A 54447-nucleotide genomic window follows, 5' to 3' on the forward strand; every position below is an offset into this window, starting at 1 on the left:
GTCCTGCGTCGGACACGCCACCCGCACGATCTGACACCCCGACGCCGTCAGCTCCGCGATCTGCTGCAACGTCGCCCCGACATCCGACGTACGCGTCGTCGTCATCGACTGCACCGACACGGGTGCGTCTCCGCCCACGGCCACGGTTCCGACCTGGATCTGCCGGCTCTTCCGGCGCTCGGCGAGCTTGGTCGGAACGGACGGCATGCCGAGAGAAATCGCAGTCATCTGCTGTGCAACCCCAAGTGCTGGATCAAGGTCCCGGGACAGCGGGCTCCAGGAACCGAGATTACGGCACGGGCTCCGGCCCGAGCACATCCCGTGCGTAAACCCACTCATGAGTGACGGCCGGGCACACACTGTGCCCGGCCGTCATGAACGAAGTCGAACTAGCTGATTCTCACCGGGTTAACGACGTCCGCGATCAGCACCAGGATCGTGAAGCAGACGAAGATCCCGGCCACCACGTAGGCGACGGGCATCAGCTTGGCGACGTCGAACGGGCCCGGGTCGGGCCGGCGCAGCACCTTCGCGACGGTCCGCCGCAGGGACTCCCACAGGGCGCCCGCGATATGCCCGCCGTCGAGCGGGAGCAGCGGGAGCATGTTGAACAGGAAGAGGGAGAGGTTGAAGCCGGCGACGAGCAGCAGCATCATCGCGACCTGCTGGGAGGCCGGGATGTCCAGGGTGAAGACGTCACCGCCGATGCGGGCCGCGCCGACCACGCCCATCGGGGAGTCGGCCTCGCGCGGTCCGTCGCCGAAGGCCGCGTCCCACAGCGCGGGGACCTTGCCGGGCAGCGAGATCAGCGACTCGACACCACTCTGCATCATGTCGCCCATGCGGTCCACGGACTGACCGAACGACTGCTCGACGATGCCGGAGGCGGGGGTGAAGCCGAGGAAGCCCGCGTAGACGTACTTGCCCTCGACGTAGCCGCCGTTGCCGTCGGTCTTGCTGACCTGGTTCTTGATCAGGTGGGCGGTCAGGTCGAGCCGCTCGCCCTTGCGGTCGACGGTGAGCGTGACGTCGCGGCCGGGGTTGGCGCGGATGTCGGACTGGAGGCTCGACCAGTCCTCGACCGGCTTGCCGTCGAACGCGACGATCTTGTCGCCGAGCCTGAGCCCGGCGGCCTTGGCGGGTGCGGGCTGGTCGCCCTTCTCGCACTTCGTGCGGTTCTCGCTCTGCTGGATGACGCAGTCGGAGACCCGGCCGACCGTGGTCGTCTGGGTGTTGATGCCGAACGTCATCATCACGCCGAGGAAGATCGCCACGGCCAGGATCAGGTTCATGAAGGGGCCCGCGAACATCACGATGACCCGTTTCCACGGCTTGCGCGTGTAGAAGAGGCGGGTCTCGTCGCCGGGCTTGAGCTCCTCGAACGCGGCCGATCTGGCGTCCTCGATCATTCCGCGGAACGGGGAGCTGGAGCGGGCCTCGATCCTGCCGTCGGGTCCCGGCGGGAACATTCCGATCATGCGGATGTAGCCGCCGAGGGGGACGGCCTTGATGCCGTACTCCGTGTCGCCCTTCCTGCGCGACCAGATGGTCGGGCCGAAGCCGACCATGTACTGCGGCACCCGGATGCCGAAGAGCTTGGCCGTCGACAGATGCCCCAGCTCGTGCCAGGCGATCGAGATGAGCAGGCCGACCGCGAAGACGACTATGCCGAGGATCATCATCAGGGTCGTCATGCACGGGCCTCCGCGGTCGTGTGCGCCGTCGTCTTGGTCAGCTCACGGGCCCGGGCGCGCGCCCAGGTCTCCGCTTCGAGGACGTCCGCGACGGTCAGGGAAGTTCCCGTACGCGGGGTGCCGTGTTCCTCGACCACCCGGGTGACGGTCTCCATGATCCCGTTGAACGGCAGCGCGCCGTTCAGGAACGCGTCCACGCACTCCTCGTTTGCGGCATTGAACACCGCCGGCGCCGTGCCCGCGAGCTGCCCCACGTGCCGGGCGAGTCCCACGGAGGGGAACGCCGCGGTGTCGAGCGGGAAGAACTCCCAGGTGGACGCCCTGGTCCAGTCGAAGGCGGGCGCCGCGTCCGGGACGCGCTCGGGCCAGCCGAGGCCGATGGCGATCGGCCCGCGCATGTCGGGGGGCGTCGCCTGGGCGAGCGTGGATCCGTCAATGAATTCAACCATCGAGTGGACATACGACTGCGGGTGCACGACCACCTCAATCCGCTCGAAGGGAATGTCGTAGAGGAGGTGCGCCTCGATGACTTCGAGCCCCTTGTTGACCAGGGTCGCCGAGTTCACCGTGATGACCGGTCCCATCGCCCAGGTGGGGTGGGCCAGGGCGTCCGCGGGGGTGACGTCCGCCAGCTCGGCCTTCGTACGTCCCCGGAAGGGGCCGCCGGACGCGGTGACGACCAGCTTGCGCACGTCGGCGCGGGTGCCGCCGGCGAGGGCCTGGAAGAGGGCCGCGTGCTCGGAGTCGACCGGGATGATCTGCCCCGGCTTGGCCAGCGCCTTCACCAGCGGGCCGCCGACGATGAGCGACTCCTTGTTCGCCAGCGCCAGGGTGCGGCCCGCCTCCAGGGCGGCGAGGGTCGGCGCGAGGCCGATGGAGCCGGTGATGCCGTTGAGCACGGTGTGGCAGTCGGAGGCGGCGACCCGGGTGGCCGCGTCGGGCCCGGCGAGGATCTCCGGAAGCGGTTCCCCCGCTCCGAACCGCGCCGCGAGCGCCTCGCGCAGTGCCGGCACGACGTCCTCGCGGGCCACGGCGACCGTCCTGACGCGCAGGCGGTGGGCCTGTTCCGCGAGCAGCCCGACCCTCCCGCCGGCGGCGGAGAGCGCGGTGACCCGGAACCGGCCGGGGTTGCGCAGCACGAGGTCGATGGCCTGGGTGCCGATCGATCCGGTGGAACCGAGGATCACGACATCCCGGACTCCGTCCACGGGGTCGAAAACGAGATGCGGATCGGCGAGGGGGACTGGACTGTCGCTCATGCCTCCATTGTGGCCGCAACCGGCGCCCGGCAGGGCCGGGCGTCCCACTCCCGTCTCTTCCGACACCTCGGACGCCGGCCGTGCCCGGTCGTCGCGGCGTTCCGAGGTGCCGCCGGGGCCCGTTGAGGGTGGCGTCCTGGGGTGCCCGCCGGGGCCGGTGACAGTGGCGTCCTTGGGCGCCGGGCCGGGTCCCGGTCACTCTGGCACCCCGTGAGCGCGGCCGAGCCGATCATCCTCTTTGTGAAACAAGCGTGAAGATCACGTGATAACACTTCACCACTGGCCGGTTGATCGACCGGCCGGGACGAAACCCAGGGGGGTTCTCATGCGCATTCGTGCTGCCCTGCCCGCGCTCGCCGGCGCCGTGGCTTTGACGGGCACGTTCCTCAGCACTCCGGCCCAGGCGGCGGGCGGTGTGACCATCCATCACGTCTACTTCGACAGCCCGGGCTCGGACGACCGCTCCAACGCGAGCCTCAACGCCGAGTGGGTGCAGATCAAGAACACCGGTTCGTCGACGATCTCCCTCAAGAACTGGACGCTCGTCGACGCGTCACGGCACTCGTACACGTTCCTCGACGTGAGGATCGGGGCGGGTTCCACCAAGAAGGTGCGCACCGGCAGCGGTACCGACACGGCGGCGAACAAGTACCAGGACCGCGGGGCGTACGTCTGGAACAACACCAGCGACACGGCCACGCTCTACAAGGCGAGCGGGACCAAGGCCGATTCCTGCTCGTGGACGACGCGGGACCCCAGCGACACCTACTGCTGAGGTCCGGCGCCGGTGTGCCGTTCGCCGCACGCGGGACGTGCGGGGACGGCACACCGGGGCCGGGGCAGGGGCGCCCTCCCCCGGAACGCGTCAGCGGATGGGGCGGTGGACGTTCTCCCGGCGGCTCGGGCCGGGTGTCGCGTCGGCGATCCACGCCCCCTCGCCCGACGGGTCGACGACGCCGTCCTCCAGCCACTCGTACGTGCCCGACAGGACGCCCTTGACCACCGTGCGGTCGACGTCGTCGGTGTTGTTCCACAGCCGCCCGAAGAGCTCCTCGACGCGGATGCGGGCCTGGCGGCAGAAGACGTCGGCCAGTTGGTACGCCTCCCGGCCGTGGTCCTCGGTCGTGCGCAGCAGTTCGGCACGTACGCAGGCCGCGCTCATCGCGAAGAGTTCGGCGCCGATGTCGACGATCCGGCCGAGGAACCCCTGCTTGGTCTCCATGCGCCCCTGCCAGCGGGACATGGCGTAGAAGGTGGAGCGGGCGAGCTTGCGGGCGGTGCGTTCCACGTAGCGCAGGTGCCCGGAGAGGTCCACCTCGCGCTTGAACTCGCTGTACGAGTTCGGGAGCTGCCCGGGACCCGCGACCAGCTTCGGCAGCCACTTGGCGTAGAAGACACCCGCGTTGGCGCCCGCCCTGGCCTTGTCGGACAGGGACTTGTCGGGGTCGATCAGGTCGCCGGCGACCTTCAGGTGGGCGTCGACCGCCTCGCGGGCGATCAGCAGGTGCATGATCTCCGTGGAGCCCTCGAAGATGCGGTTGATGCGCAGGTCGCGCAGGATCTGCTCGGCGGGGACCGCGCGTTCCCCGCGGGCGGCGAGGGACTCCGCGGTCTCGAAGCCGCGTCCGCCGCGGATCTGGACCAGTTCGTCGGCCATCAGCCAGGCCATCTCCGAGCCGTACAGCTTGGCGAGGGCGGCCTCGATGCGGATGTCGTTGCGGTCCTCGTCGGCCATCTGGGACGACAGGTCGAGAACCGCCTCCAGGGCGAACGTCGTCGCCGCGATGAAGGAGATCTTCGCCCCGACCGCCTCGTGGAACGCGACCGGCTTGCCCCACTGCTCGCGGGCCGCCGACCACTCGCGGGCGATCTTCAGGCACCACTTGCCGGCGCCCACGCACATGGCGGGCAGCGACAGCCGCCCCGTGTTCAGGGTGGTGAGCGCGATCTTCAGACCGGCTCCCTCGGCGCCGATCCGGTTCGCGGCGGGGACCCTGACCCGGTGGAAGCGGGTCACCCCGTTCTCGAGGCCCCGCAGTCCCATGAAGGAGTTGCGGTTCTCGACGGTGACGCCCTCGGACGCGGCCTCCACGACGAAGGCCGTGATGCCGCCCTTGTGCCCCTGCGACCTCGGCACGCGCGCCATCACGACGAGGAGGTCCGCGACCACGCCGTTGGTCGTCCAGAGCTTCACTCCGTCGAGGACGTAGTCGTCCCCGTCCGGGACCGCCGTCGTGGCCAGCCGGGCGGGGTCGGAGCCCACGTCGGGCTCGGTGAGCAGGAACGCCGTGATGTCCGTGCGCGCGCAGCGGGGCAGGAACGCGTCCCGCTGCTCCTGGGTGCCGAAGATCTTCAGCGGCTGCGGTACGCCGATCGACTGGTGGGCGGACAGCAGGGCGCCGATGGCGGGGCTCGCGGAGCCGACCAGAGCGAGCGCCTTGTTGTAGTAGACCTGCGTCAGGCCGAGGCCGCCGTACTTGGTGTCGATCTTCATGCCGAGGGCGCCGAGCTCCTTGAGCCCGTTGATCACTTCGTCGGGGATCCGCGCCTCACGCTCGATCCGGGCCCCGTCGATCTTCGTCTCGCAGAAGTCGCGCAGTTTGGCGAGGAACTCCTCGCCGCGCTGTGCCGCCTCGTCGGACGGCATGGGGTGTGGGTGGATGAGGTCGAGCCGGAAGCGGCCGAGGAACAGCTCCTTGGCGAAGCTCGGCTTGCGCCAGTCCTGTTCGCGCGCGGCCTCCGCGACCTGTCGGGCCTCACGTTCGGTGACTGTGGGCTGGTGGGGTGTTGCGGACAAGAGGCTCACCTCGCCGCGAATAGGGATCTTGGGACCGTTCGTTACCGACGGGTGCTACCCGATCGTATGTACCCGATCCGGTCCGCCCCCACCAGTCCTGGCGCAGCGTTCGGCCCAACGCCCGGCCGCTCGGGGGAACCTCCGTCCCTTCGCGGACGCGGTGCGGGTGTTGCGCCGCGGGTCCCCTCGGGGGACCGTCTGGGGCACGTACCCGCAGCGGTGGGCGGGCGGGGAGACTCCGGCGGGAGTGCTCCGGCACCACCTCGCGAGAAACCTGTGTCGAAGCGCTTCGACAACCTATGGACACCCATCCGCCGTCGGGCTACTGTCGAGCCACCCTCACTCGCCGTTGTCCGCAGCACGCGCTGTCGAAGCGCTTCACACAATGCTTGGAGAGCTGGATGGTCACCCTCGCCGAGGTCGCCCAGCACGCCGGAGTCTCGGCGAGCACGGTGAGCTATGTCCTCAGCGGCAAGCGGTCCATCTCCGCGGGCACCCGGCTGCGGGTGGAGCGGAGCATCCAGGAACTCGGCTACCACCCGAACGCGGGGGCCCGGGCCCTGGCGAGCAGCCGGTCCAACATCATCGCGCTCATGATCCCCCTGCGCACGGACATGTACGTGCCCGTGATGATGGAGATCGCCATCGCGGTGGCGACCGCCGCCCGCGCCCACGGCTACGACGTGCTGCTGCTCACCGGCGAGGAGGGTCCCGACGCCATGCGCCGGGTCACCGGCAGCGGGCTCGCCGACGCGATGATCCTGATGGACGTGGAACTGGACGACGAGCGGCTGCCGTTGCTGCGCGAGACGGACCAGCCGTCCGTGCTCATCGGACTGCCCGCCGACACCACGGGACTGACCTGCGTCGACCTCGACTTCGGCGCGACGGGCGCCCTGTGCGCCGAGCATCTCGCGCTGCTCGGCCACCGTGACATCGCTGTCATCGGCGAGGCGCCCGCGGTCTACGAGCGCCACACGGGGTTCGCCGAGCGCACCCTCGACGGCCTGCGGTCCCGTTCGCGGGAGTTGGGCCTGCGGGTGCTGCACCGCCCCTGCGAGGGCGGGTACGACGCGATGGCCGTGACCCTCGCCCGGATCCTCGACGAGCGCCCGGGCACCACGGGATTCGTCGTGCAGAACGAGTCCGCGGTCGAACCGCTGCTCGCGCTGCTGCGCCAGCAGGGCCGGGCCGTGCCCGAGGACGTGTCGGTGATCGCCATCTGCCCGGACCAGGTCGCCGTCCAGGCGTCGGTGCGGCTGACCTCGGTCGCCATCCCCGCCCAGGAGATGGGCCGGCAGGCCGTGGAGCAGCTGATCGCCAAACTCGACGGGCACGGCAAGGACGAGGTCGTCCTGCTCGCGCCGGAGCTGACCGTACGGGCCAGCACGGGCCCCGCCGCTTCCTGACCCCACGCCAGCCGGCCGACTTCCGTACGCCCAGGGGCTCGGCGCCACACCCCTGCCCGTCCCGGCGCGCCACAACGGCGCCGGGTCCTGTCGCCACTCCTTACTCCGGGAGCACCCCACGTGAATCAGCCTGCCCAGAACCAGCCCCAGCAGGGGGCGGTCAGCCTCGCCCAGTCCTCCCCCACGGTCGGCACGTTCCGCGAACGGGACGGCGCGCTGGAATGGAGCGGCCGCCAGGAGACCGTACGCATCGAGCCCTGGGGGCCCGACGCCGTCCGGGTCCGCGCACGCCTCGGCGGACCTGTCCTCGACGGACTGCCCGGCGCCCTGCTCGACCAGCCGCCGGCGACCCGCGGCACCGTCACGGTCGAGGGCGGCGAGGGCCGGCTGACGGTCGGCGCCCTGACCGTCGAGGTCGGCGCCGAGGGGCTCGTCCGCTTCCTGCGCACCGACGACGGCACGGAGCTCCTCGCCGAGGAACGCGCCCACTTCTGGTGGCCGGGCCCGCGGCTCTACACCCCGACCGGCAACGGCCACCACCGCCTGGAGCAGCGGTTCGCCGCGTACGACGGCGAGAAGCTGTACGGCCTCGGCCAGCACCAGCACGGGCTGCTGGACCAGAAGGGCACCGTCCTCGACCTGGTGCAGCGCAACGCAGAGGTGAGCATCCCGGTCCTCACCTCCAGCCGCGGCTACACCCTCCTGTGGAACAACCCGGCGATCGGCCGCGTCGAGCTGGCCGGCAACGGCACGCGCTGGGTCGCCGACTCGGCCCGCCAGCTCGACTACTGGATCACGGCGGGCGACCCGGCCGCGGCCCAGCGCCGCTACAGCGCGGTGACCGGCCGGACGCCGATGCTGCCCGCATGGGCGGCCGGCTTCTGGCAGTGCAAGCTGCGCTACCGCACCCAGGACGAACTGCTCGCCGTGGCACGGGAGTACAAGCGCCGGGGACTGCCCCTCGACGTCATCGTCTGCGACTTCTTCCACTGGACACACCTGGGCGAGTGGAAGTTCGACCCGGCGGAGTGGCCCGACCCGGCCGCGATGCAGCGGGAGCTGGCCGAACTGGGTGTCGAACTGGTGGTGAGCGTCTGGCCGTCGGTGTCGCCGCTCTCCGAGAACCACCAGCTGATGGAGCAGCTCGGTTACTTCATCGGCACGCAGTACGGCCCGATGGCGCACGCCGACTGGCCCGACAAGGAGGTCGCCTCCACGGTCCAGGTCGCCTTCTACGACGCGACGAACCCCGAGGCGCGCGACTTCGTCTGGTCGAAGGTCCGCGACCACTACTTCGCGCCGTACGGCATCAAGTCCTTCTGGCTGGACGCCTGCGAGCCGGAGCTGAAGCCCGGCTTCCAGGAGAACCTGCGCTATCACGCGGGCCCGGGCCTGGAGGTCGGCAACATGTACCCGCGGGAGAACGCCCGCACCTTCCACGAGGGTATGACCGCGGCGGGCGAGAGCGAGATCGTCACCCTCAACCGCTCGGCGTGGGCGGGCAGTCAGCGCTACGGAGCCGCCCTGTGGTCCGGCGACATCGGCACCGACTTCGCGACCCTGCGCCGCCAGATCGCGGCCGGCCTGAACACCGCGCTGTCCGGGATCCCCTGGTGGAACACGGACATCGGCGGGTTCCACGGGGGTGACCCGGACGATCCGGCCTACCGCGAGGTGATGGTCCGCTGGTTCCAGTTCGGGGCGCTGTCCCCGCTGATGCGGCTGCACGGGTTCCGCGACCCGGGGACAGCGCTCGGCCCGCGGATGACCGGAGGCCCGAACGAGGTCTGGTCGTACGGCGAGGAAGCGGGGGCGATCCTGGAGAAGTACCTGCGGCTGCGCGAGCGGCTGAAGCCGTACGTCCTGACCGTCATGCGGGAGGCCCACGAGGAGGGGCTGCCGGTGATGCGCCCGCTCTTCCTGGAGTTCCCGGACGACCAGGCGGCCTGGTCGGTGGACGACGCGTACCTGTTCGGCCCCGACCTGCTCGTCGCGCCGGTGCTGACCGCCGGGGCGACGGTCCGTACGGCGTACCTCCCGGCGGGGGCGCGCTGGACGGACGCGTGGACCGGGGAGGAGTACGCGGGCGGTGCCCGCGTGACGGTCGACGCACCGCTGGACCGCATCCCGCTGTTCCTGCGGGACGGCGCGCGGCTGCCCGTGGCGCCGTAGCCGCACACGGACGAGTGCGGCCGGCCCGGGGAGGGACCGGCCGCACTCCGCACGCCGGGTCAGCTGCTGCTGACGGTCAGGTTGTTGGTGGTGAAGTTCAGGCCGCCGGACGAGGACGTGATCTCGTAGCCGAACTGGACGTCACCGACGGTCTCGTTGCCGAACCAGTGCTTGGTGTCCTTGATCCACTTGAGGATCGGGAGGATGTTCACCGTGCCGGACGAGGAGTCCGAGGTCCGCAGGAACGAGAAGACCTCGTTGGCGCCGTTGCTGCCCTTGTAGACGGTCCAGGTGTGGCCGCCGAGGGTGACGTTGCCCTGCGAGGTGCCGAGGGGGCCGACGGCGCCGTTGTAGTTCACCCAGAGCATGATCTCGTAGTCGTAGTCGGTGTCCCAGATGTCGTACGAGGTGTTGTACGCGCCGGACGACGGGACCGAGACGTTGTAGCTGCTGCTGAGCGAACCGAGCGAGGTGATCGACTTGTTGATCACCTTCTTGGAGTTGGGGTACGACTTGATGCCGCCGGTGTCGGGGTGGTTGGCGTTGACGCTCCAGTTGGTGCCGGAGTTGGCCCAGACGCACTGCGAGCCGGCGCCCGAGCCCCAGATGTTGTTGTAGAGCGTGTAGCCGTTCAGCGAGGTGTTGCCCCACTGGTCGCAGGAGCTCCAGACGGCCGCCTGGGCCGGGGCCGAGGCGAGGCCGACGGTGGCGCCGAGGGCGAGCGCGGGGGCCAGCAGCGCCTTGACGATCCGGCGGGGAGTACGTGATGCCATGGTGTCCCTTCCACGGGTGGGGGGAGTTCGGTGGTGCGGTGGGTCTACTGCGGCCCCTGGGTGAGGACGCAGTCTTCTCCGGCGCGCAGCTGGAGCGTTCGCGCTCCGGAGGAAGTCCTGAGATCGACGCGGACGGTGCGGGCGGGGCGGATGACGGCCGTGCGCCGGGCGGGGCCCCAGTCGAGGTCGATCTCGGCGCCGAAACGGGTGCGGATGCCGTGCAGACGGCCGGTCGGGTACGCCGTGGGGAGCGCGGGGAACAGGACGAGCCGCCCGGGTGTGGAGTGGACCAGCATCTCGATGAGCACGGCGGGGAGGGTGTGGGCGGCGTCCGCGTTGTACACGTGGCGGTGCGGGTAGTGGCCGCTCATCAGGGAGACGTGGAAGTAGTCGCCGGCCAGGACGTTGCCGAGGGCGCCCGCCACCCGCTCGGCGTCGCCCAGCCGGGCCGCCACCAGGGCGTGGTGCAGATGGCCGTGCGCGGAGTCGTTCTCGGCGCCGCGCAGTGCGAGGGCGCGGTGGGCCGCCGCGGCGAGCTCCGGGGTGTCGTAGGGGTTGATCTCGTCCAGCGGCCAGACGCCGTAGAGGTGGCTGAGGTGCCGGTGGTCGTAGCTGTCCCGGAGGCCGTCCCGGGCCCATTCGGCCAGCGCTCCCTCGTCGTTGATCCGGTGGGGCGGCAGCCGCGCGGCGAGCGCGCGCCGGCGTTCGGCGCCGGGTCCGGGGTGGTAGTCGGCCGCTGTGAGCAGGGCGTGGCGGGCCGCCGAGAGGTCCATGGCGGCGTTGACGGCGACGGGGCCCGAGCCCGCCGGCTGGTTCTCCGGCGAGTACGAGGGCACCACGACGAGGTGGCCGTCGGCGTCGGTACGGGTGAGGAAGTCCTCGTAGAAGCGGGCGACTTCGTCGAGGGCGGCGGCCAGGCGCGGGTCCCGGACTCCCCGCACCTCGTCGTGGTCCACCAGGGGTTTCAGCAGCCAGTCGGCGCCCGCCGTCCACACGTGCAGCGGATGGTCGCGGCTGAAGTGGTGGAGGTGCCCCGACTCCCCGTCGGTGTGGGCGGGGGCGACCACACCGCGGGTGCCGAAGATTGAGCGGGCGTTGTCGCGCCAGTGCGGCAACTGGCCGTACACCAGGGCCGCGTGGGCCTCGGTGACCTCGGGGAGCGCGGCCGCGGCGGCCGACGCGGTCTGCAGGTTCACGTTGGCGTCGGTCGTGAAGGCTCCCGACCAGGCCGTGTCCCACTCCCCCGTCCACAGGCCGGTCAGCCGCGGCGGCAGCATGCCCGAGGCGGACAGCAGGTGGTAGCGGCCGGCCGCGAAGAGCCGCTCGACGAGCGCGGGGCTCTCGGGCCGGCGCACCAGCTCCGAGCCCGGGAGGGCACGCTCGTCGGGGTCGGCGTCGAGGTCGAGGCCCGCGCGGAGATAGGCGCTGCGGTGCCGGCCGGTGTGGCGGTTCAGGAGACGGCGGTAGGGGTCCTCGTCACCCTCCGGCAGCAGGGCGCGCAGGGTGCGGGCCTCGGCCAGGACGTCCAGCTCGCCGGTGTGCCGCCGCACCCGCGTGAGCAGGAGGACCGCGCCCGCTCCGGCCACTCGTATCCCGGGCAGCGCGGTCCGGGTCCGGCCGCCGGTGACCACCGCGAGCGTCACGCCCGTGTAGGCCCGGTCGCCGCCCGGGTAGCGGGCCCGCAGGGTCAGGAGCGCGCCCTCGGGGGTGAGGACGGCGCCGTGGCCGACCGACACGTCCCGCGGCGCCCCCGGGAGCCGGTGGTCGAGGGTCACGTCGACGGTCAGGCCGGGCTCGGTCACGTACTGCACGACGACGTCGTCGGCGCGGGAGACGAAGACGTCGCTGCGCCAGCCGTCGCACTCGGCGCGGACCATACCGGTGGTGAAGTCGACCTCGCGCCGGTAGGAGCGCCGCTGGGCGGCCGGTCTGCGCAGCCGCACCTGGAAGGCGGGGTGGAAGGGCTGCACCCATTGCAGCGGCCGGCCGTCGGTGAAGTCGTCCCCGGCGGCGGTGTCCCCGGCCAGCAGCCGGTCCTGGAGTTCCGGCAGGGCGGCGGCGAGGGCGGGCGGCCGGGCGTTCTCGCCGCCGTTCGGCTGGACCAGGCTGTGCTGGTTCACGATGACCCGGTCGCTGTCCGGATCACCGAACACCATGGCGCCGTGCCGTCCGTTCCCGCTCAGGAAGGCGTCCTCCCAGCGGGCGGCGGGCGTCGGCTCCCAGGTGCCGTGGACGGGCTCACTCATCTGCCGCCTCCAGCACGGCGACGCCGTAGCGGCCCAGTTCCACGGTGTCCGTGACGTCGGCGCCGGTGAGCAGGTCGCGGTGGCGGCCCGGCACGGGCACGGTGACCGTGCCGCACCCGTGGTGCAGGAGGAACAGCAGCCCGCCGCGCCGTACGGCCTCCACCCCGGCGGGGAGCGCGTCGAGCGGCGGCCGGACCCCGGCCTGTGCGGCGATCCCGGCGAGCAGGGTCCGCAGTGCCCCGGGCTCCGGCAGGGTGGAGAGGTACCAGGCGCGGCCCTTGCGCAGCACGGCCGGGAGCCCGTCGAGTTCGCCGCCCTTGTACGGCGTGACGGCGTCGGCGTCCGCCGCCTCGATCTCCTCGGACCACAGGGTGCCGCGGAACCCCTCGGCGTCGACGTGCTCGCCGGCGTCGAGCGGCCACCACTCGTGCAGGGTGCGGATGCCGAAGAGGTCGCGCAGCCGGGCGTCCATGCCGCCGGGACGCACCCGGTCGTCCTGGTCCGCGACGCCGGTCAGGAAGCCGGAGACGAGGGTGCCGCCGCCCCGTACGTAAGCGACGAGGTTGTCGATCGCCGCGTCCGTCATCAGGTACAGCTGCGGGACGACGACGAGCCGGTACGCGGACAGGTCGTGCTCGGGGTGGGCGAAGGACACCGTGGTGTGCGCCTCCCACAGGGCGCGGTGCCAGGCGCGGACGAGCGCCGGGTGGTCGACCTCGGAGGAGAGCCGCCCGTCCTGGAGGCCGGCCCACCAGGAGTGCCAGTCCAGCAGGACGGCGACGTCGGCGCCGTCGACCCGGGTGTCCGCCACCCGCTCGCTCAGCCGCGCGAGGTCGGCCCCGATCCGCTTGACCTCCTGGAAGGTGCGGCCCCGCTCCCCCGCGTGGCCGACCATGCCGGAGTGGAACTTCTCTGAGCCCTGCCGGGACTGGCGCCACTGGAAGTAGCAGACGGCGTCGGCCCCGCGGGCCACGGCCTGGAGCGACCACAGGCGGTTGAGGCCGTGCGGCTTGGGGTGGTTCACCCCGCGCCAGTTGACCGGTCCCGCGGCCTGCTCCATGACCATCCAGGGGCCGCCGCGGGCCTGCGAGCGGGTCATGTCGTGGATCAGCGCGGAGTACTGGCCGCCGTACGGGTCGCGCGGGTCCGGGTAGACGTCGACCGAGACGACGTCCTCCCGCTCGGCCCAGGCCCAGGCGTCCTGCCCCTGCCAGAACGGCATGAAGTTGCTGGTCACGGGGATGTGCGGGGTGTGCCGGGCGACGATGTCCCGCTCGGCGAGGTAGCACTCCAGCAGCGCGTCGGAGGTGAAGCGCCGGAAGTCGAGCACCTGGGTGGGGTTGTTCATGTACTGGGCGCGGCGCGGCGGGATGATCTCGTCCCAGGTGTCGTAGCGCTGGCTCCAGAAGGCGGTGCCCCAGGCCGTGTTGAGCGCGTCGACCGTCCCGTACCTGCGGCGCAGCCAGTCGCGGAACGCGCGGGCGGCCTCGTCGCCCCAGTCGTGCGTGCAGTACTCGTTGTTGATGTGCCACATCGTGAGGGCGGGGTGGCTGCCGTAGCGGGCGGCCAGGTCCTCGGTGATGGCGGCGGCGTAGTGCCGGTAGACGAGGCTGGAGTGCGAGAACTGCTGGCGTGAGCCCCACCACACGATCTGCCCGTTCTCGTCGCGGGGCAGCGTCTCGGGGTGCAGCCGGCCCAGCCACGGGGGCGGGGCGGCGGTGGGGGTGGCGAGGACGACGGTGATGCCGTTCTCGTGCAGCAGGTCCATCAGCCGGTCGAGCCAGCCGAACTCCCGCGCTCCGGGCCTTGGTTCGAGCCGGGCCCAGGAGAAGACGCCGACGGTGACGGAGTTGACGCCGGCGTCCTTCATGAGCCGTACGTCGTCCTGCCAGGTCTCCTCGGGCCACTGCTCGGGGTTGTAGTCGCCGCCGAAGAGGATGCGGCCGCGGGTGGCGTCGGCGAGGGCGGGCATCAGGCCGGGTCTCCGTACTGGATGCCCCGGCCGTTGGTGCCGAGGTACACGCGGCCGTGGATGCGGGGGTCGCCGGTGATGACCTCGCCGGTCCAGCCCCACTGGTGGGCGTCGTCGTTGATCCGCACCCAGGTCTTCGCCTCGTCGTCGGACCGCAGGACGGCGGTGACCGTCCCCGTCGAGCCGACCTGGTAGAGCGCCGGGTAGTGCGCGCCGTCGGCGGCCCGGCCGAAGCCGAGGGTGTACGAGGACCGGCAGCTGCTCACCCGGTCGAAGCTCGCGCCCGCGTCGGTGGAGCGGTAGAGGCCGTTCCCCTTGGCCGAGAGCCACAGGTCCCCGGTCCGGCCCGGGGCGGCGGCCAGCCGGATCTGGCTGTCCCCCGACGGCAGTCCGCTCGCGCGGGGCGTGAAGGTCGCGCCGCCGTCGGTGCTGGCGTGGAGCGTTCCGGTGGCGGTGTCGTACGCGTAGAAGCGCGCCGGGTCGGCGGGGTCGGCGACCGGGGTGGCGCCCTTGGGGAAGGTGGCGGTCTCGGTCCAGGTCGCGCCGTTGTCCGTGGAGCGGTGGGCCGCGTACGTCGTGCCGTCCCAGTGGACGAAGGACCACAGCAGGGCGGAGCCGTCGGCGGCGGCGGCGATCGGGCCCGGCGCGTCCTTGGCGATGGCGGGCTGGGCCGCGAAGGGCGTCCAGGTCCGTCCGCCGTCGTTGGAGTACGCGCCGTTTCCGTGGTCGCCCCAGCCGGTGCGCACGACGTAGGACGGCCTGGCCGCGGCCTGGGCGAGTCCGGTCGCCGAGCCGGACACGGGGTGGGTGGCCATGCCCCGCGACGGGGAGGCGGTCAGCCGCTCGTGGTACATCACGCCGATGTCGCCGAGCCCGCTGATCAGATGGGCCTCACCGGCCGGGGGCGAGACCAGCCGGCGTACAGCCGTCTCCTCCAGGCCGCGGATCTGCGGCGCCCAGTGTCTCAGGTCGCGGGTGCCGTAGAGGGTCGCGCCGGTCCCGTACACGATGTGCCGGGAGTCGTACGGGTCGACGGCGACCGTCTGGATCCACCAGCCGAACTTGGGTGATCCGTCACCCCAGTTGAGGTACGGGGTCTCGGTCACGTCGAGGACCGCGGTGTCCTTGAGGGACGTCCAGGTGCGGCCGCCGTCGGTGGTGCGGAAGAGGGTGTCGACGTCCGCCCAGCGGTTGTTGGTGGAGACGACGGCGGTTCCGGGGCGGCGGGCGTCGACGGCGACACCGCCGTAGCCGAAGGTGTCGGCCGACCCCTCGGAGGTGGTGCCGCCGGGCCGTACCGGTGTCACGTCGGTCCAGGTCCCGCGCGTCGTCCGCAGCTTGTGCACGCTGCCCGTGGACTGGCCGTTGGGGCCGGGCGCGTCGGCATAGGTCACGTACAGCTCGCGGGTGTGCGCGTCGTACGCGGCGCGGACCGGGACCTTGGCCGAGGTGCCGGAGGGCTGTCCGGGGACGGCTTCCCAGTGGGTGCCGTCGGATGTGCGGTACAGGTTCGCCGTGCCCGCGGTGCCGTCCCCTTCGCCCCAGCCGGCGTAAGGCGTGCGGCCGGCCGCGACCAGGAGGGTGACGCCCTGTCCTGTGCCGCTCGCCCTGGCCGGGAACGTGGTCACCGGAGCCCAACTGGCACCCCGGTCGGTCGACTTGAGGAGGCCGTCGTGACGGGAGCCCAGCCAGAGGGTGTCACTGTCACGCGGGTCGAGAAGGAGCCGCTCACCGGCGCCGCGGCCGTCCTCGTTGGCGCCGAGCCGCACGTCCAGGTCGGTGCGGGTCCAGGTGGCGCCGCGGTCGTCGGAGCGCAGGACGGCACCGGGGCCCGCCCACGACTGGGCGTACGTGCCGAGTGCCAGGTACAGCCGGTCCGGGTGTGCCGCGTCGACGGCGATCGCCTCGACGCCGAGGAGGTTCCAGTCGTCCCAGCCGAGGTGGTCGGTGAGGGGGGTCCAGCGGGCGGCGCGCTCGTCCCAGCGGTAGGCGCCGCCGATGTCCGTACGGGCGTAGGCGAGTCCGCGGACCGAGGGGTGGAAGAGGACTCCGGTGACGAAGCCCGTGCCGCCGATGACGGCGTTGCGCCAGCGGTACGGGCGCGCCCCGGCGGCTCGCGCCGGGGCCGCGACAGCGGGGACGGCGGTCAGGGCCGCGGTGGCGGCGGTCCCGGCGAGCACGGCTCGTCGGCTCAGGCGCGGCGTGCGCATGACATACCTCGTTCCTGGAAAGATCGTGGGGATGGGCCCCGTCGGGGAGGGGCGCGGGGAACTGCGCGACCGGTCGCCTGCGGTGGTGCACGGATGCTGCTGCTCGCTCCCGGGCGCACCGCGCCCGGTGCGCCGGCGGGAGTGGGCGGGCCTGCGTCAGCCCTTCACGGCCCCGGTGAGCATGCCCTTCCTGAAGTGCCGCTGGACGAAGGGCGAGAGCACGGCGACCGGGAGCAGGGCCAGCACCATGACCGCCATCTGCACGGCGAGGGCGGACAGTTCGCCCGTCTTGATGGCCTGGCCCATGCCGACCGGGGGCTCCTGCTTCTGGACGAGCTGGATCATCACGTTCTGCAGCGGCATCATGTCCTGGTCGCTCAGGTAGATCGAGGCGTTGAACCAGGCGCTCCAGTAGCCGACGGCGTAGAAGAGCGTGATCACCGCGATGACCGCGCGGGAGAGCGGCACCACGATCTGCCGCAGGATCCGCCAGTCCCCCGCGCCGTCGATCCGCGCGCTGTCGACGAGTTCCTGCGAGATGCCCATGAAGAAACCGCGCAGCACCAGGATGTTGAAGACGCTGACCGCGCTCGGCAGGATCAGCGCGAGATACGTGTCCGTGAGGCCGAGCGACTGCACCAGCAGGTACGTGGGGATGAGGCCGGCGCCGAAGAACATCGTGGCGAGCAGCGTCATCAGGAACCAGCGGTGCCCGACCGACCCGATGCGGGAGAGCCCGTACGCCGCGAGGACGGACACCGCCATCGAGAACAGCGTGCCGACGAGGGTGACGCCGAGGCTGACGAGGGTGGCCCGGGTGACCTGTCCGCCGCTCAGCAGTTCCCGGTACGCGACGAACGTGATGCCCTTGGGGATCACCACCAGACCGCCGGCCTCGGTGATGGTCTCCTTCGAGGACAGACTGGTGACGGCGACGATCCACAGCGGGAACAGCACGCCCAGGCAGGCGCCGGCCAGGACGATGCCCTTGCCCGCGAGGCCCGCCGTGCGGGGCCGCTCCTCCCAGACGGGCCGGGGCGGGGCGGCCCAGCGGCCGGGGGCCTTCGGCCGTTGCCCGGTCACGGCGCTCACTTCTTGTACACCCCCTGCTCGCCCATCAGATGGGCCACCTTGTTCGCGGCGAGGACCAGCCCGAGACTGACCACGCCCTTGATCAGTCCGGCCGCGGCCGCGGCCGCGTAACTGAAGTCCTGGTTGCGGACGCCGTTCCACCAGACGTAGGTGTCGAGGACCTCCGCGGCGCCCGGTCCCACCGCGTCCCGCTGGAGCAGGATCTGTTCGAAGCCGACGGTGAGCGCGTCACCGACCCGCAGCACCAGCAGCAGGGCGATCACCGGACGCAGGGCGGGCAGCGTGACGTGCCACATCCGGCGCCAGCGCCCGGCCCCGTCCATCGCCGAGGCCTCGTACAGGTCCGGGCTCACGGAGGCCAGCGCGGCGAGGAAGACGATGATCCCCCAGCCGGCGTCCTTCCAGACGCCCTCCGCGGTCACCAGGAACTTGAAGATTCCTGGGTCGGTCATCAGGTCGAAGCCCTCGTACCCGTGCTGCCGCAGGGTCTGCGCGATGATGCCGGCGCCGCCGAAGATCTGCTGGAACACGGTGATGACGAGCACCCAGGAGAAGAAGTGCGGCAGGTAGAGGATCGCCTGGGACACCGCCCGTACCCGGGGCCTCACCACGCTGTTGATGAGCAGCGCGAGCAGGATCGGGACGGGGAAGAAGAGCACGAGTTGCAGCGCGAACAGGACGAGGGTGTTCTCCACGGCGTCCCAGAACGCCGAGTCCTCGAAGATGCGCGTGAACTGCTCGAAGCCCACCCAGGGGCTGTGGAAGATGGCGACGAAGCCGTTGTCGCTGACGTACGGGTCGTACTCCTGGAACGCGACGACGTTGCCGAGGATCGGTATGTAGTTGAAGACCAGGACCAGCAGGACGGCCGGCAGGGTCATCAGGATCAGGGTGCGGTCCCGCTTGAGGCGGGTGCGGAAGCTGCCGCTCTTCGGCGCCTTGGCCGCTCCCGGTTCCGCGGCGGCCCGGCCGGCCTCGGCGGCCTTCGCGCGGCCCACGGACGGCTCGGCGGGTTCCGCCGCCGACGACGCGGCGGCGCCGGTGGTGCCCGGTGCGGTGCTGTGTGCCACCTCGTCACCCCTGCGCGGAGCCGGTGTCGTCCAGCAGCTTCTTGTACCAGTCCCGCAGCTTGTCGCCGCCCTGGCTCTTCCAGTCCGACACCGCCTGCTGCATGGCGCCGATCTTCTTGCGCCCGCGGACGATGTCGTCCTCCAGCTGCTCGAAGTCGTTGGAGAGGTTGGTGTAGCGGGCCGGTTCGGTGATCTGGAGGCCGTAGAAGGAGGACTTCCTGGTGAAGGCGCCCATCCGCTGCTGCCACTGCACCTGTTCCTTCGCGATGTCCGGGAAGTCGGGGTGCGCGATGGTCGGGGCGGGACTGGCCAGCATCACGTAGGCGTTCAGGACCTCCTGGTTGCCCTTGTCGTTCTTGACGGGCGTGCCGTCCTCGACGGTGTAGTGCGTGCCCTCCACCCCGTAGTTGGTGAGCATGTACTCCTTGGTGCCGTACGGGGCGGCGGAGACGTTCGCGGCGGCCAGCACGTCGTGGATCACGGACTTCGAGGCCTTCTTGTTGACGAAGGCGAAGATGCCCGCCGGCGACCCGGACCACAGCCGCGGGTCGCCTCCGTCGTGGCCGAATATGTCCATGCCCGCGATGCGGAAGTCCTTCTTGTGGGTGGCCTGTTCGGCCATCTTGCCCCACCAGTCCGAGATGTTCTGGTTGTACATCAGGACCTCGCCCGCGGTGAAGCGCTGGCCCGCGTTGCCCTGGTTCGCCGCCTTGGCCTCGGGGTGGACGACACCGGCCGCGTAGAGCTTGCGCGTCCACTCGAGCGCTTCGAGGTACTCGTCCGTCTCGACCCGGTAGACCAGTTTGCCATCGACGAGGTTCCAGCCGAGCGGCTTCTCGCTGCCGGACAGCACGCCGAAGATGTTGAAGGCCGTCCACTTCATGTCGTCGCAGGCCCACACCTTGGCCCGGGCGTTGGTGATGTCCTTGGCGAGGGCGAGGAACTCGGCCGCCGAGGTGGGGACTTCGTACCCCTCCTTGTCGAAGACGTCCTTGCGGTAGAAGGGCACGATGCCGGTGACGGTGGGCGCGGGCTGCGGCAGGCCGCGCAGCTTGCCGCCGAAGATGGAGTACTTCCACGCGTCACTCGGAACGGCGGCGAGGTTCGGGTACTCCTTGACCTTGTCGCCGGAGAGGTACGGGCCGAGGTCGGCGAACTTGCTGATGATGGCGCTGGGGATCTTGCCGCCCATGTTCCAGCTGGGGATGACCACGACGTCCGGCATGTCACTGGAGGCGAGGACGGCACCCAGCTTCTCGTCGTACGTGTTGCCGTCCTGGTTCTGCCAGACGATGTCGGCGCCGATCTTCGCGTTCATCGCCCTGTAGTAGGCGTTGCCGCCCTTCGGGGGCGTGCCCCAGAACGGCGACATGATCCTGACGGTGCCGCCCTTGCCGAGCTTCCCGGGCACCGACGTCTTCAGGCCGGTGAGCGAGAGTTCGCCGGTGAAGCCGACCGCAGAGCCGTTCTTCGACGGGATGTCCGGCGTCACCACGTTCTGCGCCACGAAAGTGGGGAGGATCCTCTGCGCGTCCTTGCCGGAGGTGGTCCCCTCCTTGGAGCCGCCGTCGGACCCGCCGCAGGCGGCGAGCAGTGGCGTCCCGCCGGCCACGGCGGCCGCGGCCACCGCCGTGGAGGCGAGGAAGCTTCTCCGGCTGGTGCCGGAGGTGGCGGAGTTCGGCGTCATTGCGTCAACCCTTCGTGGCGCACAGCAGGACACCCGGCGGTGGAGCCGTCGGCTGCGGTGTCTTGAGTGGAACTGGCTGAGCTGAAGCGGCCCTCCGAGGGACTGCGCATCCTCGGGTGGACTCTCGTCGCTTGTCGAAGCGCTTCGATGTTGCTGCGAGGTTAAGTGAACACCTGAGGGTGCACAAGAGCCGTTTCCAACATTCCTGCGCGACCCAGAGGACTCGACCGGTCTCGTGCGGCGCCTGAAATGCCGGTCGGAGAACGGAGTTCGCGCGTTCCGGTGTCTTGACACCCACCCCTTGCCCGAATGAGCATCGAAGCGCTTCGAAAGCGCCCCGTCGCTCCACCGCAAAGGGATCACCACGTGACCGCACACCCGCCTTCCACGCCGTCCTTCCGCGATCCGCGGCTGCCGTTCGCGAAGCGCATCGACGATCTGCTGGCGCGGCTCACCCGCGACGAACGCATCGCGTTCCTGCACCAGTTCGGGCCGCCGGTCGAGCGCCTCGGTGTCGCCGCCTTCCGCACCGGCCAGGAGGCCCTGCACGGAGTGGCGTGGATGGGGCCGGCGACCGTGTTCCCGCAAGCAGTAGGGCTCGGCGCGACCTGGAACGACGACCTCGTGCACCGGGTCGGCGAGGCGGTCTCGGCCGAGGCACGCGCGATGCGCGCCCACGACGACCGCGTCGGCCTCAACGTCTGGTCGCCCACGGTCAACCTGCTGCGCCACCCGCTGTGGGGACGCAACGAGGAGGGCTACTCCGAGGACCCGAAGCTGACCTCGGCGATCGCGACGGCCTACACCCGCGGCCTGCGCGGCGACCATCCCACGTACTGGCGCACGGCCCCGGTCCTCAAGCACTGGCTGTCCCACAACAACGAGACGCACCGGGACACCTCGTCCTCGTCGGTGCGCCCGCGCGTGCTGCACGAGTACGACCTGCGGGCCTTCCGCGAGACGGTCGAGGCGGGCGCGGTGGCCGGGGTGATGCCCGCCTACAACCTGGTCAACGGCCGCCCCAACCACGTCTCGCCGTACCTGCGCGAGCACCTGCGTGCCTGGACGGAGCAGGAGCTGCTCGTCTGCTCGGACGCGGGCGCGCCCTCCAACCTGGTCGACTCCGAGCACTACTTCGACACCCACGAGGAGGCGACCGCGGCCGCGGTCCGCGCCGGGGTCGACAGCTTCACGGACCACGGCACGGACAGCTCGCAGATCGTCGCCCGCCTTCACGGGGCCCTCGACCAGGGCCTGTTGAGCGAGGACGACATCGACGCGGCGGTCCGCAGGCAGCTCTCGGTCCGGTTCCGGCTCGGCGAGTTCGACCCGCGGTCGGACCCGTACGCCGGCACGGAGGACTTCGACACCCCGGCCCACCGCGCGCTCGCGGCGGAAGCGGCCGAGCAGGCCGTCGTCCTGCTGAAGAACGACGGCCTGCTGCCGCTCGGCGAGCACACCCGCGTCGCGGTCGTCGGTCTCCTCGCCGACGAGTGCAAGCTCGACTGGTACAGCGGCACGCTCCTCCACCGTTCGACGCCCCTGGAGGGCCTCTACGAGCGCTTCGGCGCCGACCGCGTCACCTTCGCCGAGGGCGTGGACCGGGTACGGCTGCGGACGTCGTCCGGCGCGTACCTGAGCGTGCCCGCGGCCCAGGACGCGGCCGAGGAGGTGCGCGGCGCCGAGGGCGCGCTGGACCCGGCGCTCCTCGCGGGCCGCACGGACCTGCCCCCGCTCACCACCGACGCCCGGGGCAGCGAACTCGCGCTGGCCGACTGGGGCGACGGCGTACTGACCCTGCGCGCGCCCGACGGCCGCTACCTCTCGGTGGCCGAGGACGGCTTCGTCCGCGCCGCCGCTGACCAGCCCGGCGGCTGGGTCGTCCAGGAGACGTTCCGCCTCGAACCCTCCGCGACCCACGGGAACGGTCACCTCCTCAAGCACCTGGGGACGGGCAGGTACGTCTCTGTCGCCGCCGACGGCGTGCAGGTTGCCGAGCGGGACGGGGAGATCTTCGAGCTGGAGGTCACCGAGCGCGGCGAGGACGCGGTGGCCCGCGCCGCGGCCGGCGCCGACGTGGTCATCGTCGCCGCCGGCAACGACCCGCACATCAACGGGCGCGAGACGGAGGACCGGACGACCCTGCGCCTGCCCGGGCACCAGGAACGCCTGCTGCGGGCGGCCCGCACCGCGAACCCGCGCACCGTGCTGGCCCTCGTCAGCTCCTATCCGTACGCCGTGGACCCCGCGGACCTCCCGGCCGTCCTGTGGACCGCGCACGGCGGCCAGGCCGCGGGCACCGCGCTGGCCCGCGTCCTGGCGGGGGACGTCTCGCCCGCGGGCCGCCTCCCGCAGACCTGGTACGCCGCGGACGAGGACCTGCCGGACCTCCTCGACTACGACGTGATCGGCGGCCGCCAGACGTACCTGTACTTCGAGGGCACCCCGCTGTTCCCGTTCGGGCACGGACTGTCGTACACGTCGTTCGGCTACACGGACCTGCGGTTCCTTGCCGACGAGGAACGGGTACGGGTCTCCTTCGCCGTCACCAACACCGGTGCGGTGGCGGCCGACGAGGTCGCCCAGCTCTACGTCCGTGCCGTCGACCCGTCCGTACCCCGCCCCCGCCGCGAACTGGCCGGGTACCGCCGCGTCCGCCTGGCCCCCGGCTCCTCCGCGGAGCTGTCCTTCGAACTCCCGCTGTCCGTCTTCGAGTTCTGGGACGTGGCGCACGGCAGGTGGCGACTGGAGCCGGGTGCGTACGAACTGCTCGCGGGCGCGTCCAGCGAGGACGTCCGGCTGCGCGCGACCGTCGAACTCATCGGCGAGGCCGCCGGACCGCGCCCGGTGCGGGAACGCGGCCTCAACGCCGCCGACTTCGACGAGCAGCGGGCGGCCGAGATCGTCGACCGCACCAGGACGGCGGGCGACGCGGTGACGCCGGCGGGCGGCGGCACGGGCGAACTGCTGTACCGCGCCTGCGACTTCGGTGCCGGCGTCGGCGCGCTCACCGCGGAGGTGGCGGGCGAGGGCACCGTGGACGTCTCCCTGGACGACGGCCCGGTGCTGGCGACCCTGACACCGGCGGCCACGAAGGGCCCGTACGACTACACCACCGTCCGCGCCGTGTTCGCCGCCGACGGTGTGCACGACGTCCGCCTGCGACTGCGCGGCACGCTGCGGCTCGCGCACGTCGGCTTCTCCGGCTGAGGGTCCGGACAGGCCGGCGCGAGGGGCCCGGCATCACGGATGCCGGGCCCCTCGACCCACGGCAAAGGCCGGAGCCCCCGCACAGTGGGCTCCGGCCGCCGGTTCCGAGCGGTCCTACAGCGCGAGGCCCGTCAGGACCAGCACGCGCTCGTACGTGTAGTCGTCCATCGCGTACCGCACACCCTCGCGGCCGACGCCGGACTGCTTCACGCCGCCGTACGGCATCTGGTCGGCACGGTAGGAGGGCACGTCGCCGACCACGACTCCGCCGACCTCCAGCGCCCGGTGGGCGCGGAAGGCGGTCTGCAGGTCGTGCGTGAACACCCCGGCCTGCAGGCCGTACTTGGAGTTGTTGACGGCGGCGAAGGCCTCGGCCTCGCCGGTCACCTTCTGCACGGTGAGGACCGGTCCGAAGACCTCTTCGCAGGACAGGGTCGCGTCCGCCGGGACGTCGGCGAGGACGGTCGGCGCGTACGAGGCGCCGTCCCGCTTGCCGCCCGTGAGCAGCGTGGCTCCGGAGGCGACGGCCTCGTCGACCCAGGACTCGACGCGACGGGCCGCGTCCTCGCTGACCAGCGGCCCGACGTCGGTCAGGGCGTCCGACGGGTCACCGGTGACCTGGGCCTCGACGGCGGCGACGATCCGCGGCAGCAGCCGCTCGTACACCGAGGCGTCGGCGATCACGCGCTGCACCGAGATGCAGGACTGGCCGCCCTGGTAGTTGGAGAAGGTGGCGATACGGGTCGCCGCCCAGTCCAGGTCCTCGTCACTCGCGAAGTCGGCGAGCACCACGGCCGCGCCGTTGCCGCCGAGCTCCAGCGTGCAGTGCTTGCGCGGCACCGAGTCCATGATCGCGTAACCGACCTTCTCGGACCCGGTGAAGGAGATGACGGGCAGCCGCTCGTCCTGCACCAGCGCGGGCATCCGGTCGTTGGCGACCGGCAGGATGCTCCACGAGCCGGCGGGCAGCTCGGTCTCGGCGAGCAGGTCGCCGATGATCAGGCCGGACAGCGGGGTCGCGGGCGCGGGCTTCAGGATGATCGGGGCGCCGGCCGCGATGGCCGGGGCGACCTTGTGCGCGCACAGGTTGAGCGGGAAGTTGAACGGCGCGATGCCGAGGACGACACCCTTGGGGAAGCGGCGGGTCAGTGCGAGCCGGCCCTGGCCGCCGGCGTCGGTGTCGAGCCGCTGGGCCTCGCCGCCGTTGAAGCGGCGGGCCTCCTCGGCCGCGAACCGGAACACGGACACCGCGCGGCCGACCTCGCCGCGGGCCCACTTGATCGGCTTGCCGTTCTCGGCGGAGATGAGCTGCGCGATCTCCTCGGTGCGCTCCACGAGGCGCCTGCTCACGTGGTCGAGGGCGGCGGCGCGTACGTGGGCGGGGGTCGCGGCGAACTCGTCGCGCACGGCGTACGCGGCGGCGACGGCCTCCTCGACCTGGGCCTCGGTCGGCACGCTGACCTTCCCCACCAGCTGCCCGTCCCAGGGCGACGTGACGTCGAAGGTGGTCTCGCCGGTGGCCTGGCGGCCGGCGAGCCAGAAGGCGTGGGTGGAAGTCATAGTCGAGTCCCGGCCCTTCCGAGGTTGGTGTGTCCGTGTCTTACGGCCCCCACGGTAGGGCCGGAACCCCACGGTTCCGCTTGTCCACCCCGGAGCACTGCCCCCGCCCCCCACTCCGCTACGGCCAACGCCGTCCGGCACCCGGACCGCAACCGGCGCCACTTGCCCCGCCCTCCCCCAGCGGCACGCATGCCGGAGTGGCCCGGCGCCCGCAGGTACCGCACAGGTACGACCCGCACCCGCCCTCCCACCGGAGGGGCCGTGCCGTGGCGGCGCCTGCCCGCAGCGCAACAGGCACGACCCGCACCCGCGCTCGGACAGAAGGGGCCGTGCCGGTACATCAGATGCCCGTTGCAGGTCGGGCAGGAACACGCCACCCCCGTCACCAAGCCGCCCGCCCGACATGCAACGGGCGGATGTACCGGCGCGGCCCCGACCCACCCACCCACCGGAGCATGGGCGACCCACCCACCGACCCTCCGCAGCCGAGGCGCCCGACGTGAGCCCGCCCCCCGCCCTACTCCCCCACCGCCGTCGCCTTCAGCGCCAGCCACAGCTCCATCCGGACGTCCGGATCGTCCAGCGAGCGCCCCAGGATCTCCTCGACCCGCCGCATGCGGTACCGCAGCGTGTGCCGGTGCACCCCCAGGTCGGCGGCGGCCGCGTCCCACTGACCGTGCCGCGACAGCCACGCCCGCAGGGACGCCACCAGGTCCCCCCGCCCGGTCGCGTCGTGCTCGCGCAGCGCCCGCAGCAGCCCGTCCGCGAACGCCCGCACCGCGTCGTCCGCGAGCAGCGGCACCACGGACCCCGCGGCCACCTCCTCGTGCTCGACGAGGGAACGCCCCCGCCGCCGGGCCACGGACAGGGCCTGCTCGGCCTGCTTGTAGGCCGCCCGCGCGGCGATCGGCCCGGCCGGCGCCGACAGCCCCACGACCAGTTCCCCCTCGTCCCGCACGGGCTGCTCCCGCCCCGCGGCCCGCGCGGCCTCCAGCACCTCGGCGTACTCCTGGCAGGCCGCCACCGCGGAGCCCCCGTCCGCCGCGAGCACCACCAGCCGCTCCCCGTCGGGCACGACCAGCACGGACTCCCCGGACCGCGCGGCGGCGGACTCGACGACCTCGGCGAGCCCACCCAGCGGGTCGCCCTGGGGGTCGGGCAGCGCGGCCTTGGCGGCCGACGCCTTCGCGGCGCCGAGCCCGCGGCCGGGCTCGGGCCCGTGCTTGTGCTCCCGCCCGTGCCCGCGCCCGTCGGCATGCGCCCGCCCCGCCGACGCGGACGCCGACTCGGCGAGGATCAGCCGGAAGGGCGCGTCGAGAAGCTCCCCGTACAGGTCCCCGGCGACGGCCCGCGCGTGGTCGGACTCCCCGGCGAGGAGCATCCGCAGGACGGCCGCCCCGATCCGCTGCTCGGCCGCGTGCAGCGACCGGGACCGTTCGGTGGTGAGGGTGAGCAGGGCGATCGCGGAGTGGACGGCGTACCGCTCGGCGGTGCCGAGGGCGGCGGCCGTCCCGACGGCGAGCGCGGCGCGGGCCCGCCGCCCGGTACCGAGGGAGTGCAGCTCGATCCGGTCCTCGCCGTCAGGTCCGCCGACGACGGAACTCGCCGGCGCGGCCCGCTCCCGCAGCCGCTCGACGTCGGCGGTGATGCGCGCGGCCCGGCGCCCGGCCCACTCGGGCGCGGCGGCGACGACGGCACCGGACGCGTCGTACAGCGCGGCCCACCCGTCGACCTGCCCCGCGAGCGCGGCGAGCAGCTTCTCGGGGCCGTCGTGCAGCGCCTTCTTGGTCAGCTCGCGCTGGGCGGCGAACCCGGCGGTGACGGCGCGGTACTGGTCGGCGGCGATCGCGGCGGAGACGGCCTTGCTGATGGCGAGGAACGGCGTGCGGCGGGGCACCTCCAGGAGCGGGAGGCCCTCCTGCTCGGCGGCGTCGACGAGGGCCCCGGGGATCTCCTCGTAGTTGACCCCGACGGCGAAGCCGAGGCCGACGACTCCCGCCGCGGCCAGCCGCTTCACGTACCGCCGCATGGCGTCGGGATCCTCGGCGTCCAGTTTGAGCGCGGTGATCAGCAGCAGCTCCCCGCCCTCCATGTACGGCACGGGGTCGGCGAGCTCGCTGACGTGCGCCCAGCGGACGGGCACGTCCAGGCGTCCCTCGCCCGCCCGCACGGTCAGCTTGAGCGCGGAGTGGTGGACGAGGGAGGCGAGCGTGGGGGGCATGGGACCTTCAGGTCTGAGGCGGACGCGCGAGCGGTCGACCGGGTGATCTTTTGGCCGCTTCGTACGAAGGGCCTACGCCGATTCTGCCTCACCGTAGGGGTGTCCCGCGCTCTCGTTTCAGCCGCGCAGATCCACCAGCAGCGGCGGCGCGTGCTCGCCCTTCACGCTGGTGAGGGAGAGCACCGCGTGCCCCGGGGGCACCCCGTGCGCCAGTTCGGACGCCGACCACCGCTCCCGCTCGACCTGGCGCACGGTGACGGCGCGTGCGGTCGGCGCGTTCCCGGTGATCACCCGGCGCAGCATGTGGACGGCCTTCCCGGCCGGGGTCTCGGCGATGATCTGCCGGTCGGTGACGTCCCGGGTCTCGGTCCACTCCTTGCCCCAGACCTCGGCGAAGTCCTGGCCGTCCCAGGGGGTGAGTCCGGAGAGCGCCATCCGGCAGCCGATCGCGCCGAGCAGCGGACTGCGCAGCGCCCGGGGCACGTCGTCGAGGGTGCGCAGGGTCAGGACGGTGCCCGCGTTGGCGGAGCGCAGCCGCTGGATGCCGCGGACGGCTTCCGGGGTGACGACGCCGGTGGCGTCGTCGAGCACGAGGCAGGCGAACAGGGAGCGGTCCTCGCGCACGGCGACGCTGGCGGTGAACTGGGCCAGTACGAGCCGCGCGAGGATCCGCGAGGCGTCGGCGTGCCCGCGCTGCGGCAGGTCGATGCGCACCCGGACGGGGTGGTCGAGGGCGCGGAGTGAGAAGGGCCGGGACTGCCCCGAGGTGTCGAAGAACCCGGCGAAGGCGGGCCGGTCGAGCAGTGCGACACGGTCGGCCAGGACGCCGCCCACGTCTCCGGGGTGCCCCATCTGCCGCTCGCGGGCGTCGAGTTCGCGCAGCAGCGAGGCCTGTCCGGCGTCCTCGAGGCCGCTGCGCAGCGCGGCGAGCGGGCCGGGTGAGCCGTCGAGGAGCTGCCGCAGTTCCGGTACGGAGGGGAAGCGGCCGTGGACGGCGCGGTACGGGCCGAGGAGCTGGGCGAGGACGGTGGTGGACCGCCGGCTGTCGCCGGAGGGGTGCGGGTCGGCGAGGTCGCCGACGAGCGCCTCGGCGAGGACGGCGGCGGCCTCGTCGGGGTCGGTGGTCCCGCCGTAGAGGTCGAGGTCGTAGACGGACTCGGGGTTGCCGACCCGCACGACGACGTCGTACGCGTCGGCGGCTCCGAGCCCGGCGCCGGCCGCGCCGACCACCACGACGGCGGCCCGTCCGGCGAGCGCGTGCAGGCACAGCGACTCGGCGAGCGGCCAGACGACACCGCCGGTCTTGCCCGAGCCGGCGGGGCCGACGGCGAGCAGTGAGGTGCCGAGGAGGTCGGGTCCGAGGGCTAGGCCGGTGGCACGGTAGGCGTAGGGGTTGCGGGGGTCGTCGGCGGTGGCGCCGAGCCGTACCTGCCCGGTGAGCAGGTCGTGCCGGGCGTGCCGGCCGGGCAGGTCGCGGTCGCCGGAGGGGTGCAGGCAGGCGGCGGAGCCGTCCTTGAGCACGGCTGCGGTGAAGGTGGCGAGGCTGTGGCGGCCGTTCTGCACGCCCTGCCAGGCGCGGGCGATGCGGGCGTGGTCGACGTCCCGCATGAGGCCGGCGCGGGCCTCGGCGGCGAGCCGGTCGGCGGCGTCCGCGGCCCCGGCGGCGCGGAGCCGGTTCCACTGGGCGGGGTCGTCCTCGGGGGCGGGCGGCCGTTCGTTCGCGGGTGCCGTGCGGCGCCAGGCGGGCAGTCCGTAGCGTCGCCACACCTCACTCCAGCGGCCGAGCCGCCCGACGCCGATCATGATCGCCAGGGCGACGGCGGCGTAGTAGGCGTAGACGACCACGACGGCCCCGAAGCTGTGGGGCTCGGCCCAGGAGTCCGGAATCATCGCGTACAGCGGGAGCAGCCACCAGCCGCCGAGGTAGCCGTTCCACAGCAGCGACCAGATCAGCCAGCCGACGAGGAAGGCGATCAGCGCGCCGCTGAGGAGCTGTCGGGCCGGCACGGCCTCGGGCTCCTCCTCCGGCCGCGGCCGGTGCCCGAACCGCCACACGCCCGGCGCGGCCTCGGGACGCGACGTCCGCAGCCACGCCAGGAAGTCGGACCCGTCCGGCAGTGGCGGCAGGCCCGGCGCGCGGGCGGGCCGGGGTGGTGCCGCGGGGGCGGGCGGCCGCGCCGGGGGCGGGGTCGCGGGCACCGCGGGTGGCCCCGCCGGGCGCGGCACCGGACCGGCGTGCGTGCCCCGTGCGTCCTGCGTGCCGTCGCCGTCCATCGCCCTTGCCCCCTGACCAGCCGCTCCGTGCCCCGTACGCGGGTCAATCTAGTGCCCCTGCGCGGGGAGTTCACCGCTTACGCGGCCGGAGCCGAAAGGACTTGGCCGAGCGGGCCGTCGGGCCTGACCGGGCGGACCGCCAGGGCCCGACCGGGCGGACCGTCGGCACTGCTATGTCCACGGCGGACAAGGGAATCCCCCGACACCGCCCACATGGAGCATGCCGAGCCCCCTGCCCCGGCCCTAGCCTGCGAAGAAGCGTCCGAAAACACCCCCGCCCGGAAACCCCCGGCTCGCCGGAACCCCCGGTTCGCAAGATCTTCAGGGAGCCCCTCATGACCGCACTTCCGCAGGAGCGCCGCGTCGTCACCGCCATCCCCGGCCCGAAGTCGCAGGAGCTGCAGGCCCGCCGTACCGCCGCGGTCGCGGCCGGTGTGGGCTCGGTGCTGCCGGTCTTCACCACGCGCGCCGGCGGCGGGATCATCGAGGACGTCGACGGCAACCGCCTGATCGACTTCGGTTCCGGCATCGCGGTCACCTCCGTCGGCGCGTCCGCCGAGGCCGTCGTGCGCCGGGCCTCCGCCCAGCTCCAGGACTTCACCCACACCTGTTTCATGGTCACGCCGTACGAGGGGTACGTCGCCGTCGCCGAGGCGCTGGCGGAGCTGACCCCGGGCGACCACGCCAAGAAGTCGGCGCTGTTCAACTCGGGTGCCGAGGCCGTCGAGAACGCGGTCAAGATCGCGCGTGCGTACACCAGGCGCCAGGCCGTCGTCGTCTTCGACCACGGCTACCACGGCCGCACCAACCTGACGATGGCGCTGACCGCCAAGAACATGCCGTACAAGCACGGCTTCGGCCCGTTCGCGCCCGAGGTCTACCGCGTGCCGGTGGCGTACGGCTACCGCTGGCTGACCGGCCCCGAGAACGCCGGTGCCGAGGCGTCCGCCCAGGCCATCGACATGATCAACAAGCAGATCGGCGCCGAGAACGTCGCCGCGATCATCATCGAGCCGGTGCTCGGCGAGGGCGGCTTCATCGAGCCCGCGAAGGGCTTCCTGCCGGCCATCAGCAAGTTCGCCAAGGACAACGGCATCGTGTTCGTGGCGGACGAGATCCAGTCCGGCTTCTGCCGCACCGGCCAGTGGTTCGCCTGCGAGGACGAGGGCATCGTCCCGGACCTGATCACCACCGCCAAGGGCATCGCGGGCGGCCTGCCGCTGGCCGCCGTCACCGGCCGCGCCGAGATCATGGACGCCGCGCACGCGGGCGGTCTGGGCGGCACCTACGGCGGCAACCCGGTCGCCTGCGCGGGCGCGCTCGGCGCGATCGAGACGATGAAGGAGCTCGACCTCAACGCGCGGGCGAAGAACATCGAGGCCGTCATGAAGGCCCGGCTGGGCGCGATGGCCGAGAAGTTCGACATCATCGGCGACGTCCGCGGGCGTGGCGGCATGATCGCCATCGAGCTGGTGCAGGACCGCGGCACCAAGGAGCCGAACCCGGCGGCCACGGCGGCGCTCGCCAGGGCCTGCCACCAGGAGGGCCTGCTGGTCCTGACCTGTGGCACCTACGGCAACGTCCTCCGCTTCCTGCCCCCGCTGGTCATCGGCGAGGACCTCCTGAACGAGGGCCTCGACATCATCGAGCAGGCCTTCGCCCGCATCTGAGATCCCGCCCGCCCCGGCCCCCGGGGCGGACCTGCCCCCGCCCCGGATTCCGGTTCGGTTCCGGGCGGGGGCGCCGGGGGTCGGAGCGTGTGAAGAACGTGTGCGAGGTGGATGGCGGGACGCGCATGTGGCTGTCGGAGCCACATCCGCTGTCGTAGGTTTGGCCCAGATGAGAGATACACCCCGCCCACAGGGGACTGTGGGCGACGCCGGGTCGGGGCCTCCCCAGCTTCGCCCTGGTCGTGCCCTCGCGCACACACCCGGAGCTTTTGGCTCCACTCCTCACCGATCGGACGGCCGCCCGCCCCAAACCCCCCGGGGCGCGCGGCATCCCGATCCGGACGGCCACCCCGGAACCACCCCCCCTGTTCCGGGGTGGCCGACCTTCCTCCTCGGCCTTCCGGCCCTCCTTCTCGCGCTGATCACCTGGCAGGTCGCGGCCCACGGCCCCCTCGCCCGCGCGGACGAACGCCTCAGCGACGCCGTCGTCCACCCGAACCGCTGGTTCGAACTCCTCGCCGACCTCGGCAACATCACGGTCGCCGTCCCGGTCCTGGTCGTCGCCCTCGTCCTCGCGGCCCACTGTTCCCGCCGGGCCGGCGCCGACCGCTGGTGGCTGCCGTCCGTCGCTGCCGCCGTCCTGATGGCCGCCGTGCCGGCCGTGATCGTGCCGCTGAAGGAACTGATCGCCCGCCCGGGCCCACCGGTCATGGGCCCGGGCACGGGCTTCTTCCCCTCGGGCCACACGGCGACCGCCGCCGTGGCGTACGGCGCCGCGACCCTGCTCCTCCTCCCACGGCTGCCCTCCGCGGCGGCCCGCCGCACCCTGGTCGCCGGCTGCCTCGCCCTGAACCTGGCGGTGGCCACCGGCCTGGTCGCCCGCGGCTACCACTGGCCCCTGGACGTCCTGGCGAGCTGGTGCCTGAGCGCGCTGCTGCTGACGGGGCCGGCGATGTTCCTCAGCCGAAGTACGCGTCGAAGTTCCGCGAGAACTCCCAGCCGCCGAACCGGTCCCAGTTGACCGACCACGTCATCAGGCCGCGAAGCGCCGGCCAGGTGCCGTGAGGGGTGTACGAGCCGCAGTCGGTCTTCTTCGTCAGGCAGTCGAGGGTCTTGGTGACCTCGGCCGGGGAGACGTGGCCGTTGCCCGCGTTCGTGGTCGCCGGCATGCCGATCGCGATCTGGTCGGGGCGCAGCGGCGGGAAGACGTTGTTCGGGTCGCCCGCGACCGTGAAGCCGGTCAGCAGCATGTCGGTCATCGCGATGTGGAAGTCCGCGCCGCCCATGGAGTGGTACTGGTTGTCCAGACCCATGATCGAGCCCGAGTTGTAGTCCTGGACGTGCAGCAGCGTGAGGTCGTCGCGCAGGGCGTGGATGACCGGGAGGTAGGCGCCGGCGCGCGGGTCCTGGCCGCCCCATTTGCCCGTGCCGTAGTACTGGTGACCGAGCTGGACGAAGAAGGTCTCGGGCGCCATCGTCAGGACGAACCCGGAGCCGTACCTGGCCTTGAGGGTCCTGACCGCCGAGACGAGGTTGACGACCACGGGTGTCGTCGGGTTCCTGAAGTCCGTGTCGTTCGCGTTCAGGGAGAGGGAGTGGCCCTCGAAGTCGATGTCCAGGCCGTCGAGACCGTACTCGTCGATGATCTTCGACACCGAGGAGACGAAGGTGTCGCGGGCGGCGGTCGTGGTGAGCTGCACCTGGCCGTTCTGGCCGCCGATGGAGATCAGGACCTTCTTGCCCGCCGCCTGCTTGGCTTTGATGGCGGCCTTGAACTCGGCGTCGCTCTCCACGTTCGGGCATTCGGTGACGGGGCAGCGGGTGAAGCGGATGTCGCCGGAGGTGGTGGAGGTCGGTTCGCCGAAGGCGAGGTCGATGACGTCCCAGCTGTCGGGGACGTCGGCCATGCGGGTGTAGCCGGCCCCGTTGGCGAAGCTCGCGTGGAGGTAGCCGACCAGGGCGTGGGCGGGGAGGCCGGGGGCCCCGCCGCCGGAGCCCGGGGAGGTCGTCGCGGTGACGGCCGCCGACTTCGCCGACTCGCCCGCGTCGTTCACGGCCGCCACCTGGAAGCTGTACGCGGTGGCGGGTGAGAGACCGGCCACCGTGACCGAAGTGCCGCTCACCGTCTGGGCCTTCACCCCGTCGCGGTAGACCGCGTACCCGGTCGCGCCGGGGACCGCGGACCAGGACAGGGCGACGCTGCCCGCGGTCACGGTGCCGGTCTTCAGGCCGGTGGGCGGGGCCGGCGGCTGCCCGGCGTCGACGCCCGGCCCGACCAGGGAGATGTCGTCTGCGTGGTAGGCGCCGGTGCCGTACCAGCCGTGCGTGTAGAGGGTGACCCTGGTGGTGGAGGGTCCGGTGCGGAAGGTGGTGGTGAGCTGCTGCCAGTCGGTCGCGGACTGCGTCCAGGCGGAGACGTCGGTGGTGCCCGTGCCGTTCGCGCCGAGGTAGACGTAGTTGCCGCGGACGTGACCCGTGAGGGTGTACTGCGCGCCCGGCTTCACGGTGACCGTCTGGGAGCACTGCGCGTAGTCGCTGCCCGCCGGGGTCGCCTTCAGGGCCGAGGTGCCGCTGCGCACGGGTGAGGTGACGGTACCGCCCGCCGTGCAGGTCCAGTTGTCCAGACCCGCCTCGAACCCGCCGTTCCTGACGAGGTCCGCGTCGGCCGCACGGGCGGTCGACGAGAGGGCGGTGAGGCCGGGGACGGCCAGGACGGTGGCCGTGCACACGGCGAGAAGTCCGCGTCGGCGCACGAATGGTCTGTTGGGTCCGGTGGAGTCCACGAGTGCCTCCGGGCAGGGGGAGTTGGAGGGTGAAGCGCGCCCAACTTGGTCCAGACCAATTCCGTTGTCAAGACCTTCGACGCGATCCCGGCCGGTCCGGCTCCGCGGTCAGGGCCCCTCCCCGCTCGCCGGACCCGCCGCCGCCTCGTGCATGGCCAGTTCCAGGAGCGCCGGATCGGTGAGGGTGCCCGAGCCGTCCGGCGGGACCAGCCAGCGCACCCCGCCGGCCGGCCTCCCCGGGTACGGCACCACGATCCAGGTGCCGCGGCCCGCTGTGCGCACCCCCGTACCGAGCCAGCGCTGCGCGGTGCCCGCGGGGACGAAGAACCCCGTCCGGGCGTCCCGGAGGTCGACGAGCACGGGACCCGGCCGGCCGGTCACCCGGGTCAGCACGTCGAGCGTGGGACGGCCCAGCCCGGCCGGCAGGATCAGTACGTCCCACACCCTGCCCGCCGGCAGCAGCGCGACTGCGTTCAGGCTGCGCTCCCACTCCCAGCGGCATGCCTCGGGGTCCGGTGCTGCGGATGCCAGCCACTCGACCGCCGCCCTGGCGCCTGTCATGGCGAGACCTCCCTCTCTCGTGTCGACGCCGTCGCGTCACGGGAGAGAGGGAGGTCCGGGCCGGGCATTACGCGGGTTCCCGCTCCCTGTCGCCGGCGAACCGGGTCACCAGGGGGACGTCCGCTCGGTCAGCTGTCGAAACCGAGACCCAGCCTGTCCATCGCCTTCAGCCAGAGATTGCGCCGCCCGCCCCGCGCGTCCGCCCGCGCGAGGGACCACTTGGTGAGGGCGATGCCGGTCCAGGCGAAGGGTTCCGGAGGGAAGGGCAGCGGCTTCCTGCGCACCATCTCCAGCTCGGTGCGCTCGGTGCGCTCCCCCGCCAGCAGGTCGAGCATGACGTCCGCGCCGAAGCGGGTGGCGCCGACGCCGAGCCCCGTGTAGCCCGCCGCGTACGCCACCCGGCCCTGGTGCGCGGTGCCGAAGAAGGCGGAGAAGCGCGAGCAGGTGTCGATCGCGCCGCCCCACGCGTGGGTGAAGCGGACGCCCTGCAGCTGCGGGAAGCAGGTGAAGAAGTGTCCGGCGAGCTTCGCGTACGTCTCCGGGCGGTCGTCGTACTCGGCGCGCACCCGGCCGCCGTACGGGTAGATCGCGTCGTAACCGCCCCACAGGACGCGGTTGTCGGCGGAGAGGCGGAAGTAGTGGAACTGGTTGGCCGAGTCCCCGAGGCCCTGGCGGTTCTTCCAGCCGACGGAGGCCAGCTGGTCGGCCGTCAGCGGCTCGGTCATCAGCGCGTAGTCGTAGACCGGGACGGTGTACGCGCGTACGCGCTTGACCAGGTTCGGGAAGATGTTGGTGCCGAGGGCGACCCGGCGGGCCCGGACGGAGCCGTAGGGGGTGCGTACGGCCATGCCGGCGCCGTACGGCTTCAGGGCGAGGGCGGGGGTGTGCTCGTAGATGCGGACGCCCAGCTCGCGGCAGGCGCGCTTGAGGCCCCAGGCGAGCTTCGCGGGGTGGAGCATGGCGACCCCGCGACGGTCGTGCAGACCCGCGAGGAAGGTCGGTGAGTCGACTTGTTCCCGTACGGCGTCGGCGTCCAGGTACTCGAGGCCGTCCGCGAGGCCCTCGCGCCGCAACTCCTCGTACCACTCACGCAGTTCGGCCGCCTGGTACGGCTCGGTGGCGACGTCGATCTCGCCGGAGCGCTCGAAGTCGCAGTCGATGGAGTAGCGGGCGACGGCCGCCTCGATCTCGTCGAGGTTGCGGGCGCCCAGCTCCTCCAGCTTCCTGATCTCGTCCGGCCACCGGGTGAGGCCGTTCGACAGGCCGTGGGTCAGGGACGCGGCACAGAAGCCGCCGTTGCGGCCGGAGGCGGCCCAGCCCACCTCGCGGCCCTCCAGCAGGACCACCTCGCGCCGCGGGTCGCGCTCCTTGGCGAGGAGCGCGGTCCACAGTCCGCTGTAACCGCCGCCGACGACGAGCAGGTCGCAGGTCTCGGCGCCGGTGAGGGCGGGCTCGGGGCGGGGTCTGCCCGGGTCGTCCAGCCAGAAGGACACCGGCCGGGCGTCGGAGAGAGACGTCGTCCAACGGGTCATGGCGCCTGGGGCCATGATTTCAACTCCCTACGAGAATTGCTCTTACGCCTTCTGCCGGTTGCGGCGGTTGCCGATCACCATGCCGGCCAGGACGAGAAGTACGGCGACGACGAACATGGCCGTACCGATGACGTTGATCTGCACGGGTGTTCCGCGCTGTGCCGATCCCCAGACGAACATGGGGAAGGTGACGGTGGAGCCCGCGTTGAAGTTGGTGATGATGAAATCGTCGAAGGAGAGCGCGAAGGCCAGCAGCGCGCCCGCCGCGATCCCGGGCGCCGCGATGGGCAGCGTGACCCGCACGAAGGTCTGCACGGGACCGGCGTACAGGTCCTGGGCCGCCTGCTCCAGACGCGGATCCATCGACATCACGCGCGCCTTGACGGCGGTGACGACGAAGCTGAGGCAGAACATGATGTGGGCGATCAGGATCGTCCAGAAGCCCAGCTGCGCGCCCATGTTGAGGAACAGCGTGAGCAGCGAGGCGGCCATCACCACCTCGGGCATCGCCATCGGCAGGAAGATCAGCGAGTTCACCGAGCCGCGCGCCCGGAAGCGGTAGCGGACCAGGGCGAAGGCGATCATCGTGCCGAGGGCGGTGGCCCCGAGCGTCGCCCAGAACGCGATCTGCAGGCTGAGGGAGAGCGAGCCGCACATGTCGGCGACCCCGCACGGATCGCGCCAGGCGTCCGTGGAGAAGGACTGCCACTCGTAATTGAAGCGGCCCTTCGGCTTGTTGAAGGAGAACACCGTGACGACGACGTTCGGCAGCAGCAGATAGCCGAGCGTCAGCAGTCCGGCGATGACGACGAGATGGTGCTTGAACCAGCGTACGAGAGCCATTTAGACCAGATCCTCCGTCCCGGACCTGCGGATGTAGAGCGTGACCATGATGAGGATCGCGGCCATGAGGAGGAACGAGAGCGCCGCGGCCGTCGGATAGTCGAGGATCCGCAGGAACTGCGTCTGGATCACATTGCCGACCATGCGGGTGTCCGTGGAGCCGAGCAGGTCGGCGTTCACGTAGTCGCCGCTCGCGGGGATGAACGTCAGCAGGGTGCCCGAGACGACCCCCGGCATCGACAGCGGGAACGTCACCTTGCGGAAGGTGGTGACGGGCCTGGCGTACAGGTCGCCGGCGGCCTCGTGCAGCCGCCCGTCGATCCGCTCCAGCGAGGTGTACAGCGGCAGGATCATGAACGGCAGGAAGTTGTACGTGAGTCCGCAGATCACGGCGAGCGGGGTCGCCAGCACCCGGTCGCCCGAGGTCATGCCGAGCCAGCTGGTGACGTCCAGGACGTGCAGCGAGTTGAGCGCGCCGACGACCGGGCCGCCGTCCGCGAGGATCGTCTTCCAGGCGAGCGTGCGGATCAGGAAGCTGGTGAAGAACGGCGCGATCACCAGGATCAGGACGACGTTGCGCCAGCGGCCCGCGCGGAACGCGATGAGGTACGCGAGCGGATAGCCGAGGATCAGGCACAGCACCGTGGCGGAGCCCGCGTACAGCACGGAGCGCAGGAACTGGGGCCAGTAGTCCGCCAGCGCGTCCCAGTAGGTCGCGAAGTGCCAGGTGACCCGGTAGCCGTCCTCCAGGGATCCCGTCTGCACGGACGTGGAGGCCTGGTAGACCATCGGCAGCGCGAAGAAGACCACCAGCCACAGGATGCCGGGCAGCAGCAGCCAGTACGGGGTGAGCCGGCCGCGCCTGCGGGGCGGCTTCTTCGCCGGGGCGGGTGCGAGAGGCGGTGGCGCCTCGGTGAGCGTCGACATCAGGCGGCCTCCTCCTCGACCGTCTCGACGCCCGCGTCGATGTCCTGCGCCGCGTCCAGACCGAAGGTGTGCTCCGGGCTCCAGTGCAGGACGACGTCGGCGCCTGGCGCGAGCCGGGAGTCACGGTCGATGTTCTGGGCGTACACCTCGAAGCCGGGGCAGACCGCGCTGTCGACGACGTACTGGGTGGAGACGCCGATGAAGCTGGAGTGGGCGATCCTGCCGGTGATCCGGTTGCGGCCGGCCGGGATGAGCCCGGCGTCGTCGGCGTGCGTGAGCGAGATCTTCTCGGGACGGACGCCGGCCAGCACCCTGCCCCCGGCCGCGGTGGGCGCCGAACATCGCGTGGCGGGCAGCAGGAGCTTGCCGCCCCCGGCCTTGAGGACGATCTCGTCGCCGGTGCGGGTGTCCACCTCGGCCTCGATGAAGTTGGAGGTGCCGAGGAAGTTGGCGACGAACGTGGTGTTCGGGTTCTCGTAGAGGTCGGCGGGCGAGCCCAGCTGCTCGACGCGGCCCGCGTTCATCACGGCGACCGTGTCGGCCATGGTCATGGCCTCCTCCTGGTCGTGCGTGACGTGGACGAACGTGATGCCCACCTCGGTCTGGATGCGCTTCAGCTCCAGCTGCATCTGGCGGCGCAGCTTGAGGTCGAGGGCGCCGAGCGGCTCGTCGAGGAGCAGCACCTTGGGGTGGTTGATCAGGGCGCGGGCCACGGCGACGCGCTGCTGCTGGCCGCCCGAGAGCTGGTGGGGTTTCTTGCGGGCCTGCTCGCCGAGCTGGACCAGCTCCAGCATGTCCTCGACCTGCTTCTTCACCGACTTGATGCCGCGCCGGCGCAGGCCGAAGGCGACGTTCTCGAAGATGTCGAGGTGCGGGAAGAGCGCGTACGACTGGAAGACGGTGTTCACCGGCCGCTTGTACGGCGGCAGGTTCGTCACGTCCTGGTCGCCGAGGGCGACGGTGCCCGAACTGGGCTCCTCCAGGCCGGCGATCATCCGAAGGGTGGTGGTCTTGCCGCAGCCCGAGGCTCCGAGAAGCGCGAAGAACGAGCCCTGCGGGACGGTCAGGTCGAGCGGGTGGACGGCCGTGAAGGAGCCGTAGGTCTTGCTGATGCCGGAGAGGCGGACGTCGCCGCTGCTGTCAGTCTTCATCATCGTCACGCCCCTGTGAGCTTCGCGAACTTCTCTTCGTAGGCCGTCTCTTCCTTCGGGCTCAGTGAGCGGAAGGGGTGGGACCTGGCGGCCATGGCCTTGTCGGGAATGATCAGCGGGTTGTCCGCCGCGTCCTGGTCGATCTTCGCGAGCTCTTCCTTCACGCCGTCGACGGGACACACGTAGTTGATGTACGCCGCGAGTTCGGCGGCCGGCTTCGGCTCGAAGTAGTAGTCCATCAGCCGCTCGGCGTTCGTCTTGTGACGTGCCTTGTTGGGGATCAGCATGTTGTCCGTGGACGTGATGTAGCCGCTGTCCGGGATGATGAAGCCGATGTCCGGGCTGTCCGCCTTGAGCTGGACGACGTCGCCCGCCCAGGCGACGCAGGCCGCGAGGTCGCCCTTGGTGAGGTCGGACGTGTAGTCGTTGCCGGTGAAGCGGCGGATCTGGCCCTTGTCGACCGCCTTCTGGAGCCGGGCGATCGCCGCGTCGAAGTCGTCGTCGGTGAATTTCGCCGGGTCCTTGCCCATGTCCAGCAGCGTCATGCCGACGCTGTCGCGCATCTCCGAGAGGAAGCCGACGCGCCCCTTGAGCCTGGGGTTGTCGAGCATGTCGGAGATCGACTCGACCTTCTCGCCGTCGAGGGCCTTCTTGTTGTAGGCGATGACGGTGGAGATGCCCTGCCAGGGATAGGAGTAGGCGCGGCCGGGGTCCCAGTCCGGGTTGCGGAACTGCTGGGAGAGGTTCGCGTAGGCGTGCGGCAGGTTGGCGGCGTCCAGTTTCTGGACCCAGCCGAAGCGGATCAGGCGGGCCGCGAGCCAGTCGGTGACGACGATGATGTCGCGGCCGGTGTCCTGGCCCGCCGCGAGCTGCGGTTTGATCTTGCCGAAGAACTCGACGTTGTCGTTGATGTCCTCGGTGTACTTGACCCTGACGCCGGTCCGCTCGGTGAACGCGTCGAGCGTGGGGTGGTGCTTCTCGCTCTCGTCCACGTCCATGTACTCGGTCCAGTTGGAGAAATTGATCGTCTTCTCCTTGGCCGAGTGGTCCTCGGCGGAGACGCCGCCCTGGGTCGTGCCGGCCGCGGGGATACCGCAGCCGCTCAGCGCTCCGAGGCCGCCGGCGGCGAGTGCACCGCCAGCGGAGGCCCGCAGCAGCGAGCGCCGGGTGAGGGACGCCCTGCCGTTCGCGAGGCTGCGGCGAAAGGCGGCCAGCTGGGCCGGGGACGGACGGTCGGGCTCGTACTGCTCCATGCTCCTGGTGCCCTTTCGGAGGAAGCGGCCGTGGTCGCGCGGCCTGTTCTGGCTATCGGTCCCCGAAGATCGTGCGGTGCCAGTCCTTCCTGGCGACCGCGGTGTTGTCGAACATGACGTGCTTGACCTGCGTGTACTCCTCGAAGGAGTAGGCGGACATGTCCTTGCCGAAGCCGGACGCCTTGTATCCGCCGTGCGGCATCTCGCTGATGATCGGGATGTGGTCGTTGACCCACACGCACCCGGCCTTGATCTCCCGGGTGGCACGGTTCGCCCGGTAGACGTCCCGGCTCCAGGCGGAGGCGGCGAGGCCGTACGGCGTGTCGTTGGCGAGCCGGATCCCCTCGTCGTCGCTGTCGAAGGGGAGCACGACGAGGACGGGGCCGAAGATCTCGGCCTGCACGATCTCGCTGTCCTGGGCGGCGTCGGCGACGAGCGTGGGCCGGTAGTACGCGCCCTCCTTCAGCTCCTCGGGGATCTCCCCGCCGGTGACCACGCGCGCGGAGGAGCGGGCCCGGTCGACGAACGCGGCGACCCGGTCGCGCTGCGCGTGGGAGATCAGCGGGCCGAGGTCGGTGTCCGGCGCGAAGGGATCGCCGACGCGGACGCTCGCCATGAGCGCGGCGGTCCGCGCGACGAACTCGTCGTGGAGGGGCCTTTGCACGTACGCGCGCGTGGCGGCCGTGCAGTCCTGCCCGGTGTTGATGAGGGCGCCCGCGACGGCTCCGTGCACGGCGGCCTCCAGGTCCGCGTCGTCGAAGACCAGGAAGGGTGCCTTGCCGCCCAGCTCCAGATGGAGCCGCTTGACGGTGGAGGTGGCGATCTCCGCGACACGCCTGCCGACGGCGGTGGACCCGGTGAAGGAGGTCATGGCGACGTCGGGGTGGGCGACGAGGTGCTCGCCCGCGTCCTTGCCCGCGCCGGTGACGATGTTGACGACGCCGTCGGGGATGCCGGCCGCGGTGGCCGCCTCGGCGAACAGGAGCGAGGTGAGCGGGGTGAGCTCGGCGGGCTTGAGGACGACCGTGTTGCCCGCGGCGATCGCCGGGAGGATCTTCCAGGCGGCCATCTGGAGGGGGTAGTTCCAGGGCGCGATGGAGCCGACGACTCCGATGGGTTCACGGCGTACGTACGAGGTGTGGTCCCCGGAGTACTCGCCAGCGGACTGGCCCTGCAGATGCCGGGCCGCACCGGCGAAGAACGCGGTGTTGTCGATGGTTCCGGGGACGTCGAACTGGCGGGTGAGCTTGAGCGGCTTGCCGCACTGCAGCGACTCCGCCTGGGCGAACTCCTCGGCCCGTTCGGCGAGCACGGCGGCGAAGCGGTGCAGTGCGTCGGAGCGCTCGCCGGGGGTCGCGCCGGCCCAGCCGGGGAAGGCGGCGCGGGCGGCCGCGACGGCGGCGTCCACGTCGGCGGCTCCCGCCAGCTCGTACGTGTAGACCTCGTCGCCGGTGGCGGGGTCCACGACCGTGTGGGTGCGGCCCGAGGTGCCCTTGGTCAGCCGGCCCGCGATGTACTGCGCGCCGTCCGCGAAGCGGTCCTGCGCCTGGAAGCGTTGGCCCGGATTGTGCATGTCGCTCTCCTCCGCCGCCCTCCCCGTCCCACGGGGGTCGGCGTAGCTCCAGCTCGATTTGAGTGCCGATCCTGACAGAGCGGGGTGACCTCAACAAGTGATTCCGTTGTTGCCTTTTGGTTACGCGACGGAATCTGTCGACCAGGTGTCGAGTCCACCCGGAAAAGCCGGGACGGAGTGTCAGTGGTGCGTGCCAGACTCGCGTGCATGGGGACGATCGATTCTCGGGAAACCCTGGTCAGGGAGGTCCGCGCGGGGGCGCGGATCAGGTACCTGCTGTTCTGGGGACACCGGCCGCGGCCCGACGGCCGGGCCGGTGCGAGCTGTCTGAGTCAGTGGTGGCCGTCTCCGTTCACCGTGGACGATGTCGAGTATGCGACGGCGGAGCACTGGATGATGGCGGCCAAGGCGCGCCTCTTCGGCGACCCGGAGGCGGAGCGGCAGGCGATCGACGCGCCGAATCCCGCGCTCGCCAAGAAGGCGGGCCGGCTGGTGCGCGGTTTCGACGCCGCGCTCTGGGAGCGCGAGCGCTTCCGGATCGTGGCCGAGGGCAGCGTCCACAAGTTCGCCGCGCACCCGGACCTGCGGGGATTCCTGCTGAACACCGGCGACCGGGTGCTCGTCGAGGCCAGTCCCGTGGACCGCATCTGGGGCATCGGGCTCGCGGCCGACGACGAGCGCGCGCTGGACCCCGAGCGGTGGCGCGGTCCGAACCTGCTGGGGTTCGCGCTGATGGAGGCGCGGAAGAGGCTCAGAGCCCCGGGCGACGGCGCCCCGGCGGCCCTGGAAGCGGACCGGTCCCTCTCCTAGGTGCCGCCGGCGGAGCCGTCCGGGCGGCGCTGTCCTAGCGGAGCCCCGCCACCACCAGGGACGTCGAGTATCCGTCGTCGCTCCCGAAGTAGGGGTCGTCGTCGCGGTCGTCGGGAAGGGCGAAGATCAGCACGGCGAAGCCGATGCCGAGCAGCAGGCCGACCGCGCCGCAGATGATGCCCGCCAGGGCCTGGCCCGGGTTCGTCGCCTCGCCCCGGCCCGCCTTGCGGCGGCCGATCACGCCGAAGACGACGGCGAGGATGCCCAGCAGGATGGCCAGCGGCCAGAGGCAGAAGAGCGCGGCCGCGATGATGCCGAGCACCAGCGAGGTGGTGCCCATTCCGTTGCTCGGCATCGGCGCCATGGCGGACCAGCCGTAGCCCGGGTTCCCGCCCGGGTAGGGGACGTGACCGCCGTGGACCGGCGGACCCGGGTACTGGGGGTAGCCGTACGGGGCCATGCCGGGGCCCTCGGGGGCCAGGGGCGGCGGCGGGACCGGCTCCCCGGGTGCCGGCCCGCCGAAGGAGCCGGGGCCGCCGGGCGGCGCGAAGGGGTGACGCGGTGGGGCGCCCGCCGAGGGCTGGGGGCCGCCGGGCGGGGCGTACGGGCCGGGGGCCGGGCCGGAGGCCGGCGGTGTGAAGGGGTTCGCCCACGGCCGGGAGGCCGCCGGTCCCCCGCCGGTTCCCGGGGAGCCCGCTCCGTGCGGCACCGGTCCGCCGACGGCCGGCATCGACGTCACGGTGGGCTGGTTGTGCACCGAGGGCGGCGCCGTGGTGCCTGGGCCCGGGGGCACCGCGTCCTCCGGCGGCGGAGCCCAGGGGTCCGGCTCGGGTACAGGGGCCTGCCCGGGTGCGGGGGTCTGCTTGTCCAGGGCGACCTTGGGCGCGGGAGGCGCGTCCTGCGGGCCGGCGCCCGGTCCGTGCCCCCGGAAGGCGGGCGCGTGCGGCCCGGCGGCGTGGTCCGGCGGTTCCGGCGTGCGGGCGTCGTCGGACATACGCGAGGTCCCCTCTGTTGTACGTTCCGTCATGCTACGGCCCGGGCCCCCGGCGTGCGGACGGCGGCCTACGATGATCCCCGAGTCACCGATCAGCCGATCACCCGCGTCCCCCTGCCACCCGAGGCGGGGCGCCGTTCCCGGGGAGGAACCCTTGACCGACCACCGCGACGCCCGCGACCCGCACGCCTTCATCGCCGGACTGCCCAAGGCCGAACTGCATGTGCACCACGTCGGTTCCGCCTCCCCCCGGATCGTCTCCACGCTGGCCGCCCGCCACCCCGACTCGAAGGTCCCGACCGACCCCGAGGCCCTCGCCGACTACTTCACGTTCACGGACTTCGCCCACTTCATCGAGGTGTACCTGTCCGTCGTCGACCTCGTGCGCACCCCGGAGGACGTCCGGCTGCTGACCTACGAGGTCGCCCGGGACATGGCCCGCCAGCAGGTGCGGTACGCCGAACTCACCCTCACCCCCTTCTCCTCCACCCGCCGCGGCATCGACGAGCTGGGCTTCATGGAGGCGATCGAGGACGCCCGCAAGGCGGCCGAGGCCGAGCTCGGCGTCGTCCTTCGCTGGTGCTTCGACATTCCCGGCGAGGCGGGCCTCGAAGCCGCCGCGGAGACGACACGGCTCGCCACCGACGACCGCGTACGGCCCGAGGGGCTCGTCTCCTTCGGCCTCGGCGGGCCCGAGATCGGCGTACCGCGGCCGCAGTTCAAGCCGTACTTCGACCGGGCGATCGCGGCCGGGCTGCACTCGGTGCCGCACGCCGGTGAGACGACGGGGCCGCAGACCGTCTGGGACGCGCTGAACGACCTCGGCGCCGAGCGCATCGGACACGGCACCAGCTCCGCCCGGGACCCGGAACTGCTCGCGCACCTCGCCGAGCACCGCATCGCCCTGGAGGTCTGCCCGACCTCGAACATCGCGACCCGCGCGGTCCGCACCCTCGACGAGCATCCCCTGAAGGACATGGTGAGCGCGGGCGTGCTGGTCACGATCAACTCCGACGACCCGCCGATGTTCGGCACCGACCTCAACAACGAGTACGCGGTCGCCGCCCGGCTGCTGGACCTCGACGAGCGGGGTCTCGCCGCCCTCGCCAAGAACGCCGTCGAGGCGTCCTTCCTCGATCCGGCCGGCAAGAAGCGGCTCGCCGAGGAGATCGACACGTACACCTCGGCGTGGCTGTCGTCCTGACGTACACCTCGGCGCGGCCGGCGTCCTGACGCCGACGCGCTCTTCGGGCGTGGACGACGACGGGCGCCGCCCGGCACCCGGCCGCCGCACCCCGATGAACGGCCGCGCGGTGGCGGGCCCGCACAATGGGCGCATGCGCACCGTGACTGCCGTCGCCCACCGCGGCGACCCCTACCGCGTCCGCGAGAACACGATCGGCTCCCTGCGTTCCGCGCTCCGCCGGGGCGCGGACGCGGTGGAGATCGACGTCCGTCTCACCCGCGACGGCGTGCCCGTCCTGCTGCACGACGAGACGCTCGGGCGGCTGTGGGAGCACGACCGTCCGCTGCGCTCGCTCTCCTCGGACGAGGTGCGCGGGCTGACGGCGGGCGGGGTGCCGACCCTCGTGGACGCGCTGGCCGCGACGGACGACGCCCGGCTCATGATCGACCTGCCCGGCGCGGACCGCGCGGCCGTACGCGAGGTCGTGGACGTCGTCCGCGCGTGCGGGGCCGAGGAGCGGGTGTACTACTGCGCGGGCGCCCCGGCCATGCTCGCGGTGCGCGAGGCCGACCCGGCCGCGGAGATCGCGCTGACCCGGACGACACTGGCACCGCCGCGGGCCGCCCTGCTCGAAGCGGTGCGTCCCCGGTGGCTCAACTACCGCTTCGGGCTGATCGACCGGGACCTGGTGGCGCGGGTGCACCGCAGCGGCTGCCTGCTGTCGGCGTGGACGCCCGACACCCGGCGCTCCATGCGGCGGCTGCTCGACCTCGGCGTCGACTCGATCACCACGAACCGCGTCGATGCACTGTGCGCCCTGCGCGGGGCGCGGGTACCGGTCGGCCCCTGACCGGGTGCCGTACGCGCTCGCTACTCGGGGGACACGAAAGGCCCGGGGCCCGGAGAGCCCCCCGGCTCCCCGGGCCTCCCGGTGCCCGACCGCCCGAGAGACCGTGATCCGCTTCCCCTCCGGGCGGCAACCCTAGGGGTGATCCCCGAGCAACCCCCGTGCCACGCACGCCAGTTGCTCGGGGGCGGTACCGGGACAGGGCCCTCCTCGCCGACGATCCGCGACGCGGCGTCCGGCCGCAGGATGATCTCACCGACCCCGACCGGTCGGCTCCGCGTCATCCATCCGAGGAGCAGTCTTGCCGCACGTCAGCGCCCGTACCCTCACCACCGTGGCCGCCGCGCTCGCCCTGGGGCTGACGGCGGGCCCCCTCGCCGCGCCCGCCCTCGCCGCGCCCGGCGCCCCCGCTGCGGTGCACGCCTCCGCCACCGGGCCGGACGCCGAGGCCCTGCGCGCGGCGCTCGCCGGGTTGCCGGGGACGGACGCGACGGCCGCGCTCGTACGCGTCGGCGGCTCCGACGGGAGCTGGCGCGGGAGCGCCGGCGTGCACGACCTGCGCGGCGACCGGAAGGCCGACCCGAACGCGCGCTTCCGCGCCGGCTCCACCACCAAGGTGGTGACCGCGGCGGTGGTGCTCCAGCTCGCCGCCGAGAACCGGGTCGACCTCATGGCGCCGGCAGAGGACTACCTCCCCGGCCTGCTGCCCGCCTCCTTCCAAGAGCCGGTCACCGTACGGCAGTTGCTCAACCACACCAGCGGCATCCGGGCCGGTGACGGTTTCGGGGACTCCTTCGAGGAGGCGTACGCGCACCGCTTCGACACGCTCACTCCGGAGGCGGTCGTGGCTTCGGCGGTCGCGAAGGGCCCGGAGTTCGGCCCGGGCGACGAGCAGCACTACCTGAACATCAACTACACGATCCTCGGGATGCTGGTCGAGAAGGTCACGGGCCACTCGTACGCGTCCGAGGCCACCCGGCGCGTGCTGCGGCCCGCGGGGATGCGCCACACGTACTTCCCCGGTACCGACCCCCGGATCCGCGGCCCGCACAACCGCGGCTACCAAACGGTCCGGGGGACGGACGGCACGACCCGGTTCGTGGACGTCACGGACTGGAACCAGGCCGACCGCCGGGCGGCGGGCGACATGATCTCGACGACGGCCGACCTGGAGCGCCTGATCACCCACCTCTTCCGGGGCGACCTGGTCCCCCGGCCGCAGCTCGAGGAGATGTTCACGGTCCCCGCGGACGTCGAGGGCGCCGACATGAGCGCCGGGCTCCAGCGCTTCGAGTACGAGGGCACGGTCTACTGGCTCAAGTCGGGCGCCCGTCACGGCTACAGCTCGCTGATCGCCGCCACCCGCGACCTCTCCCGCACGCTGGTCTACTCGGTCAACTCCACGGACGCGAAGGGCGAGGCGATGAATCCCGTCGCGGAACGGATCGGGCGGGCGGCGCTGAAGCGGTGAGCGGCCGCGGGTGACGCCCGGTGTTGTTCCCTCCGCCACGGCGGCCACGCCCCCGAGCCGGCGCCTGTCGGCTCTAGGATCGGGACATGCGCAGGACCGACCGGGTCACCCGGGTGATCGTGGCACCACCGTCCGCCGTGTACGCCGCACTCCTCGACCGGGAGTCGCTGGAGGCCTGGCTGCCGCCGGACGGCATGCGGGGGCGGATCGAGCGGTGGGACCCCCGGCCCGGGGGCGGCTTCCGGATGGTCCTCACCTATCTCGAGCCCGGCGCCGGCCAGGGCAAGACGTCCCGGGCGACGGATGTCGTCGACGTCGGATTCGCCGAGCTGGCGCCCCCGGAGCGGGTGGTGCAGCGGGTGGTGTTCGAGGCCGACGACCCGTCGTACGCGGGCACCATGACGATGACGTGGCACCTCGCCGCCACGGGTGACGGGACGGAGGTGACCGTCACCGCCGCGGACGTGCCGCCCGGCATCGACCGGTCGGACCACGAGGCCGGCATCCGCTCCTCGCTGGCCCATCTGGCGTCGTACGTCGAGACGGCCGGCTGACGCGACGGCTTTGGGCGGTCGCGGGCGGCCGGAGGTGGGCGGCCGGAGGTGGGCGGCCGGTCGCGGGCGGGCGGTCACAGCCCCGCGATCGCGTTCCATCGCTTCGCGAACTCGGGGCGTTCCGCCGACGTGATGTCGCGGGCGATCGCGAGGCGCCCGCGCATGGTGGCGTCCGGGAAGATCAGCGGGTCCTCGGCCAGGGCCGCGGTGTCCTTGTCCTTGGCGGAGGCGAGGACGTCCCGGGCGGCCGGAACCGGGCAGACGTAGTTGACCCACGCGGCGAGTTCGGCGGCGACCTCGGGGTCGTAGTAGTGGTCGACGAGCTTCTCCGCGTTCGCCTTGTGACCGGCCAGGTTCGGGATCATCAGGGACTCCGCCCACAGCTCGGCGCCCTCCTCCGGCACCACGAAGCGGATGTCGGGGTCGTCGGCCTGGAGCTGGATCACGTCACCGGAGTACGCCTGGCAGGCGAGCACGTCGCCGCCGGCGAGATCCTTGACGTAGTCGTTGCCGGTGAAGCGCCGGATCCGGCCGTCGCGCACGTGCTCGTCGACCTGGTCGCACACGGTGTGGAAGTCGTCCGCCGTCCACCGGGTGATGTCGACGCCGTTGCCCTGCATCAGCAGAGCGAACGCCTCGTCGAGACCGGAGAGGAGTGTGACCCGGCCCTTGAGGTCGTCCGCCCACAGGTCGGAGACCCGGGCGATCTCACGGCCCACCCGGCGCCGGTTGTACGCGATGCCGGTGATGCCCGACTGCCACGGCACGGTGGATCTGCGTCCCGGGTCGAAGGACGGTGAACTCAGCAGCGGGTCGAGGTACTTGGTGACGTTCGGCTGGTTGGCCCGGTCCATCTCCTGGACCCAGCCGAGCCGGACGAAGCGCGCGCACATCCAGTCGCTGACGACGATCAGGTCGCGCCCCGTCCGCTGATGGTTCATCAGGGAAGGGCTGACCTTGCCGAAGAACTCGTCGTTGTCGTTGATCTCCTCGACGTAGTCGACCGTGATCCCGGTGCGCTTCTCGAAGGCGTCCAGCGTGGGCCGCCGCGCCGTGTCCGTGTCGTCGGTGTCGATGTAGAGGGGCCAGTTCGCCCAGGTCAAGCGCTTGTCGCGGGCGGAGAGGTCGACTCCGGCACGCTCGCCCGGCGCCACGTACGCGGCCGGGACCCCGCACCCGGCCAGCGCACCGAGCGCGGCACCACCGCCGAGCGCGCTCAGCAGGGAACGGCGGGACGGGGACGGGGACTTCCGGGGCGCGGGCACCCGGGCAGCATGCCGCCGGATACTCGGGGCGGACAATGGACGCAGCGTCGAGCGATCGCACACGGGGCCGACACCCTGTCGACCGCCCCTGCGTTCGTGGGACTTCGGGCGGGGCGCGGCACGGTGCCCCCGCACCCGCACCCGTACCCGTACCCGCACCCGCACCCGCACCCGCACCCCGGGAACACCGCGGCCCCGGACGGGAGTTCCGCCCGGGGCCGCGTGCCTGCGGACTACGCGTCCAGCGACGTCATCACGTGCTTGATGCGCGTGTAGTCCTCGAAGCCGTACCCGGAGAGGTCCTTGCCGTAGCCGGACTTCTTGAAGCCGCCGTGGGGCATCTCGGCGACCAGCGGGATGTGGGTGTTGATCCACACGCAGCCGAAGTCGAGGGCCTTGGACAGGCGCATGGCGCGGCCGTGGTCCTTGGTCCAGACGGAGGAGGCGAGGGCGTAGTCCACGCCGTTCGCCCACTCGACGGCCTGCTTCTCGTCCGAGAACGACTGCACGGTGATGACCGGGCCGAAGACCTCGTTCTGGATGATCTCGTCGTCCTGCCGCAGACCGGAGACGACGGTCGGGGCGTAGAAGTAGCCCTTCTCGCCGACCTGGTGGCCACCGGCCTCGACCTTGGCGTGGGCGGGCAGGCGCTCGATGAAGCCGGACACCTGCTTGAGCTGGTTGGGGTTGTTGAGCGGCCCGTACAGCACGTCCTCGTCGTCCGGCTGCCCGGTCTTGGTGTCGGCGGCGGCCTTGGCGAGCGCGGCCACGAACTCGTCGTGGATGCCCTCCTGGACCAGGACGCGCGTGGCGGCCGTACAGTCCTGCCCGGCGTTGAAGAAGCCCGCCACCGAGATGTCCTCGACGGCCTTGGCGATGTCGGTGTCCTCGAAGACGACGACGGGGGCCTTGCCGCCCAGCTCCAGGTGGACCCGCTTGAGGTCCTTGGCGGCCGACTCGGCGACCGACATGCCGGCGCGCACGGAACCGGTGATGGACGCCATCGCCGGGGTCGGGTGCTCGACCATCGCGCGGCCGGTGTCGCGGTCGCCGCAGATGACGTTGAAGACACCCTTGGGCAGGATCGAACCGACGATGTCGGCGATCAGGACCGTGGAGGCGGGCGTCGTGTCGGACGGCTTGAGGACGACCGTGTTGCCCGCGGCGAGCGCCGGGGCGAACTTCCAGACGGCCATCATCATCGGGTAGTTCCACGGCGCGACCTGCGCGCAGACGCCGATGGGCTCACGGCGGACGATCGAGGTCAGACCCTCCATGTACTCGCCGGCGCTCCGCCCCTCCAGCATCCGGGCCGCGCCCGCGAAGAAGCGGATCTGGTCCACCATCGGCGGGATCTCCTCGGACCGGGTCAGTCCGATCGGCTTGCCGGTGTTCTCCACCTCGGCCGCGATCAGGTCCTCCGCCCGCTCCTCGAACGCGTCCGCGATCTTGAGGAGGGCCTTCTGCCGCTCGGCCGGGGTCTGGTCGCGCCAGGCCGGGAAGGCCGCGGCGGCCGCCGCCATCGCGGCGTCGACGTCCGCCTGCCCGGACAGCGGCGCGGTCGCGTACGCCTCGCCGGTCGCGGGGTTGACCACCTCGGTGGTCCGTCCGTCGGCGGCGTCACGGAATTCTCCGTCGATGTAGTTGCGCAGACGACGCAGCTCGGTGCTCACTGCCGGCCCTCCTGTCGGGTGTCCAATCACTGAGACACCCACCCTAATCCGTGTGTCCACGTTTTCAACACCCCCGATCCCTTCAGATCTGCGAAATCCGCAAGCCATGTCCTCGTAAACAACGAATTTCATCGCTGCAACCTTGCGGAACTGTCGAGACGTCGTGCAGAGTGAGTGCGTGGCCAGTCGAAGCGCAGACCCCAGGGACTCTCGGGAGTCCAGGAACGGCAGTCCCCAGCTGGATGCCGTCTCCCTCGCCATCATCGAACAGCTCCAGCAGGACGGACGGCGTCCGTACGCCGCGATCGGCAAGGCCGTCGGCCTCTCCGAGGCGGCCGTGCGCCAGCGCGTCCAGAAGCTGCTCGACCAGGGCGTCATGCAGATCGTCGCCGTCACGGACCCGCTCACCGTGGGTTTCCGCAGGCAGGCGATGGTCGGTGTGAACGTCGAGGGCGATCTCGACCCGGTGGCGGACGCGCTGACGGCCATGTCGGAAGTCGAGTACGTGGTGATGACCGCGGGCTCGTTCGACATCCTCGCCGAGATCGTCTGCGAGGACGACGACCACCTGCTGGACGTCATCAACAAACGCATCCGGGCCCTCCCCGGCGTGCGCTCCACCGAGAGCTTCGTCTACCTGAAGCTCAAGAAGCAGACCTACATGTGGGGAACCCGATAGCCGTGAGCAAGGACCTCAGCCGAACCGCGTACGACCACCTGTGGATGCACTTCACCCGCATGTCCTCGTACGAGAACGCGCCCGTTCCCACCATCGTGCGTGGCGAGGGCACCTACATCTACGACGACAAGGGCAAGCGCTACCTCGACGGCCTGTCCGGCCTGTTCGTGGTCCAGGCGGGCCACGGCCGCACCGAGCTGGCGGAGACGGCGTTCAAGCAGGCGCAGGAGCTGGCCTTCTTCCCCGTGTGGTCCTACGCCCACCCGAAGGCCGTCGAGCTCGCCGAGCGCCTCGCGAACTACGCGCCGGGCGACCTGAACAAGGTCTTCTTCACCACCGGTGGCGGCGAGGCCGTCGAGACCGCCTGGAAGCTCGCCAAGCAGTACTTCAAGCTCCAGGGCAAGCCGACCAAGTACAAGGTCATCTCGCGCGCGGTCGCCTACCACGGCACCCCGCAGGGCGCCCTGTCCATCACCGGCCTGCCCGCCCTGAAGGCCCCCTTCGAGCCGCTGGTCCCCGGCGCGCACAAGGTGCCGAACACCAACATCTACCGCGCCCCGCTCTTCGGCGACGACCCCGAGGCCTTCGGCCGCTGGGCCGCCGACCAGATCGAGCAGCAGATCCTCTTCGAGGGCCCGGAGACGGTCGCGGCCGTCTTCCTGGAGCCGGTGCAGAACGCCGGCGGCTGCTTCCCGCCGCCGCCCGGGTACTTCCAGCGCGTACGCGAGATCTGCGACCAGTACGACGTGCTGCTCGTCTCGGACGAGGTCATCTGCGCCTTCGGCCGTCTCGGCACGATGTTCGCCTGCGACAAGTTCGGCTACGTGCCGGACATGATCACCTGCGCCAAGGGCATGACCTCGGGCTACTCCCCGATCGGCGCCTGCATCGTCTCGGACCGCATCGCCGAGCCGTTCTACAAGGGTGACAACACCTTCCTGCACGGCTACACCTTCGGCGGCCACCCGGTCTCCGCGGCCGTCGGCGTCGCCAACCTCGACCTGTTCGAGCGCGAGGGCCTCAACCAGCACGTGCTGGACAACGAGAGCGCGTTCCTCACCACCCTCCAGAAGCTGCACGACCTGCCGATCGTCGGCGACGTCCGCGGCAACGGCTTCTTCTACGGCATCGAGCTGGTGAAGGACAAGGCCACCAAGGAGACCTTCACGGACGAGGAGTCGGAGCGCGTGCTCTACGGCTTCGTCTCGAAGAAGCTCTACGAGTACGGCCTCTACTGCCGCGCCGACGACCGCGGGGACCCGGTCATCCAGCTGTCGCCGCCGCTGATCTCCGACCAGTCGACCTTCGACGAGATCGAGGGGATCATCCGTCAGGTCCTGACGGAGGCGTGGACGAAGCTCTGATCATCCGGATCCGCAGAGATCTTCTTGATCCTCGCAGATCTTCCTGATCTTCCTTCTGGATGATCAATACCGGCCCCGGTGCCGCCCGTTCGAGTGAGAAAGGGCGGCCCGGGGCCGCGTGCTGTCCGGCCCAGCGCCCCCGGATCCCTAGCGTGCCAGTGACCGATCGGCCCTGCCTTCGTTCCCCCGAGCGGGGGACCGGGCGACCCCGAGGACGTTCAGGCGCGCTCCCACGCCGGCCGGCACCGGAGCGCACCGGCTCTTCCCCGAGGGCGCCGGGCAGCGCAAATCAGATCCGAACCGAGGTGTACGCGATGGTGGCCCCGCCGGACAACGACGTGCTCTGGGCACGCGCCCTGCACGTCAAGCACAACGGCTCGCCCGCGCTCAGCGGCGTCTCGCTCGGCGTCCGGGAGGGCGAGATCCTCGCCGTCAGCGGTCCGCGCGGCAGCGGCAAGACGACCCTTCTGCGATGCCTGTCCGGGCAGCTGCTGCCCGAGCACGGCGAGGTCTGGTTCAACAGCACCCCCGTCCACACCATGGGGCCGCTCACCCGGGAGCGGCTGCGCCGCGACCGCTTCGGCTGGATCGACCCGGCGCCGGTCCTCGTACCGGAACTGAACGCCTGGGAGAACGCCGCACTCCCCCTGATGCTGCGCGGCACCCCGCGCCGCGCCGCCAAGACCGCCGCGCTCGAATGGCTGGGGCGCCTCGACATCGGCGACTGCGCCCGCAAGCGGCCCCACGCCCTCCCGCAGGCCGAGCGTCAGCGCGTGGTCGTCGCCCGCGCCCTGGTCGCGGCGCCCACCGTCCTCTTCGCCGACGAGCCGACGGCCTCGCTGCACCGCGCCGACCGCGCCCAGGTCCTGCGCACGCTCACCACGGCGGCCCGCTCGCACGGCATCACGGTGGTCCTCGCCACGCACGACGCGGACACCGCGGCCCTCGCCGACCGAACGGTGTCGCTGCTCGACGGACGGCGCGTGCACACCGTCCACCTCCCGCCCGTCACCGAGCCGGAAGGCCGGGCCGCGTGCTCGCTCTCCGTCTAGCCCGCGCGGGGCAGCCCCTCGTCCAGCTCCGCCGGCTGCTCGTCGCCGCGGCCTCGGCGGGCACCGGCTTCCTGCTGCTGTGCACGCTGGGACACGCGATGACGCACCCGGAAGCCTCCACCGCCTCGGTGCTGCGCCTGGCCTGGTGCGCCGCTCCCCTGGCCGCCACGGTGTACTTCGCCGTCGCCGTCGCCCGCACCGACCCCGGGACCCGGCCGCGTCCCGGCCTCTCGGCGATCGGCCTCGGCCCCGGCCGGCTGACGGCGATCTCCGCCACCACCACGGCGCTGGCGACCACCCTCGGCTCGACGCTCGCCCTGCTGCTCTTCCTGCACCTGCGCGGCGACCTGACCGGCATGCCGTTCGACGGCGCCGCGGCGGACTTCCTCGCGGCGGACCGCCCGCTGCCGCTGCCGGCCGCCCTGACGCTGCTCTCCCTGGTGCCGATCGCCGCCTCGGCGGCCACCGCCCTGGCCCTGCGTCCGCGCGCCGGGAGCCGGGCCCGCGGCTGGCGGCACACGCCCGGCGGCGCGACGCGGCCGGGCGGCGGCACCGCCGGACGGCACGCCGTCGGCGCGCAGGCCGGCCCCGACGGACGGGGCGCTGGACCCCC

General features: G+C 71.9%; 39 protein-coding genes and 1 pseudogene. 15 read left to right on the plus strand and 25 right to left on the minus strand.

The genetic code is table 11. From position 1 onward, the window contains the following. The 3 genes from AC0ZLC_RS32800 to dxr form a co-directional block, all read right to left on the minus strand. The coding region (locus tag AC0ZLC_RS32800) for a flavodoxin-dependent (E)-4-hydroxy-3-methylbut-2-enyl-diphosphate synthase (protein WP_476755578.1) at positions 1-228 on the minus strand (228 nt) is incomplete at its 3' end. Positions 229-389: 161 nt separating this feature from the next. Beyond that, a complete protein-coding gene (locus AC0ZLC_RS32805; protein ID WP_476755579.1) occupies positions 390-1694 on the minus strand; it encodes a M50 family metallopeptidase in 1305 nt (434 codons plus the stop codon). After that, positions 1691-2953: a 1-deoxy-D-xylulose-5-phosphate reductoisomerase gene (gene dxr, locus AC0ZLC_RS32810; protein WP_476755580.1), complete on the minus strand. Its 1263-nt coding sequence runs from the start codon at positions 2951-2953 to the stop codon at positions 1691-1693. Before dxr ends, AC0ZLC_RS32805 begins: the two co-directional genes overlap by 4 nt. 325 nt (positions 2954-3278) lie before the next feature. Here dxr and AC0ZLC_RS32815 point away from each other — a divergent pair, with 325 nt between their 5' ends. Beyond that, entirely contained in the window at positions 3279-3728 is a 450-nt protein-coding gene (locus tag AC0ZLC_RS32815; RefSeq protein ID WP_476755581.1) for a lamin tail domain-containing protein, read from the plus strand. 90 nt (positions 3729-3818) lie between these two features. Here AC0ZLC_RS32815 and AC0ZLC_RS32820 read toward each other — a convergent pair whose 3' ends face one another. After that, complete coding sequence (locus AC0ZLC_RS32820; RefSeq protein ID WP_476755582.1) at positions 3819-5759, minus strand: acyl-CoA dehydrogenase family protein; 1941 nt, start codon at positions 5757-5759, stop codon at positions 3819-3821. A gap of 392 nt (positions 5760-6151) precedes the next feature. Between AC0ZLC_RS32820 and AC0ZLC_RS32825 the strand changes: the two genes are divergently transcribed. Both AC0ZLC_RS32825 and AC0ZLC_RS32830 read left to right on the plus strand, forming a co-directional pair. Further along, the gene (locus AC0ZLC_RS32825) at positions 6152-7159 is read left to right on the plus strand and encodes a LacI family DNA-binding transcriptional regulator (protein WP_476755613.1); all 1008 of its coding nucleotides are present in this window, start codon (positions 6152-6154) and stop codon (positions 7157-7159) included. Between the two features lie 120 nt (positions 7160-7279). Next, on the plus strand, positions 7280-9331 hold the full coding sequence (locus tag AC0ZLC_RS32830; protein ID WP_476755583.1) for a glycoside hydrolase family 31 protein: 2052 nt from the start codon (positions 7280-7282) through the stop codon (positions 9329-9331). 59 nt (positions 9332-9390) lie between these two features. Here the strand turns inward: AC0ZLC_RS32830 and AC0ZLC_RS32835 are convergent, their stop codons facing one another. The 7 genes from AC0ZLC_RS32835 to AC0ZLC_RS32865 all read right to left on the minus strand — a co-directional run bounded on the left by AC0ZLC_RS32835 (position 9391) and on the right by AC0ZLC_RS32865 (position 20381). Beyond that, positions 9391-10104: a glycoside hydrolase family 12 protein gene (locus tag AC0ZLC_RS32835; protein WP_476755584.1), complete on the minus strand. Its 714-nt coding sequence runs from the start codon at positions 10102-10104 to the stop codon at positions 9391-9393. Between the two features lie 44 nt (positions 10105-10148). Beyond that, positions 10149-12350 carry a glycosyl hydrolase family 95 catalytic domain-containing protein gene (locus AC0ZLC_RS32840; protein ID WP_476755585.1) on the minus strand — a complete coding sequence of 734 codons (2202 nt, stop codon included), beginning with the start codon at positions 12348-12350 and terminating at the stop codon, positions 10149-10151. Further along, positions 12343-14322 carry a beta-galactosidase gene (locus tag AC0ZLC_RS32845; protein WP_476755586.1) on the minus strand — a complete coding sequence of 660 codons (1980 nt, stop codon included), beginning with the start codon at positions 14320-14322 and terminating at the stop codon, positions 12343-12345. Before AC0ZLC_RS32845 ends, AC0ZLC_RS32840 begins: the two co-directional genes overlap by 8 nt. After that, positions 14322-16532 carry a 1,4-beta-glucanase gene (locus AC0ZLC_RS32850; protein WP_476755587.1) on the minus strand — a complete coding sequence of 737 codons (2211 nt, stop codon included), beginning with the start codon at positions 16530-16532 and terminating at the stop codon, positions 14322-14324. The genes AC0ZLC_RS32845 and AC0ZLC_RS32850 overlap by 1 nt, the downstream gene beginning before the upstream one ends. A gap of 156 nt (positions 16533-16688) precedes the next feature. Beyond that, a complete protein-coding gene (locus AC0ZLC_RS32855; protein WP_476755588.1) occupies positions 16689-17624 on the minus strand; it encodes a carbohydrate ABC transporter permease in 936 nt (311 codons plus the stop codon). Beyond that, entirely contained in the window at positions 17621-18694 is a 1074-nt protein-coding gene (locus AC0ZLC_RS32860; protein ID WP_476755589.1) for an ABC transporter permease, read from the minus strand. The genes AC0ZLC_RS32855 and AC0ZLC_RS32860 overlap by 4 nt, the downstream gene beginning before the upstream one ends. Positions 18695-18698: 4 nt before the next feature. Then, entirely contained in the window at positions 18699-20381 is a 1683-nt protein-coding gene (locus AC0ZLC_RS32865; RefSeq protein ID WP_476755590.1) for an extracellular solute-binding protein, read from the minus strand. A 366-nt stretch (positions 20382-20747) separates the two neighbouring features. Between AC0ZLC_RS32865 and AC0ZLC_RS32870 the strand changes: the two genes are divergently transcribed. Then, entirely contained in the window at positions 20748-23591 is a 2844-nt protein-coding gene (locus tag AC0ZLC_RS32870) for a glycoside hydrolase family 3 C-terminal domain-containing protein (RefSeq protein WP_476755591.1), read from the plus strand. Between the two features lie 114 nt (positions 23592-23705). Here the strand turns inward: AC0ZLC_RS32870 and AC0ZLC_RS32875 are convergent, their stop codons facing one another. The 3 genes from AC0ZLC_RS32875 to AC0ZLC_RS32885 form a co-directional block, all read right to left on the minus strand. Beyond that, complete coding sequence (locus AC0ZLC_RS32875) at positions 23706-25151, minus strand: aldehyde dehydrogenase family protein (protein ID WP_476755592.1); 1446 nt, start codon at positions 25149-25151, stop codon at positions 23706-23708. A gap of 517 nt (positions 25152-25668) precedes the next feature. Next, positions 25669-27372 (minus strand): PucR family transcriptional regulator, encoded by a 1704-nt coding sequence (locus AC0ZLC_RS32880; RefSeq protein ID WP_476755593.1) that lies wholly within the window; start codon positions 27370-27372, stop codon positions 25669-25671. 117 nt (positions 27373-27489) lie between these two features. Further along, positions 27490-29646: an ATP-binding protein gene (locus AC0ZLC_RS32885; protein ID WP_476755594.1), complete on the minus strand. Its 2157-nt coding sequence runs from the start codon at positions 29644-29646 to the stop codon at positions 27490-27492. A gap of 335 nt (positions 29647-29981) precedes the next feature. Here AC0ZLC_RS32885 and gabT point away from each other — a divergent pair, with 335 nt between their 5' ends. Beyond that, positions 29982-31316, plus strand: coding sequence for a 4-aminobutyrate--2-oxoglutarate transaminase (gene gabT / locus AC0ZLC_RS32890; protein ID WP_476755595.1), 1335 nt, complete (start codon positions 29982-29984; stop codon positions 31314-31316). Positions 31317-31485: 169 nt separating this feature from the next. After that, a complete protein-coding gene (locus AC0ZLC_RS32895) occupies positions 31486-32337 on the plus strand; it encodes a phosphatase PAP2 family protein (RefSeq protein WP_476755596.1) in 852 nt (283 codons plus the stop codon). On the opposite strand, the gene AC0ZLC_RS32900 is transcribed toward AC0ZLC_RS32895, so the two are convergent. The 8 genes from AC0ZLC_RS32900 to AC0ZLC_RS32935 all read right to left on the minus strand — a co-directional run bounded on the left by AC0ZLC_RS32900 (position 32276) and on the right by AC0ZLC_RS32935 (position 41939). Beyond that, positions 32276-34099, minus strand: a complete 1824-nt coding sequence (locus AC0ZLC_RS32900) for a chitinase (protein ID WP_476755597.1) — start codon at positions 34097-34099, stop codon at positions 32276-32278. The genes AC0ZLC_RS32895 and AC0ZLC_RS32900 overlap by 62 nt on opposite strands. 108 nt (positions 34100-34207) lie before the next feature. Next, a complete protein-coding gene (locus AC0ZLC_RS32905; protein WP_476755598.1) occupies positions 34208-34660 on the minus strand; it encodes a bifunctional DNA primase/polymerase in 453 nt (150 codons plus the stop codon). Between the two features lie 128 nt (positions 34661-34788). Further along, entirely contained in the window at positions 34789-36207 is a 1419-nt protein-coding gene (locus AC0ZLC_RS32910; protein ID WP_476755599.1) for an NAD(P)/FAD-dependent oxidoreductase, read from the minus strand. A 27-nt stretch (positions 36208-36234) separates the two neighbouring features. Next, complete coding sequence (locus AC0ZLC_RS32915) at positions 36235-37035, minus strand: ABC transporter permease (RefSeq protein WP_476755600.1); 801 nt, start codon at positions 37033-37035, stop codon at positions 36235-36237. Then, positions 37036-37962 carry an ABC transporter permease gene (locus AC0ZLC_RS32920; protein WP_476755601.1) on the minus strand — a complete coding sequence of 309 codons (927 nt, stop codon included), beginning with the start codon at positions 37960-37962 and terminating at the stop codon, positions 37036-37038. It lies immediately after the preceding gene. Then, complete coding sequence (locus AC0ZLC_RS32925) at positions 37962-39113, minus strand: ABC transporter ATP-binding protein (protein WP_476755614.1); 1152 nt, start codon at positions 39111-39113, stop codon at positions 37962-37964. The genes AC0ZLC_RS32920 and AC0ZLC_RS32925 overlap by 1 nt, the downstream gene beginning before the upstream one ends. 5 nt (positions 39114-39118) lie before the next feature. After that, positions 39119-40366 (minus strand): polyamine ABC transporter substrate-binding protein, encoded by a 1248-nt coding sequence (locus AC0ZLC_RS32930; protein ID WP_476755602.1) that lies wholly within the window; start codon positions 40364-40366, stop codon positions 39119-39121. Positions 40367-40418: 52 nt separating this feature from the next. Further along, a complete protein-coding gene (locus tag AC0ZLC_RS32935; protein ID WP_476755603.1) occupies positions 40419-41939 on the minus strand; it encodes a gamma-aminobutyraldehyde dehydrogenase in 1521 nt (506 codons plus the stop codon). 207 nt (positions 41940-42146) lie between these two features. On the opposite strand from AC0ZLC_RS32935, the gene AC0ZLC_RS32940 reads away from it, so the two are divergent. Next, positions 42147-42749, plus strand: a complete 603-nt coding sequence (locus AC0ZLC_RS32940; RefSeq protein WP_476755604.1) for an NADAR family protein — start codon at positions 42147-42149, stop codon at positions 42747-42749. Between the two features lie 34 nt (positions 42750-42783). Here the strand turns inward: AC0ZLC_RS32940 and AC0ZLC_RS32945 are convergent, their stop codons facing one another. After that, the gene (locus AC0ZLC_RS32945) at positions 42784-43743 is read right to left on the minus strand and encodes a DUF4190 domain-containing protein (protein ID WP_476755605.1); all 960 of its coding nucleotides are present in this window, start codon (positions 43741-43743) and stop codon (positions 42784-42786) included. Between the two features lie 31 nt (positions 43744-43774). On the opposite strand from AC0ZLC_RS32945, the gene AC0ZLC_RS32950 reads away from it, so the two are divergent. From AC0ZLC_RS32950 to AC0ZLC_RS32965, 4 genes are all read left to right on the plus strand, one after another. Further along, positions 43775-44947 carry an adenosine deaminase gene (locus AC0ZLC_RS32950; protein WP_476755606.1) on the plus strand — a complete coding sequence of 391 codons (1173 nt, stop codon included), beginning with the start codon at positions 43775-43777 and terminating at the stop codon, positions 44945-44947. Positions 44948-45080: 133 nt separating this feature from the next. Beyond that, complete coding sequence (locus AC0ZLC_RS32955; RefSeq protein WP_476755607.1) at positions 45081-45779, plus strand: glycerophosphodiester phosphodiesterase; 699 nt, start codon at positions 45081-45083, stop codon at positions 45777-45779. A gap of 298 nt (positions 45780-46077) precedes the next feature. Beyond that, positions 46078-47247 (plus strand): serine hydrolase domain-containing protein, encoded by a 1170-nt coding sequence (locus AC0ZLC_RS32960; protein WP_476755608.1) that lies wholly within the window; start codon positions 46078-46080, stop codon positions 47245-47247. Between the two features lie 86 nt (positions 47248-47333). Next, the gene (locus AC0ZLC_RS32965) at positions 47334-47801 is read left to right on the plus strand and encodes an SRPBCC family protein (RefSeq protein WP_476755609.1); all 468 of its coding nucleotides are present in this window, start codon (positions 47334-47336) and stop codon (positions 47799-47801) included. 74 nt (positions 47802-47875) lie between these two features. Here the strand turns inward: AC0ZLC_RS32965 and AC0ZLC_RS32970 are convergent, their stop codons facing one another. Both AC0ZLC_RS32970 and AC0ZLC_RS32975 read right to left on the minus strand, forming a co-directional pair. Next, positions 47876-49066: a polyamine ABC transporter substrate-binding protein gene (locus AC0ZLC_RS32970; protein ID WP_476755610.1), complete on the minus strand. Its 1191-nt coding sequence runs from the start codon at positions 49064-49066 to the stop codon at positions 47876-47878. 233 nt (positions 49067-49299) lie between these two features. After that, a complete protein-coding gene (locus AC0ZLC_RS32975; protein ID WP_476755611.1) occupies positions 49300-50739 on the minus strand; it encodes a gamma-aminobutyraldehyde dehydrogenase in 1440 nt (479 codons plus the stop codon). Between the two features lie 163 nt (positions 50740-50902). Between AC0ZLC_RS32975 and AC0ZLC_RS32980 the strand changes: the two genes are divergently transcribed. The 4 genes and pseudogenes from AC0ZLC_RS32980 to AC0ZLC_RS32995 all read left to right on the plus strand — a co-directional run. Next, a complete protein-coding gene (locus AC0ZLC_RS32980; protein WP_358853908.1) occupies positions 50903-51418 on the plus strand; it encodes an Lrp/AsnC family transcriptional regulator in 516 nt (171 codons plus the stop codon). After that, the gene (locus tag AC0ZLC_RS32985; protein WP_358853909.1) at positions 51403-52782 is read left to right on the plus strand and encodes an aspartate aminotransferase family protein; all 1380 of its coding nucleotides are present in this window, start codon (positions 51403-51405) and stop codon (positions 52780-52782) included. Before AC0ZLC_RS32980 ends, AC0ZLC_RS32985 begins: the two co-directional genes overlap by 16 nt. Positions 52783-53096: 314 nt before the next feature. Continuing rightward, positions 53097-53834, plus strand: coding sequence for an ABC transporter ATP-binding protein (locus AC0ZLC_RS32990; RefSeq protein WP_476755612.1), 738 nt, complete (start codon positions 53097-53099; stop codon positions 53832-53834). Then, positions 53816-54447: pseudogene (locus AC0ZLC_RS32995) on the plus strand (hypothetical protein); the annotation flags it as partial. The gene AC0ZLC_RS32990 and the pseudogene AC0ZLC_RS32995, both read left to right, overlap by 19 nt.

Source organism: Streptomyces sp. GLSS-08 (genome assembly GCF_056387915.1).

Coding starts and splice junctions, on each gene's coding strand:
- AC0ZLC_RS32965 (WP_476755609.1), top strand. CDS start 47,334: ATGCGCAGGACCGACCGGGTCACCCGGGTGATCGTGGCACCACCGTCC.
- AC0ZLC_RS32905 (WP_476755598.1), bottom strand. CDS start 34,660: ATGACAGGCGCCAGGGCGGCGGTCGAGTGGCTGGCATCCGCAGCACCG.
- AC0ZLC_RS32990 (WP_476755612.1), top strand. CDS start 53,097: ATGGTGGCCCCGCCGGACAACGACGTGCTCTGGGCACGCGCCCTGCAC.
- AC0ZLC_RS32925 (WP_476755614.1), bottom strand. CDS start 39,113: ATGAAGACTGACAGCAGCGGCGACGTCCGCCTCTCCGGCATCAGCAAG.
- AC0ZLC_RS32950 (WP_476755606.1), top strand. CDS start 43,775: ATGCTACGGCCCGGGCCCCCGGCGTGCGGACGGCGGCCTACGATGATC.
- AC0ZLC_RS32850 (WP_476755587.1), bottom strand. CDS start 16,532: ATGCGCACGCCGCGCCTGAGCCGACGAGCCGTGCTCGCCGGGACCGCC.
- AC0ZLC_RS32955 (WP_476755607.1), top strand. CDS start 45,081: ATGCGCACCGTGACTGCCGTCGCCCACCGCGGCGACCCCTACCGCGTC.
- gabT (WP_476755595.1), top strand. CDS start 29,982: ATGACCGCACTTCCGCAGGAGCGCCGCGTCGTCACCGCCATCCCCGGC.
- AC0ZLC_RS32915 (WP_476755600.1), bottom strand. CDS start 37,035: ATGGCTCTCGTACGCTGGTTCAAGCACCATCTCGTCGTCATCGCCGGA.
- dxr (WP_476755580.1), bottom strand. CDS start 2,953: ATGAGCGACAGTCCAGTCCCCCTCGCCGATCCGCATCTCGTTTTCGAC.
- AC0ZLC_RS32880 (WP_476755593.1), bottom strand. CDS start 27,372: ATGCCCCCCACGCTCGCCTCCCTCGTCCACCACTCCGCGCTCAAGCTG.
- AC0ZLC_RS32940 (WP_476755604.1), top strand. CDS start 42,147: ATGGGGACGATCGATTCTCGGGAAACCCTGGTCAGGGAGGTCCGCGCG.
- AC0ZLC_RS32935 (WP_476755603.1), bottom strand. CDS start 41,939: ATGCACAATCCGGGCCAACGCTTCCAGGCGCAGGACCGCTTCGCGGAC.
- AC0ZLC_RS32835 (WP_476755584.1), bottom strand. CDS start 10,104: ATGGCATCACGTACTCCCCGCCGGATCGTCAAGGCGCTGCTGGCCCCC.
- AC0ZLC_RS32945 (WP_476755605.1), bottom strand. CDS start 43,743: ATGTCCGACGACGCCCGCACGCCGGAACCGCCGGACCACGCCGCCGGG.
- AC0ZLC_RS32895 (WP_476755596.1), top strand. CDS start 31,486: ATGAGAGATACACCCCGCCCACAGGGGACTGTGGGCGACGCCGGGTCG.
- AC0ZLC_RS32920 (WP_476755601.1), bottom strand. CDS start 37,962: ATGTCGACGCTCACCGAGGCGCCACCGCCTCTCGCACCCGCCCCGGCG.
- AC0ZLC_RS32930 (WP_476755602.1), bottom strand. CDS start 40,366: ATGGAGCAGTACGAGCCCGACCGTCCGTCCCCGGCCCAGCTGGCCGCC.
- AC0ZLC_RS32885 (WP_476755594.1), bottom strand. CDS start 29,646: ATGGACGGCGACGGCACGCAGGACGCACGGGGCACGCACGCCGGTCCG.
- AC0ZLC_RS32840 (WP_476755585.1), bottom strand. CDS start 12,350: ATGAGTGAGCCCGTCCACGGCACCTGGGAGCCGACGCCCGCCGCCCGC.
- AC0ZLC_RS32805 (WP_476755579.1), bottom strand. CDS start 1,694: ATGACGACCCTGATGATGATCCTCGGCATAGTCGTCTTCGCGGTCGGC.
- AC0ZLC_RS32845 (WP_476755586.1), bottom strand. CDS start 14,322: ATGCCCGCCCTCGCCGACGCCACCCGCGGCCGCATCCTCTTCGGCGGC.
- AC0ZLC_RS32865 (WP_476755590.1), bottom strand. CDS start 20,381: ATGACGCCGAACTCCGCCACCTCCGGCACCAGCCGGAGAAGCTTCCTC.
- AC0ZLC_RS32825 (WP_476755613.1), top strand. CDS start 6,152: ATGGTCACCCTCGCCGAGGTCGCCCAGCACGCCGGAGTCTCGGCGAGC.
- AC0ZLC_RS32875 (WP_476755592.1), bottom strand. CDS start 25,151: ATGACTTCCACCCACGCCTTCTGGCTCGCCGGCCGCCAGGCCACCGGC.
- AC0ZLC_RS32815 (WP_476755581.1), top strand. CDS start 3,279: ATGCGCATTCGTGCTGCCCTGCCCGCGCTCGCCGGCGCCGTGGCTTTG.
- AC0ZLC_RS32910 (WP_476755599.1), bottom strand. CDS start 36,207: ATGGCCCCAGGCGCCATGACCCGTTGGACGACGTCTCTCTCCGACGCC.